The sequence below is a fragment of the Bradyrhizobium sp. CSA112 genome, assembly GCF_029051645.1.
Classification (GTDB): domain Bacteria; phylum Pseudomonadota; class Alphaproteobacteria; order Rhizobiales; family Xanthobacteraceae; genus Bradyrhizobium.
On the sequence record NZ_JAACFS010000020.1, the window covers coordinates 56,898 to 112,065 of the forward strand.

A 55,168-nucleotide genomic window follows, 5' to 3' on the forward strand; every position below is an offset into this window, starting at 1 on the left:
CTCGCCCGCGTCGTGGCCATCAGGCGCAAGAGCGGCGCGGAACCGCTGACATTCGGCATGACGTTCCCGTTCTCCACGCACAATTACCAGCTACGGTTCTGGATGGCGGCAGGCGGGGTCGATCCCGACGAGGATGTTCGCCTGGTGGTGCTGCCGCCGCCCTACATGGTTGACAGCCTCGCCAATGGCCATGTCGATGCGTTCTGCGTCGGCGCGCCCTGGAACTCGGTCGCGGTCGATCTCGGTGTCGGCCACATCCTGCATTTCGTCTCTGATATCCTGGTGCGCGCGGCAGAAAAGGTGCTCGCGGTCAGGCAAAGCTGGTCGGAAAAGAACTCGGGCGCGCTGGCTGCCCTGATCCGGGCGGCTTCCCATGCCGCCGAATACATCGAGGATCCCGGAAACCGCGCCGAGACCGCGCATGTCCTGGCGCGGCCGGACCGGCTCGGCGTCGGCGCCGAGGTGATCCAGCGCACCCTCGACGGCCGACTGAAGATTTCACCCGACGGTCAGCGGCGCGAGAGCGGCCGCTATCTTCTGGTCGGGCGCGAGGGCGCGGGCAGGCCCGATCCAGCGCAGGCCGCCTGGCTTTATGCGCAGATGGTGCGCTGGGGTCAGACGGTGATGCGGCCCGACGCGCTCCGAACCGCCATGGGGGTTTTCAGGCCGGACCTCTACGACGCCGCCATGGGGCGCCAGGGCAAGGCCCCAGACGCCTCGGAAGCCATCGGCGCCTTTGCCGGGCCCGCATTTGATCCGGCTGATATAGCCGGACACCTGGCCGCCTTCGGGATCGGGCGCTGGAAGCCTAGCTCGGCCGGCTGAGCCGTTCGGCGAATGAAGAAGAATGGCCGGTTCCGGCAGAAACGTTTACCAATCCGGGTTCCAACTGGCTCAAATCGGCTCGAATAAAATTCTCGCGCTGGTCGGGAGGAGGGGAATTTTCCCCTCGAAACGGAGCGCGCCGGAGCGCCCATATCGCTATTTCGGCTGATATCTTGCATCGGAGCGCGAACGATATTCCATATGCAGTCCATGCCGCGTTGGAGATCGATCATGCGCGAACTATCGGCGGAAGCCCGCCTCCACCTTTACGCACGCTCGGTGTCCCGCCGTTCCGGCAGCGGCTTGCATACCGCCGCGGCCTACGGCGCGTTCGCGCTCATTGCCGCCATCGTGTTTGGCACGCTGTCGGTTCATCCGTTCTAGGAATCAAATTATCGTCCTGAACGGCGCCACCGTTATCCCGGCATCCTTCAGAGCCTGACGCACGCCGCGCGCGATGTCGACTGCGCCTCGCGTATCGCCGTGAATGCACACGGTGTCGGTGCGCATCTTGATCACCTTACCGGTGACTGACACCACCGCGCCGTCCTGCACCATCCGCACCACGCGGTCGGCAATCGTCTTCGCATCGTGCAGCACGGCGCCCGGTTTCTTGCGCGACACCAGCGAGCCGTTGTCCTCGTAGGCACGGTCGGCAAACACCTCGTGCACCATCGGCAGGTTGGCGGCTTCGCCCGCCTGCACCAGCTTGGAATTGGCGAGCACCACGAAAATCAGATTGGGGTCGACCGCCTTGATGCCGTCGGCGATGGCCTTCGCGGTCATGTCGTCCTCACAGGCGACGTTGGAGAGCGCGCCATGCGCCTTCACATGCGTGACCTTGTAGCCGGCCGCGGTTGCGATCGCCTGCAACGCGCCGATCTGGTAGGCGACGAGATTTTCAATTTCCGAAGACTTCAAGCCGGGGATCGGCCGCCGGCCGAAGCCATGCAGGTCGCGATAGCCAGGGTGCGCGCCGACGCTGACGCCGCGCGCTTTCGCAAGCTCAACGGTGCGGCGCATAATGTCAGGATCGCCGGCATGAAAGCCGCACGCGACATTCACCGACGTCGCCAGCTCGATCATCGCGGCGTCATTGCCCATTTCCCACGCGCCAAATCCTTCGCCGAGATCGCAATTGAGGTCGATGGTTGTCATGATGTTGGTCCGCTTCTCGTGAGTGGATTCCGTAAGCGTCAGTCCGGGCCCGATGCATCGGCCAGAGATACTGCGTGCCAGGTTCCGGCATCGACTGCGCTGACGGCGTGGCCCGCGACATTGGCATCGTGCAGCGCGTCGATGTTGAGATCAATGTTTTCGATTGCGCGCAACCGCTCGGGCAGGGTGCGCAGCAATTCTGCAAATTTGCGCGCTTCCGCCTGTGCTTCCGCCATGCTGACGGCCCGGAAGCGAAAGGCGCGCCCGGCGGGAATCTGCGCGAACCGCCCGAGGTCGGCCGAAATCACGGTTGCGATCTTGGGATAGCCGCCGCTGGTGCCGCGGTCGGGCATCAACACGATCGGCTGGCCATTGCCGGGCACTTGCAGACTGCCGTTGACGGTACCGTCTGAGACGATGTTGTGGCCGTGCAGGTGCTTGAGCAAGGGGCCTTCGAGCCGGTAGCCCATGCGGTCGCTGGTTGCCGAAATCTTCCATTCGCTGTCGACAAGCAGTTTTTTGGTCTCGTCGGCGAATTCGTCATCCTGCGGACCCCAGACCATGCGGATCGGCGCGTCGGTTGCCGCCGGCAGTTCGATCCGCCGCTCCGGCGCGCTGCTTGCCGCTTTGGTCTGCAGTTCGTCGCCGGCCTGCAGCGGACGCGGATAGGGGCTGCCGAGGCCGGCGCGCGCGTTGACGGCAAGGCTGCCGAACATCGGCTCGCCGGCAATGCCGCCTTCGATCGCGAGATAGCTGAACGAACCGCCGCGGGCAAAGCCCAGCGTCAGGGTCTCGCCATCGGCGAGGGTTGCGGAAGTATCTGATGCCACGGCACGACCGGCGATATCGGCATTGCGCGGAGCTCCGGCCAGCGCAACGCGCACCGCGCCGCCGCGCGCGGTAAAGCTTGCTCCGAACGGACCGACTTCGACCGCCGCCGTGAACGGTTCATTGCCGGCCAGCGTATTCGCGGCCGCGAGTGCCAGCCGATCCATCGCGCCGCTCGGCACCAGGCCGTAACGCTGAGCGCCGGGACGTCCACCGTCCTGCACCGAACTTGCCGGGCCGATCGATGCAATGACGAGCTTGCTCATGAGGCGATCTGCTCGGCAATGAACTCGCCGGCTTCGGCAGCGCGATCCTGCTCCTCGAAAGTTTTGGCATCGACAGCCGCAAAGGTGACGTTGTCGCCCGGCTCCAGCAGGAAGATCGGATCGCGATGAAGCTGGTAGGTGCGGACCGCCGTCCGTCCCAGAAGGTGCCAGCCGCTCGGGCCGGCCAAGCACTGCACGCCGGTCTGTACCCCGCCGATCGAGATGGTGCCGGCCGGCGTCAGCAAGCGCGGATTCTGCCGCCGCGGCATGTGCAGGCTATCGGCGAGCCCGCTGAGATAGGACCACCCGGGCGTGAAGCCGATCATCGCGACGCGGTAATCACCGGCGACATGCCGCGCCACGATCTCGTCGGGTGTGGTGTTGAGGGTTTTTGCGACATCCTCGAGGTCGACGCCGTGCTCGCCGCCATACACAACCGGAATACGCCAGCGCCGGGTCTTTGTCGTTGCCGGTACCGGCCGCTGCGCGAGCGCGAGAATCTTTTCGCCAAGCTTGTCGAAATCGATCAACACGGGGTCGTAATGCACCAGCAGCGAACGATAGGTCGGCACGGTCTCGGTGATGCCTGCGATGGGTTCTGCAGCCAGCTCACGGTCAAGCGCCAGCACCCGCCGGTTGGCGGCGTCATCGATGTTGCGGCTGAATTCCACCGTGATGGCGCTGTCGCCACTCGGCAAAAGGCGGGGCGGGGATAGCGTCGCGGCCATGGCCTCGTAACTGTCTCGCAGCTATTGCTTTTGAGCATGATCTCTTCGGAAAACCGGTACCCACTTTTCCGGATCATGCTCCTGTGCTGGTCTCAACCTGTAGCGTGTTTTGGGCGCGAGTGGAATTCGCTTCGCGCGAAATCATCCAGTAAGTTCAATAAATTAATCTGCATGCCGATGATAAGATGTTGTGATCGCGCTGCTTTCCGCGAGCCCTTGACGCGATGCCCGCGCCCCGCAAGATGCGCTACCTTTCATCCATCCCTCGGAGCCCGCATTCCAGATGTCCCTGTCCCCTGAAGCTCTCGCAACCCTGTCCGGCGTGTCCACCGCCACGATCACCACCGTTCTGCTCAAGAAGGGCCTGCGAAACATCTGGATGCGCGGCACCAAGCCGCTGCGGCCTGGGCAGCCGCGGCTGGTCGGCCCGGCCTTTACGCTGCGCTTTGTGCCCGCGCGCGAGGATCTGGCAACACCGGAATCCTGGTCGTCGCCAATTTCGACCCGCACCGCGATTGAAGCCATGCCGAAGGGCTGCATCGCTGTCGTCGACGCCATGGGCATCACTGACGCCGGTATCTTCGGCGATATTCTTTGCGCGCGCATGGTCAAGCGCGGGGTTGCCGCGCTGATCACCGACGGTGTCGTGCGTGATGTCGAAGGCGTGCTTGGCACCAATCTTCCGGTCTGGTGCGACGGCTTCGCAGCGCCGCCTTCCGTGGCCGGGCTGACCTTCGTCGGCTGGGGCGAACCGATCGGCTGCGGCGGAGTTGCAGTATTTCCGAACGACATCGTCGTCGCCGACCAGGACGGGGCGGTGCTGATCCCGCAGGCGCTACTCGATCACGTGCTGGCCGAAGGGCCGGAGCAGGAGCGGATGGAGGCCTGGATCGTCAACGAGGTGAACAACGGCGCAGCATTGCCAGGCCTCTATCCGATGAACGCCGAGACCAAGGCGCGCTACGCCGCTACGAAGAAATAACATCAACCAGTAGAGGTAACTCCATGGAAATCCATCTCGCTGGCTCCCGGCCGACGCGCCGGGCGCCGCCGGACTATTTCACCGGCACGGTGCTGCAGGATCCGATCATCGCAACGGAGCAACCGGCGCGGCTGGTCTCGACACGCGTCTCGTTCGAGCCGGGCGCGCGCACTGCATGGCACACGCATCCGCTAGGGCAGACGCTGTACGTGATTTCAGGCGTTGGCCGCGTCCAGGCCAAGGGCGGACCTGTCAGGGAAATCCGGCCCGGCGACGTCGTCTGGATTCCGCCCGGCGAGAAGCATTGGCACGGCGCTTCGCCGACCAACAGCATGACCCACATTGCCATGCAGGAAGCGTTCGACGGAAGCTACGTCACCTGGATGGAGCACGTGAGCGACGCGGAGTATTCCGTGAAGGTCGGCTAAATTCCTGCCGCTTCACAAGCGCTGAGCGGTCCAGGTGCCGGAGCACAAGGCTGCGCGCCACGTGCCCGAACCTGACGTGCCCGTGAGAACGCCGGAGCCGACCGCGCGCTTCATGCCGCTCTCAAGGGTCACGCGGATGGTGCCGGCTTCGGCGACGCGGCCGGAAGCCGTTACCGCGGCGTTGTTCGAGGCGACCTGGCCGTTGCTGATCCCGATCGAGACTGACGCGCCGCTGCTGCAGGCGGCGTTCGACGAGTTGATCTGCACATTCCAGGCGCCGTCGAATGTTGCGGCTGCGGATGGTGTCGCAAGGCCCAGTGCAGCAAGCAGCGTAGCGGCTATTACGGATTTCCGAGACTTTACCATGACGTGCCCCTTTGGTTGGACACGATCACACTCTCACGCCGGTTCCATGGTGACTGTGATTACCATCACGCGACGGGACGCCAAGAACGGGACGCCAAGACAGGACTCATGAAAAGACAGGGCTCATGAAAAGCCCCGCGCTACGGCGGGGCTCCGGTCGAATGTACAGGCCGTGCCTGCCGGTCAGTTGACGCGGGTCCAGGTCTGGCCGCCACAGAACATGCCGCCGAAGGCGCAGCCCTGAACGCGCAGACTGTCGGTGCCCTTGAGGGCGATCGTCGAGTCATAGGTGCTGCCGGTGGTCGGATCGAGAATCCGGCCACTCCACTTATCCTTGCCGGGTTTCATGTTGATCAAGACCTGCTCGCCGTTCTGCTCCGACTTCTTGTCGATGGAATAGCCGCAGAGATTCGGGCCGCATTGCTCGATCCGCACCTTGCCTTCCTTTTCCTCCGTCAGCCACACGCCAAGCGGTGAGTTCGCCGTCGAAGCTGCCGGGGCGGCGGCCTGTTTCTGTTGCGGCGGCGGTGGTGCCGGTGCGGCAACGGGGGCGGGCGCCGGCGGTACCGCCGGAGCGGCGCTCGGTGACGCTTGAGGAGCGGCGGGTGTTGCCGCGGGCGCAGCGGCATCCGTCGGCGCAACCGCCGCCGTCGCCGTCGATGGCGTGGCCGTTGCAGCGGCGGGAGCGGCCGGAGCAGGGGCGGCAGGCGCTGGCGCCGTCGCCGCAGGAGCGGCGGCCTGCTCAGCCGGTGCTGGCGCGGCCGGGGTTGTAGCTTCGGGTGCGGTCTTCGCCTGCTGCGGCGCCTTTTTGCCCGGACGATCCAGATCGCCTTCCTCGCCACGCGGGCGCTTGGCCTTCTTGCCGGTATTATCGTAGACGCCAGGAATGGAAACGGTGCCGCGATCGGGATCGATCGTAATGGTGCGGCCACCATACTCGAAGGAGTACTGGGCCTGCGCGGCAGTGACGGTGCTCGCCAGCAAGAGCACAGCGATAGCGAGACACTTCTTCATTATGCGACCTCCTGAGCAGGGAATCCGAATTCCCTAGTACGCAGCGACTGCTTCACCAAACGTGATCCAGATCACTTTCAAACTATTAAGTCGTGTCCTAGCGGCTTAGGTTCAAATTCGATTGGGCAGTCTAACTTGGGCAGTCTAAATAGCGCCCAGTAGACGGTCAATTTCCTGCGAAAACAGGGTCGCCCAGCTACGGCGAAATAATAGATGACATCGCTGTAAGCGATGGTGTCGGATTTAGACCAGATACTCACGCGGTGCCAGCCGGAGAAATCGAACGTGACCGTCTCGCTTCACGAAGCTTCCGTCGGCGTGTTCGTGCCTTATCTTGGGAATCTGTCCAGCCTGCTCGACCAGGCCTCGGCCCATGCCGAAGTTCGAAACATCGATCCCGTAGTTCTTCTGAACATGCGGCTCTCTCCCACCATGTACGACCTGAAGCAGCAGGTGGGAGAAGCCAGCCGGCATGCGATCGTTGCCTGCGCACTGCTGGCTGGGCGTCCGCCTCACACATTCCCAAACGCCGAGCCTGACATTCCAGAACTCAAGTCGCGGATATCGGCGGCGATCGATTTTGTGCAAGGCTTGCCGCCTGCGGAAATCGACGCCGCAACCGACAAGGAAGTCGTTTTCACTTTCAAAAACGGCGCCGAACGAAAATTCACCGGAAAATCGCTGCTGCTGACATTCAGCCTTCCGCAGTTCTTCTTTCACGTTACGACGGCTTACGACATCCTGCGCCACGCCGGCGTCGATCTGGCCAAGAAAGATTTTCTGGGGCCGCCGAGATAGCCGTCAGAACAGCGCGCCGCCTCAAAGAGTTCGTCATGGCCGGGCTTGTCCCGGCCATCCACGTCTTTAGGCCCGACCAAAGTGAAGACGTGGATGCCCGGGACAAGCCCGGGTATGACGGTGGGACCATCCCCCCTCACGTCTTACAGCGCCGGAAGGTTACGCTTCGCCGCTGTCCTGGCTGGCCTGACTGGCGGCAACGCTGCGTCCGGTCATCTCGCTCTTCAATTGCTCGAAACGCCGGCGTGCGTCGCTTTCGCGATCGTCCACCATCTGAATCGCGGCCTCCCTCGACATCGGGCCGGTAACGATCGGCGTGGAATTCTCGCCGATGGTTTCGTCGACATAGTAGTCGCCATTGTCGAGGCGGACTGTCCATTTGAGGCGGATCGCCGCCATCGGCCCGGGACCGAACTTTGAATAGCCATGAGCCTCGATGGGCGAGGTGGCCACGGGGATGGGCGGAGGGGTCGCGGGCTTTTGCTCGGTGACCGCGGTTTTTTCGCTTTCGCGACGGCTTTCCGGCGGGTCAAGAATGCTGGCGATGGTCGCCAGGGCATTGTCGGTCGGGTCGCCTTGCGTCACGATTCAGCCTCCGGATCGCGCCCGTTTGCGGAATCGGTATCCGTTGCCGCTCAGGGCTCTTTCCTTGCTTCCGAATAAAGCCAGGCTTTGTCAATCCGTGGCTTTTTTAGTGCCCGGCTAGGCGCATACCGGAGGTATTCTGTTCTTCCAGGGCCGCGCCTGCTCGAGCTGTCCGGCCAGCCTGAACAGCGTAGCCTCATCGGCGAACCGGGCCGAGAACATCATGCCGAGCGGCAATCCGGCCTTGTTCCACGCCAGCGGCACCGACATCGCCGGCTGCCCGGACATGTTGAACATGGAGGTCCCCGGCATATAGCGGCGCAGGATCGGGGCAATGTGCGACAGGTCGTTCGACATGGTGTTGAGCTCGCCGATGCGCAGCGGCGGCGCACACAACGTCGGACACAGGAAGACATCGCAGCTCTCGAAGAAGGCTGCCAGCGCGCGCGAAATCTGGAAGGCCGCGAGCTGGGCGGCGACATAGTCGGTCGACGTGTTCTTCTTCGCGTTGTGAGACTGCGCCAGCGTCAATATCTCGAGATCATTGTCCGTCATCTCTCGACCGAGCCTCTGCTCGATCAACCGCACCGTCAGCGCGGTGTTGCCGCCGACGATGGTGGTCATGACTGCGGCCGGATCAGCGGCAAGCACCGGCGCCCGTTCTTCGACGTGATGGCCAAGCCCCGCGAGGAGGCCCGCAATCTCACGCACGGCTGCCGCGATTTCCGGATCGATGGCGTCGCCATACGGCGATTTGTCGGTGAAGGCGATGCGGAGCCGGCCAGGATCGCGGCTGACTTCCTGCGAAAACGGCCGCTCCGGCGGCGGCGCCACGTAAGGGCTCGACGGCTCCGGGCCGTGGATCGCGTCCATCATCACCGCGCTATCGCGCACGCTGATGCTCACGACATGGCCGCAGGAGAAACCGCCCCAGCCTTCGCCGCGATCAGGGCCGAGCGGATTGCGCGCCCGCGTCGGCTTTAAGCCGAACACGCCGGAGGCCGAGGCGGGAATTCGGATCGAGCCGCCGCCATCGCTGGCATGCGCGACGGGGAGGATGCGGGCGGCAACGGCGGCCGCCGCGCCGCCCGATGACCCGCCGGAAGAATGCTCGGGATTCCAGGGGTTGCGGGTCGGCCCGTGCAGGCGCGACTCCGTCGTCGGCATCAGGCCGAATTCGGGACTGGAGCTCTTGCCGAAGATCGCAACGCCAGTATCGAGGAAGCGTTGCGCCAGCGTGCCGCTATGGTCGGCGACAAAATCCTTCAGGATCGTGGCGCCTGAGGTCGTGCGTGTGCCCTCCAGGAGGTCGAGATCCTTCAGCAGGAACGGTACGCCGGTAAAGGGACCGTCGGGCAGGCCGCGCTCGATCTGGCGTTCGGCATAGTCGTAGTGCTTGACGACGACCGCGTTGATCTGCGGATCGACCTTCGCTGTCCGGGCGACGGCCTCGTCGAGCAATTCCTTGGCCGAGACCTGTTTCTTCCGAACCAGTTCGGCAAGGCCGACCGCGTCGTAACTGCCGTATTCCTTGAAGGCCATGCGCACACCTCGCTTGCCGGCCGGTCGGTGGACCGGCCGCATCCAGGGTCATTCATGCGGACGATTCAGCCGAGCACGTCCTGATTGATCACGTTCTGGCGCACGGGATCGCCATCCAGAACGCTCAGAATGTTGCGGGCGGTCTGCTCGCTCATCCGGTCCACGGCTTCCACCGTGACACCCGCGACATGCGGCGCCATGATGACGTTCGGCAGGGCGAGCAATGCTTGACCGGCTGGCGGGGGCTCTTGCTCGAAAACGTCGAGGCCCGCGCCGGCAATCTGGCCGGACACCAGCGCGGCGTGCAGCGCGGCCTCGTCAACGATTCCGCCGCGCGCTGTGTTGATCAGATAGGCGGTCGGCTTCATCCGCTTCAGCCTGTCGGCGTTGAACATGCCGACCGTCTCGGGATTCTTCGGGCAATGAATGCTGACGAAGTCGGCGCGCGGCAGCGCGGCGTTGAGGTCGGCGATCGGATCGCAACCGGCGGCCTTGATGTCGGCGGCATGCTTGTAAGGGTCGAAAACCAGAACGTTCATTTCCATCGCGAGGCACCGCTTGGCGGTGCGCGTGCCGATGCGGCCGAAGCCGACGATCAGAACCGTTTTGCCGAAGAGGTCATAGGGCAGCATTCCCAACCGGTCGGCCCATTTGTCGTCCCTGACAAGCGAATGCATTTCGGTCGCGCGCTTGGCGAGCGTCAGCATCATGAACAGGGCGTGTTCGGCAACGGACGGCGAATTGGCGGTGCCTGCCACCATCAGCGGCACCTTGCGGCGGCTGAGCGCGGGGACGTCAACGGCGTCGAACCCGACGCCGATCCGCGTCACCACCAGCATGTCTTTCGAGGCTTCGAGTTCGGGCTCGCCAAAACGCGTGCCGCCGAGGGCGACGCCGTGGACCGGCGCATGCTCCTTCAGCTTGGCTTCGAAATCCTTCTGCGAAATCATGTTGGGAAATTCGACGAGTTCGATGTCGTCTCGCGCGTGAAGCAGCGCTCTTCCCGGTTGCGACATCGATTCAGTGATGAAGATTTTCTTCTTGTTGGTAGCCATTCCCTGCCCTTAGGTCTCGCTGCTGCGCCGTCAAAGGACGACGCCGGTCACCTCGTTTAGCAGGTGCATGTTGTTGAGGTCCACAGCCAATCGGAGCGGGGCGCCATCGTGCGCATCGGCGTTCGGATTGACCCGCCCGCAGACCTGCGAGCCTTCCATCGTAAAGTAAATCAGCGTTTCCATTCCCATCGGCTCGGTGACATCGAGCACCGTCTCGAATGTCTCGACGCCCGGCTGGAGATGCGGCTTGGCCTCGGTGACATGCTCTGGCCGCAGCCCGAGCAGCAATTTTTCGGTGCGCGGAATGTTCTGGTAACGGACGGCGCGCGCCAGCGGCAGCGGGAAGGCGAGGCGATCGGTCAACCGAACGTGCAGCTTGCCTGCGACATCCTCCAGCCGGCAGGGCATGAAATTCATCGCCGGCGAGCCGATGAAGCTGGCGACGAATTTCGTCGCCGGCTTGTGATAGAGCTCGTTCGGCGTGCCGATCTGCTCGATCCGGCCGTGGTTCATCACCACGACGCGGTCGGCCAGCGTCATCGCCTCTACCTGGTCGTGGGTCACGTAGACGGTCGTGGTGCGGACCTTCTGGTGCACCTTCTTGATCTCGATCCGCATCTGCACGCGCAGCTTGGCATCGAGATTGGACAGCGGTTCGTCGAACAGAAACACCTTCGGGTTACGCACGATGGCGCGGCCCATGGCGACGCGCTGGCGCTGGCCGCCGGACAACTGCTTCGGCTTGCGGTCGACCAGTTCGACGATGTCGAGCATGCGCGCGGCCTCGTCGATGCGGCTCTTGATCTCGGCCTTCGGGTAGCGCTTCAGCCGCAATCCGAACGACATGTTCTCCGCAACTGTCATGTGCGGGTAGAGCGCGTAGTTCTGAAATACCATCGCGATATCGCGATCCTTCGGCGGCACGTCGTTGACGACATCGCCACCGATCATGATGTCTCCGTCGGAGATGTCTTCCAGGCCGGCGATCATCCGCAGCGTGGTTGATTTCCCGCAGCCCGACGGTCCCACCAGCACGACAAACTCATGGTCGGCGATGTCGAGATCGATGCCGCGCACCGCCTCGACTTCGTCATAACGCTTAACAACCTTACGCAACGTCACGTCAGCCATGAGATCAACCCTTCGTCGCACCAGCGGTCAGGCCGGCAATGTAATAGTCCATCAGGAAAGCGTAGATAATGAGCGGCGGTGCGGCGCCGAGCAGGGCGCCGGTCATGATCTGTCCCCAGTTGAACACGTCGCCCTTGATCAACGTAGTGATGATCCCAACCGGCATGACGAGTTGGTCGGTCGACGTCGTGAACACGAGGGGATAGAGGAACTGCGCCCATGACACCGTGAAGGCGAAGATCGTCGCGGCAATAATGCCGGGAAAGGCAACCGGAATGAAGATGCGGGTGAGGGTCTGAATCCACGACGCGCCATCGATGATGGCGGCCTCATCGAGTTCCTTCGGGATCGAAGCGAAGTAGCCGATCATGATCCAGGTGCAGAACGGCACCGTCAGCGTCGGATAGAGAATAAGCAGCACGTACCATCTGTTGATGAGCTGGATGCCGGTCCAATCGCCAATGACGGCAAACATCTTGAAGAGCGGGATGAAGAGCAGTGTCTCGGGAATGAGATAGGTCAGGAAGACGCCAGTGGCGAGAACCGCAGAACCCCAGAACCGCATCCGTGCCAGTGCGAATGCAGCCGGCACGGAGATCAGCATGGTGATGGTGACGACGAAGATCGAGACGATTGCCGAGTTCCAGAAGAAGCGCAGAAACTGGTTCGAGGTCAGCAGACCGAGATAGTTCTCGAGCGTTGGGTGGAACACCCACCACGGATTGGTCGCGGCCGAAATCTCCGCGCTGCTCTTCAACGACGTGATGAGCATGTAGATCGGCGGCGTCAGCGAGAAAATGGCGAAGATCACCAGGAAGAAATACGACCATCGCAGCGCCCAGGTCCGGTCGCGGCTCATGCTGCCGTATTTGACCTTGCGGGTCGGCGCAGCCTTGTCGATTGTTACCGTTGCCATCAGGATTCATTCCCGCGTTTGTTGACGTCGCGCAGGATGAAGATCGCCGCGACGGCCAGGATCGGCACCATGAAGAGGGATACGCTGGCGCCCAGCGGTATGTCGCTGCCCTCGATTCCGATGCGGAACGCCCACGTCGCGAAGATATGGGTGTGATCGAGCGGGCCGCCCGCGGTCAGGATGCGCACGATGTCAAAATTGGCGAACGTCACGATCAGCGAGAACAGCGTCGTAATCGCTATGATGTTTCGCATCATCGGCAGCGTGACGTACCAGATGCGTTGCCACCAATTGGCGCCGTCGATGGCGGCGGCCTCGTAGAGCTGTTCCGGCACGGATTTCAGCGCCGCCAGATACATGATCATGAAGAACGGTGCGCCGACCCAGATGTTGACGAGAATGACCGAGAAGCGCGCCCACATGGCATCGCCGGTCCATGGGATCGGCCCGATGCCGAAGAACGAGAGCGTGTAGTTGAACGCACTGTAGGAGGGGTCAAATAGCCACAGCCACGCCAGTGTGCTCATCGCCGGGGGGATCACCCACGGTACCAGCAGCATGCCGCGCCATTTGCGCTGGCCCTTGGCCGGTATGTTGTGAACGAAATGCGCAATGATAAAGCCCAGCACCGCCTTGAAGATGACGGCTGTGATCGCGAAGATGCAGGATTGCTTCACGACGAGCCAGAACGTCTCGCGCCTGAACAGGAATTCGAAATTGCTGAGTCCGACGAAGCGCTGCATCGACTTGTTCAACGTCGCCAGATGCAGCGCGTAGAATGCCGGATAGATCACAAGGGTCGCGATGAGGAGGATCAGCGGCAGCGTCATCAGGAACGCCATAGTCGATTTGCGCTTGAGCATTCTGTGCAGGCTGCCGCGTTTGCGCGCGGCTTGCGCGGCCCGGTTCGACTGCAATGCGACGTCAGCCATGGTGAGTTTTCATCCCTGTAACGTTTCGCCGGGCCCGCGATTGAAGAAGGATAGGAATGGCAGCCCGCGATCAGGCGGGCCGCCATGGTATCTCGCCTGTCAGCTCCGCATGAAGCCTTCGCACTCGCCTTCGGCCCAGGCGAGCACCTTTTCCATCGCTTCGCCCTGGTGATAACGCAGGCACATCTTGGTCAGGGTCGCCTGCGTATAGATCTGCTGTGCGATCTTCGGCGGGGCGGGCGCCGCGGCGATCGAAAGCGTCTGGTGGTTGTGCGGGTTCGGATAGTGGTAGAGCGTGCCCTTCGGCGGCCCTTCCTCCTGCCAGACCTTCAGCGTGGTGAGCTTTTCGTAGCAGGGGAGGTCGTAGCCACCGCTCGCCACGCACATCTTCTCGATCGCATCCGGTTGCGAAAGCGCCTTGAGCACGCTCTTGGCCGCTTCCTTGTTCTTGGAGAACGACCAGGTGCCCCAGAAGTAGGAGAGGTAGGGCGCGTAGCGGCCCTTCGGCCCGGCCGGGAAGCCGTGGCTCCAGCACTGCTCGGCGACCTGCGGCGCGTCGCGCTTGGCGACAGCCCAGGCACTCGGCGGGTTCATGATCAAGGCGCCTCTGCCGGAGACCAGCCATTTGTTGTTGGAGGAGTCGTCCCAGGCGCCGGCGTCCGGCGGCAGGAAGGCGATCAGCTTCTTGTAGTATTCGAGCGCCTGGCGCACCGCGTCGGTCTTGACGGTGACGTTACCCTTCTCATCGACAAGGGCTGCACCGAACGACTGGAAGATTGCGCCGGCCGTATCGACGTTGTCGCTGGTCTCGCCGAGACCGATGCCGAACGCAACGCCGCCTTTCTGGCAGGCCTCTGCCGCCTTGAGGAACGTATCCAATGTCCAGCTATCGGCCTTCGGCGGGCCACCGGCGGGATACAATGCCTGCACATCTATGCCGGCATGCTGCTTCATCAGGTCGATGCGCGAGCAGGGGCCCTTGATCTGGCTGCCGATGCTCGCGGGCACCGCGAGCCATTTGCCTTTGGACTGGCCAAGATATTTCACGGTGCCGTTGGGTTCGCCGTTCTGCTTGATGAGGCCGTCCATGACGTCGTTCATGGGTTCCAGCAGCTCGGCCTGCGCATGCGGCCACCAGGTGGGCATCGCCAGGATGTCGTGACCCGACTTGGCCTGCGCTTCGGCGGCGATCGTCAGCAGGTTCTTGTTGCCTTGGCTCGGGATGTAGTCGATCTGAACCTCAACCTTTTCCTTCTCGGCCCAGGCATTGACGATATCGGTGGAGGCTTTGTTCGCGCCGGGAACCCAGTGGTCCCAGAAGCCGATCGAGAGCTTACCGGCAGCATAGGCGCCGCGAACATAGGGCGCGGTGATGAGCGCCGCAGAGGACAGCGCAGTAGCAGCAACGAATTGTCGGCGAGAAAGCTTCTTGCGTGACATGGTGTTTCCTCTTTGCTTGCTTTTTTGTTGTCGTCTTGTCGTTCCTCTTCTTCTTATTTTATTGGCCTTCACGCGATCGCGCCGATCTGGGATGGCGTGCGCCCCGCGGAGATTTGGTTGCGCAATCAGAACAGAATAAAACGCGTCTGTCGAGAAATGACACGTGCGAAATTTCTAGAACTAACGTTGCGTGCAAATTTCCAGCGGTCGGAATACTGCAATGCCTCTCGCGCGGCATATTGCGTTGCACACGGCATCATGAGCGCGAATGAGTTTAAGAATTGCGGTCGTGCCGCGGAGTTCCGGTCCACGGGTTTGGTATTTCGACGCCAGCGATAACGGTCGGCACCGCGGCTAGACTTGCTCGTCTCGAAAACGATAAGATTCGGATTCGAGGACACTAGTCCTGGTTAACGATCACGGAGACCAACAATGACTTGCCTGACATCCAAACTGCGCACGCCGTGGAAAGCGTGCGCGGCCATGGGGTTGGCCGCCATCATGCTTCTCAACGCGCCACGGCTTGCGGATGCGCAGGTGGTTCAGGGTGTCGAGAAGGGCGCCCGCGAGGGCAACAGGGCGGCGGGCCCGGTCGGCGGCGTGCTTGGCGGCGCCATTGGCGGCGTCGTGGGCGTCGTGACCGGAGTTACCGGTGTGCTGACCGGCGGCAACAACAACAAGGGCGGACAGGCGCCGGCGGCAAAGGATTCCAAACAACAAGGCGAGGCTTCCAAGCAAGGCGACACGTCGAAGCCGGCGAAGGGAAGCAAGGCTACGAAGACCGCCAAACAGCAACAACAGCAGCAGCCAGCCGTCCTCACCCAGGCTGGCGCGCCGCAACTGACGGCCGAACAGATCGTCGCCAACAGCGATGCCAATATCGAGCGGATCAAGAAGGAATTAAACCTCACGCCCGAACAGGAGAAGCACTGGGCCGGGTTCAACAGTGCGATGCACTATCTCGGGCATAATGGCGCCGATCGTCTCAATCTGCGTATTGCGCGCGCCAAGCGCGATCCGCCCGACGACATCATCGAGCAAATGCGCAATGAGGCCCAGTTCCTCAACGATCGCGCCGTCGATCAGCGCAACGTGGCCGATGCGGCCGAGCCGTTATTTGCTACTCTGAACGACAAGCAAAAGGCAGTCTTCGTTCAGGAAATGGTCAATCTGAGCCACGAGCGCGGGCTGGACTAGCAGGCTCCGCCGGACGAATAGCCGGGTACGCATGCCCTGGGGTAGGTTGAAAGGCGCGGGCACCCGGCTACTCTGCCGCAGCGGCGCGGCTCCCCCAATCTCATTGCAATGATGAAGAAACCCTGACGGACTCGCGCCTTGATCATGGCTGACTTGCGGCGTTGTCGGGAACTTCAGTCTTTGACGGGCAGTGTTGCACCCCAACATCAGGTGGCGCGTTGACGCCCAACGCTTGCAACGATTTCGGCGGCACGAATGCCGCCGAAATGAGCGCGGATCCGCCGCGGGAGCGGGACGTCAGGTTTTCGGGAAGTTTAATTCGACGCCGACGCCGTCGGGATCGTAGAGAAAGAACTGCGTATCGCCGCTGCGCGGCACGACGCTCTCGCGGAATTTGACGCCCTTCGACTGCAGGCGCTTGCGCATGCCCTCGACATCGGTCGCGGCAAAGGCGATGTGGTCAAGCCGCCCGGTATCTTCATACTTCTTTTCGGTGCCGCGCACCACGATACCTTCAGGGGGCTTGCGCGTGCCCATCAGATGCACCGTGGCGGTGCCGCCGGAATAGAGCCAGTAGCCGGGGAAATCGAGCGGCGGTCGGTCGCCGTTCTCCAGCCCGAGCACATCGCAATAGAAATCCTTGGTGCGCTCGAGGTCGGCGGGCTCGATGGTGTAGTGCTGCAATCCGCCTAGTCCCATGGTTGTTCTCCCGATAGCGTTTTCGAGCGAAGTGGATACCGGTTCGCGGAAGAAAACACGTCAAAATAGGAATCTAGAGCTTCTGGTTCGATCAGAACCGAAGCTCTAGACAAAACTGAGGTCGGTATCGACGCCCATCATCCAGGCGCCGACGGTTTCAAAATGCCTGAGCTGGCCTTGCAACTGCTGCGTCACGGTATGGATGTCGCGGAAACGGCGCTCCAGTGGATGGTCCTCGAAAATCGCAGTGGCGCCTGCGGCATTGTAGGCAAAGTCGACCGCCTCGCGCGCCTTGTGGATGGCATGGGTCGAGGCCATGCGGATGTTCATGCGCTGCGCCACCGTGATGGTCGCGCCCCCGGCCAGATCTTTCCAGGTGTCAGCCATCGACTGCAACACGTAGCCGCGCGCGGCGCGCAGATTGACTTCCGCTTGGGCGAGGTTGCACTGGACCACGGCATTGTCTCGCAACGACGCCCTCGCGCCACGCGGCACCTTGCTGCGCATCGTCTCGACGAAGTTGTCGAGCGCGGTGCGGGCGATCCCGCAGGCGACGCCCGCAAAGCCCACCTGGTAGCAGGTGTGGTTGCTCATGCGGTAGAGCGGGCCGCTTTCGCGGCATTCCCGGTCGAACTCGCGGGTAATGGAATAGTCAGCGCGGACGAAGAAGTCATTGAGCGCGAACTGGTCGCTGGCGGTGCCGCGCAAGCCGACGGTGTTCCAGATGTCGGTCCACTCGACGTCTTCGGAGCGTACCAGCATCGTGCGCTCGAGCGGAGCGCCGTTGGCGTCGTATTTGGGCGAACCGTCGGCCGCATAGATAGGGCAGTGCGCCCCGAGCCAGGTCGCATGCCGGCCGCCGGATGCAAAGGACCACACCCCGGTCACCCTGTAGCCGCCTTCGCATTCGACCGCGCGAACCCTGGGGCCAGGCCCCCACGCCAGCACCGCGCGCGGATCGCCGAAGATCGCCTGCGCCACCGGCAGGTCGAGATAGGCCGCCGACATCGCGCAGCCGCCGGCCTGGCTGAGGCACCACGCGGTGGAAGCATCAGCCTTGGCAATGGTTTCGATGACGTGGAAAAAAGTGACGGGATCGGTTTCGATCCCGTTGGTCGAGCGCGGCAACAACAGACGAAACAATTGCGCGTCGTGCAGCTTGTCGAGCAACGCCGGGGGCAGCCGGCGGGTGGCCTCGATGTCGTCGGAAGCTGTCGCGACATCAGGGCGTATGGCCTTGGCCCGGGCGATCACTGCCTGGTCGCCCGCGAGATCGGCAGAGTTTGCGATCGGTGTATTCAAGACCATGCCTGCCGGTTCATTGCGTCCGCGTGCCAGTTACTGGTGGAAAGGCTATCGTGCCATCGCCGCGATGGGCAAGTCCATGGCGACGCGGAGCACGTCTGCGCATGAGCGATGGAGAGTCCAAAGACAATCGCATGGGCTGCGTCAATCGATGTTGCGCCGGGCATCCGCGCCTATTCCGCCCCCGGCGAACGCTGCGGTGCACACGCCGATTTGTTTAGGGTTTTGCGCTAGCCTCGCGGTTTGGCGGGATCGATCCGGGATGGAAGAGAAGCGAAAGTATCCGCGAACGGAGATCGACGAGACCGCCTATGTCTCGTCGGGCGGTTCCGTCATGCCCTGCGTGGTGCGGAATATTTCGCGCGAGGGAGCGGCAATCGATGTCGACAACCCGGCGTTCGTCCCGCAGCACTTTCACCTGGTAATGGCGAGGGACCCCTCGATCGTGCACGAGTGCCGGGTCACCTGGATCCAGAAGAACCGTATCGGCCTGACCTTCATGAAGATCGCGGATGCGGTCGCGGTGCCATCGCCATCGTAGCCGGGGGCTGAGCACATTAATCGATCCGCAACTTTGCATCGCGCACCACCTTGCCCCACTTGTCCATCTCGAGCTTGATGCGTGCGCCGAACTGATCCGGCGTATTGGCGACCGGCTTGAAGCCGAGCACCGTGAGGCGCTGCTTTACGTCCGGCTGGGCGACAATCTTGGCGATCTCACGATAAAGCAGATCGACGATCTCTTTCGGCGTCCCCGCAGGCGCGACGATACCCGTGAGCGTGTCGGCGTCCTGATCCTTCACTCCCTGTTCGGCGAAGGTCGGCACGTCGGGCATCCCGGCGGCACGTTCGGCTGACGCCACGCCCAGCGCGCGCAGTTGTCCGCTCTGCACCGCCGATAGGGCAGGCGGCAGCGCGGTGAAGGCGATCGGCGTGTGCCCGCCGACCGTTGCCTGGATCGCCGGCCCAGCACCTGTGAAAGGCACGTGCACCAGGTCGAGTTTGAAGGCCAACCGGAAAAGCTCGCCGCCCAGATGCGGCGTCGAACCGATGCCGGGACCGGCAAAGCCGTACTTGCCGGGGTTGTCCCGAACAAGCTGCACCAGCTCGGGGAGTGTCTTGGCGGGCACTTGCGGGTTGACCACCACGACATTCGGAGAGACCGCGACCAGCGTCACGGGCGCGAAATCCTTGACCGGATCATACGGCACCTTGGCGTAGAGGCTGGGATTCACAACGAAACCGGTGCTGATGACCATGATGGTGTGGCCGTCCGGCGTCACGCGGGCGACCTGGCCGGCAGCGGTGTTGCCGCCGGCGCCGCCGATGTTCTCGACGAAGAACTGTTGGCCGAGATTGTCTGAAAGCTTCTGCGCCACGATGCGGGCAATGGCATCGGTCGGTCCGCCGGCGGGAAAGCCGACCACAACACGTACCGGCTTGTTTGGATAGCTTTGCGCCAATGTCGTCACGACGCCGAACAGCAGCCACGCCGCTGCCAATACTACGCGCAAAGCCGCGGCCATGGCGCTCTCCCCATTATGTTTGTTGGGGCCATCATCGGCGAGGCGGCGGCGCCCGGCAAGGGGCTATTGCGACGGCCGCGGCCGCTACTTCTTGAGCAACGGCTCGATCCGTTCTTCCAGCTCTTCGAACGACATCGAGCCCTGCAGCCGTACACCGTTGAGAAAGAAAGTCGGCGTCGACGTGACCTTCAGTTCGCGATGGGCGTATTGCTGATCGGCGTTCAGCTTGTCGAACTGCGCCTGGTCTTCCTCGCAGGTCTTGACGTCCTGCTCGCTCATACCGTGCTGCTTCCCGACATAGATCAGCGTATCCTTGGTTTGCGCCATCAGGCGGTCCTGCAGCTTGAATAGCATCTCGACTGCGCCGAGGTATTTTTCGGAATCATCTTTGCCGATGCAGCGCGCCAGTATCGAAGCCGCGGCGGCCTTGATGTCGAGCGGAAATTCCCGGAACACGAAACGTACCTTGCCGGTATCGATATATTTTGACCGCAACATCGGGAACACATTCTGGCCGAACGCTGCGCAATGCGGGCAACTCATCGAAGAGTATTCGGTGATGGTGATTGGGGCGTTCGCAGACCCGATTGCGATGTCCGGCAGCGATACCGGCTTGCCGACTGCTGCAGCAATCGCGCTTTGTGCGAGGGCAGCGCCGGGCATTGCAGGTGATGCAAAGGCAAGGAAGGTGGCGAAGGCAACGCGGCGACGAACGTTCAACGGTTACTCCGAACGAATTGGCAAGAGGCTAGCCGGCAAGGCCGCGGCATATCGACCATTCTATTGGTTTCGCGAACCAAAAGCCACCGACCTGACTGCGATCAGAGTTGACCGTAAATTGTTGGCGATCCAATCATAGGCGGCAGGAAGCGCAAGGCACACTCTGCAAACCAGGCAAGAGAACGTCATGACTCAGCACACGGCGCTGTTGAGCGAAACGCAGACAGCGGACGCCATGTTGCGGGCAAGGGCGCGGCTGGTGGTTCCCGGCGGCATGTGGGGCCATCTGAATGCCGCGCGGCTCCCGGAAGGCTATCCGCAATTCTTTGCCTCCGCCGAGGGCTGCCGTGTGCGCGACGTCGATGGGCGCGAATATATCGATTTCATGTGCAGTTGGGGACCGATCCTGCTCGGCCATCGGCATCCCGAAGTTCAGGCGGCGGCTGAGGCGCAAGCCGCCAAGGGAGATTGCTTCAACGGCCCGGGAGAGGTCATGGTGGAACTCGCCGAAGATCTCGTCGCCATGTTGCCGCATGCCGATTGGGCGATGTTTCAGAAGAACGGCAGCGATGCGACCACGAGCTGCGTCACGATCGCCCGCGCCGGCACCGGCCGCCGCAAGGTGCTGGTCGCGCGTGGCAGCTATCACGGCGCGCTGCCATGGTGTTCGCCTGTTGTTGCCGGGGTGACGGCCGAGGACCGCGCGCATCTCCTGCACTTCGAGTACAACGACGTGCAGAGCCTGCGAGCTACCGTCGAGGAGGCGGGCAAGGATCTCGCTGCGATCCTGGTGACGGCCTTCCGTCACGACATGGGGCGCGATCTCGAACTGCCAACGAAGGAGTTTGCGGAAGCCGCGCGTGCGGCATGCGACGCCGCTGACGCCGCGCTGATTATCGATGAAGTGCGGGCCGGCCTGCGCCTCGATATCAGGGGGAGTTGGGAATCGCTGGGCGTGCGGCCGGACCTGTGCGCCTGGAGCAAGGCGATCGCCAACGGTTATGCGCTGGCTGCCGTTACAGGCAACGATCGCTTTCGCGAAGCCGCCACCAAGGTATTCGTCACGGGCTCGTTCTGGTGCGGCACCGTGGCGATGGCGGCTGCGCGAGCGACATTGCGGATCGCGCGCGAGACTGACGTCACCGGGCATATCCGCGCGATGGGCTTGAGGTTGCGCGAGGGATTGGCGTCGCTCGCGAGCGAGCATGGCATCGCGATCCGCCAGAGCGGTCCGCCGCAGATGCCGCTGATGCTGTTCGAGGCTGACCCGGAGGTGCGCAAGGGCAGGGCGTTCTGCTCGGCCGCGCTCCACCACGGCGCGTTCTTTCATCCCCAGCACAATATGTTCCTGTCGTCGGCGCATCGCCCCGCCGATATCGACGAGGCGCTGCAGGCGGCCTCGCACGGCTTCAAGGCCGTCCGCGAACTGGAAGTGAAATCCAACCAGTAAGCCGTCGGGACGAACCGGAGGCGCTTTGGGATTGTGGGCATCCATAAAAATGCCCCGCAACGCGGTCTTTACAACCGGCGGTGCGGGGCAGTCTTGGAGAAAACGGCGAGATCGCCGAATGATGCGACAACATCGTCGGCATCATGTGGATCGACATTCCACTCGCTTGGCGGCGTTCGCATTGACCTGGATCAAATAGAAGGTACGGCGGGGCTGAAAAACGAGCGCAGCGGAACACCCGGCTGCGCAGGCTCCGGGCTTCGATTCAGGTTGCGGTCAGTTCATCACGCGACGCGGTTCCATGCGTGCTTGCCGGGGGCAGGCGTATAGCACGCCGGATGTTCGAACGCGTCGTGGCCAGCCAGGTGCATGACCTCCACGCAATCAGCGTTAAGGCGTTCGTTATCGACCAACCGCTCCGCCAACACCAGCGCCTGGGATGGGCCGACCGATTGCACTTCGATCTGGCGTTGCAGGCACTTGAAGCTGTGGCCGTCGGAGTTGCAGAGATCCTTGTAGAAGGAGACGCGATAATTGTTCATCTTTGCACTCCCTTCCTTCCTTCCTTCCGACATCCTGTCGGCCAGCTTATACTCTCATGCGTCCATATCTACCAGCCGCCGCTGGCGGTTGCGCAGCACGATTTGACGGGCGCTTGAGAACGCCGAGAATGCCCTGGTCGCTGAGCTGTGAAAGCGCCCGCGAAACGGTTTCCAGCGTCAGACCGAGATAGTCGCCGATGTCGCGCCGGCACATCGGCAGGGCCATCATGCCGGCCTTGGCGAGCCGACGGTCCATTTCCAGCAGGAAAGTCGCAACTTTTTTCATCGCGGGCTTGCGGCCCAGAAGCAACATGTGGTCTTCGGCGTGCCGGAGGTCGGTTGCGGTCATGGTCCAGAGACTATGGGCGACCTGGACATTCGATCCCGCGGCGGCTTCCAGGCTGCGGCTTCACCAGACGGACGGTGGTGTCGGCGATCGCCTCAGCAGTCAGCCGATGAGTCGAGCCGGCATCGAGTCCGAACACGTCACCGGGCAGATGGAACGCGCCGATCTGGCGCCGTCCGTCGTTGAGCAACTTGTAGGTGCGAACCGCGCCGCGGATCACCTGATAGACATATTCGGAAGGTTCGCCCTCGCCGTAAATTTCCTCGTCCTTCCGATAGGAAAACTCGCTGGCAACCACACCCGCGCAGGTCGCCATCACGCTGAATTGGTCGACAGTCGGAACGGCCTGGGCGCGTGGGGCGGGCAAAACCTTGGCTGTCGGGACCGCCGGGGCGTGATCGGGGCGGAGACGTCGAGCCTTCGCAGCCGGTATGCCAGCTCCAAACCGTCGAGTTCCGCCATCTTGTAGTCAACGACAAGACAATCCGAGCGGCTTCGGGTGGAAGATCCGAGCAAGGCGACCCCGCTGCGGTGCGCACGTCGAAGCCCTCCGCACCAGTTCGGAGAGGTTACCGGCCTGCATCTTGGTCATTACGTTCGCCCGATAGACCTCCACCGTGCGCGGGCTGATATCGTGTTCCCGAGCGATTGCCTTGTTCGATTGCCCTGTCACCAGCTCCTGCATCACCTGGCGTTCGCGCTGGGTAAGGCTGGCGCGCGCGAAGACATCATGCGTGCGTTGACCGAGAGCGCGCGCGGATAGGGCATTCCGCGGAACGCGCACGCCGGCGGGCCTAGCCCGCCCTTGCCCTCTCGATGTCCTCGGGCGATCTCAGAAACATCCCGGACATGGTATCGACCCAACACAGGCGGTCGTGAACTTTATTCACGCCGGCGACGTTCTGCGCGGCCACCATGGCCGCTTGCCGCGAGCGTTCGTCGGTGATTACGCCACTCAGATGGACAATTCCGTCGTGCACGATGACGTTGAGGCCAAACGGGCTCCAATCGTGCTTATCGATCGCGGTCAGGACGCGGCTGCGAATGCGATCGTCATCGGCCGTCGGGTCGGGGATTTCGTGAGCAAGGCTTGCGACCGCCTGCATCAGATTGGCGCGCGACACAATGCCGACGAGCTTGTCACCCTTCATCACCGGCAGGCGCTTGATGTCGTTAGTCTCCATCACATTGACGATCTCTTCCACTGTCGCGTCTTCGGTGACAGTAATCGGATCGCTGGCCATGACGTCCGAGACTCTGCGGCCGCGCTCACGAACGTAATCGACGGCGGAGTCGCCCAGCAGCACTTTGAGCCAGCGACCGCGCTTGCGCTGCGTGCCGATTTCGTTGCGGCGAATGAAATCACCTTCCGAGACAATGCCGACGAGCTGGCCGGCCGCATCGATAACCGGAAGCCCACTGACGTGATGCCGCAACATGGTATTGGCGGCCTCCAGAATGGTAGCATCCGGCGCGATCGTAATAACGGAGCGGGTCATGATCTGATGGGCGCGCATGTGACGATCTCCTGTTCCATGTCATCGAGAAATGCGAGAAATGGCAAAATGCTATGGCTGGCACATCGTTGCCGACGTCGCCATGTTAGAGAGACGCCGCTCCGGGGCAATTGACGGGGATCAAACGGTGTTCCGTTCGCACCCGATAGGCTGCACACGCTTGCGTGAGGACGAGAGACGAGATGCATGCCATGGTCCTGACGGCGCCCGGCGCGCCACTGCGGCTTGAGCAGCGGGAGGATCCCGTCCCCGGACCTGGCGCCGTGCGCGTCAAGGTCAGTGCATGCGGGGTTTGCCGGACCGACCTGCATGTCGTCGATGGAGAATTGCCCGGCATCGCCTATCCCATCGTTCCCGGCCACGAGGTGGTCGGCCGAATCGATGCACTCGGCGCCGACGTCACGTTCTTGAAAGTCGGCGAACGGGTCGGTGTTCCCTGGCTCGGCTATACCTGCGGTGAATGCTCCTATTGCCGGAGCGGCCGGGAAAACCTCTGCGACCGTCCGCGCTTCACCGGTTACACGCGCGACGGCGGCTTCGCCACGCATCTGGTGGCGGATGCCCGTTATTGCTTTCCACTTGGCGAAGCCGACGACGATATCTCGACCGCGCCTTTGCTTTGCGCGGGCCTGATCGGCTGGCGCGCGCTTGTCATGGCGGGCGAAGGAGGGTGCCTCGGTATCTTCGGTTTCGGAGCAGCCGGACATATCATCGCGCAGATAGCCCGCTGGCAGGGGCGCTCGGTCTATGCCTTCACCCGCAAGGGCGATGTCGAGGCGCAGGCTCTTGCGAAATCGCTCGGCGCGGAATGGGCCGGGTCATCGGAGGATCAGCCTCCGGCGCCGCTCGACGCTGCGATTATTTTCGCGCCGGTGGGCGATCTCGTTCCGCTGGCGTTACGCGCCGTGCGCAAGGGAGGCCGCGTGGTGTGCGCGGGCATTCACATGTCGGACATTCCCTCGTTCCCTTACCATATCCTCTGGGAGGAACGGCAGCTGCTTTCGGTCGCGAACCTCACGCGTGGCGACGGCGTCGCGTTTTTCAAGGCCGCGGCGCAAGCGGGCGTCAGAACGCACACCAGCGTGTTTCCGTTGCGGGACGCAAATGAAGTCCTCTCGAAGCTGCGCGCCGGGCAAATCACTGGCGCCGCCGTGCTGCAGCCATGACCAAGCAACCGCCCGCCAACATAGCCGTAACCGATGCTGATCTGCAGCAGCGCGTACTCGACTTCCTCGATCGTTCCAGCTTCGGTCCGGCCAAGGGCGGCAAGCGGATCGACACGCACGCCTCCATGGTTTTTCTCGGCGCCGATCGGGCATTGAAGATCAAGCGTGCCGTTCGCTTGCCGTTCCTCGATTATTCGACATTGGAAAAGCGCAGGCGCGCCTGCGAGGAAGAGCTGAAGGTCAACGCCGGCAACGCGCCCGAGCTCTACCGGCGCGTTGTCGCCATCACGCGCAATTCCGATGGCGCCTTCGAAATCGACGGCTCCGGCCCCCCGGTCGAATGGGCGGTCGAAATGACGCGGTTCGACGAGAAGCAGTCGCTCGATCGTGTCGCGGCGTCGAAGACGGTCGAACCATCCCTTGCGGCGGCCGTGGCCGACGCGATTGTTCGATCCCACGACAAGGCGCCGCGGGCGGACGGTGAAAGCTGGCTTGCCTCTATTCCACCCATCATCGAACGGAATACCGCAAAGTTTCGCACCGTACGCGGACTCGATACCGTTGCCATCGATCAACTCGATGCCGCCAGCCGTCGTTCTGCTACAACATTGCAGCCGCTGCTCAGGCAGCGGGCCGAGCGAGGGTTCGTGCGCCGTTGCCACGGCGATCTGCATCTCGCCAATATTGCCTTGCTGGACGGCCGGCCGCTGCTGTTCGATGCCATCGAATTCGATCCGGCCATCGCCACGACGGATGTCCTCTACGACCTCGCGTTTACGCTGATGGATCTGATCCACTTCAATCAGGATACGGCGGCAAACGCGGTATTCAATCGCTACCTTGCGGGAGTAGGGGATGAAGGTCTCGATGGCCTCCGGCTGATGCCGCTGTTTTTGTCAGCGCGGGCGGCGATCCGGGCGCATGTGCTGTTCACGAAGAGCGAGCATGCCGGAGAGAGCGACGCGGCCTGGCAGGAGGCCAAGCGCTATTTCGATCTGGCAGGACGCCTCATCACGCCCAAGCCACCACTGCTGGTGGCGATCGGCGGGTTGTCGGGGACGGGAAAGTCGGTGCTCGCACGCGACCTCGCGGGTCTGATCGAGCCTCCGCCCGGCGCGGTCATTGTCCGCTCGGATGTCGTTCGCAAGCACCTCTTCGGCACCAGCGAAACCACGGCTCTACCGGAATCTGCCTATCGGCCCGATACCACGAAACATGTATATGACGTGCTTTCGAGCACCGCGCAGCGCGTCCTCGCCCAGGGATGTTCGGTCGTGCTCGATGCCGCCTATCTGCAGGAAGCGGAACGGACGGAAATTGCGGCTCTTGCGGCCACGCTTGGCGTACGCTTCGTCGGCCTGTTCCTCAAGGCGGATCTCGCAACGCGGCTGGCGCGCATCGGGCAGCGCAGGGGCGATGCTTCTGATGCAACACGGAATGTTGCCCTGAAGCAGGAGACTTTTGCGATCGGCGCGGTAAACTGGCATATGATTGATGCCTCTGGGACACCCGACCAGTCGCTGCGCAACGCCCGTGTTTCCTTACTTGCGGTGCCGGGCGAACAATAAAGATGAGAAACGGTCAAACAAGAACGTCGAGCCGACACAAGGCCCCTGAAGCGGCGGCCCTCGATTGTGCGACCGCATTCCAGAAGATGACGCTCGAGTGTGTCGCGGCTATCAAAGCGCATCACAGCAGCGCGTGCGCCGGCGATGCCGAGGCCGTGCATCAGATCCGGGTCGCGATAACGCGGTTGCGCGCCGCCGTGGCTTTCTTTGCTCCGGTCGTGGTCGATTCGGAATGGCTTCGGCTGAAGAAGGAGATCGCCTGGCTGAATGGCCCGCTCGGTGCCGCGCGCGACAGCGACGTCGTCATGGAGTATGCGCGCCGCAAGCGATACCGCGCTTGGGCTGAGCGCATACTAGGCGAGCAGTTCGATCAGCACCAGATGCGGGATCACCGCCGCCTGGTTCGCTCGCTGCGCTCCGCCCGGACGCAACGCCTGGTCGAAGCAATGGCGCGCTGGATCAGACAAGGACCGTGGCTTGAGCGACACAAGCGGCGCAAGGACGCGGAGACCCTGCAATCCTATTGCGCACGCGAACTCGACCGCTGGTACGAACGGTTGATCCGCAAGGGGCAGCGCCTGAAGACTTTAGGTGCGTCGCGCCGACACCGGCTGAGGATCAGGGTCAAACGCTTCCGGTACATGTTGGAAGCGCTGACGGAAACCGTCGCGCTACGGGGCCGGGGCGAATTGCGTCACCTGCACCGGCCGGCAAAACGGCTGCAGCGCGCGCTGGGCGACCTCCGCGACCTCAAGCGCTTCGCCGGTCTTGCCAGCGGATCGCTGCAGGCCGAGAATAGCAAACGAGGCAAGAAGCATCCGCCGGCCTATCGCCATCGGAGGGACAAGCTGCTCGGCGACGCTATCGCGGCTCATCGCGACCTCACGCACGCCGGAGCCCGCTGACGCCGCCGCTCGCATAGGCTTCCGCTCGGAAGCGTCCGGGTTTGATGTGCGTCAACCACGGCCATTCGCCCGTCGGGCATCTTCGCCGGCAGCAACCCGGGACGGGGATCTTAAGCCCTCGCGAATGTGTGGGAGAATGGCGATGTTCAGGAACATTCTGGTTCATATTCCATCCGAACGGCCGGTCAGGCCGGTGATCGACGTCGCTGTCGCGCTGGCCATTGCACGTCGGTCGCATCTCGATGCGGTCGCCATCGGCTACGAATCGATGAGCGCCGCCGGGATGATTGTAGAAGGCGGCGGCGCCGCTGCTGCCGCCGTGATGGGGGCCGAACAGGAGCGTGCCCAGGAAAGGGCGAACGCCGCGATCGCCGTGTTCGAGATCGAGGCCAAGCTTGCCAAAATCGCCTACGGCACCAGGACATTCGCAGCGATCCCCGCCGAGGCCGGGCGGACCATCGGGTCGCTTGCCCGGCTCTACGACATGACGATAGTGCTGCAGCCGGAACCCTCGAAAGCCAGCTACGACAACGAGATTCCTCTGCAGATCCTGTTTAATTCCGGCGGGCCGATGCTGGTGGTTCCCTATATCCACAAGGGGCCGCTCGACGCTCAGCATGTCGGTATCGCCTGGGACGGCAGCCGCCTGGCGGCCCGCGCGGTGCGCGATGCGATGCCGTTTCTGATGGGCGCCAAGGCCGTAACCGTGATTGCGGTCAATGAGGAGGCGGGCGAAGCCTCGTCCGACCATCTCGTCGCGTATCTGGGGCGGCGCGGCATTGCGGCCCGGGTGCAGCGGCTGAAGGCGGATCGCGGCGACGTTCAGGGCGCCATTCTGTCGGTCGCTGCTGAAAGCAATATGGGCCTCCTGGTAATGGGGGGATACGGCCATTCGCGATTGCAGGAGCGAATTCTGGGCGGTGTCACGCGCAGCATGTTCGACTGCATGACCGTGCCGGTGCTGATGTCGCACTGACCTTCAGTAGCGGGGATGTGACCTTTCGTCCCGGTGAGTTCCTTGTCATGAACCTTCTCGGCTGTGGTCGCGGTCGCAATGACGCCAGTTTGATGCACCTCAATGTTCGGCCCGCCGCCCATCTATCGTTTCGGCGGAAAACTCAGAAATCGGAGATTGTCATGTCAGAGCTCTCTGAGCGGGCCGCTTCCGATTCCTTTCCAGCAGGCGCAAATGCTGAAGCGGAAGCTGCCAAACTGAACCAGGGCGCGCTGGAGTTCATGCTTGGCGCGCAGAAGATAATGTTCGAGGAAATGGTGTTTCTCGGCGACGAGATGCTGGAGCGAACACAGACCGAGATGCATCTGTTCACGGAGTTCGTCGCGAAGATGGCGGGCGCGCATTCCGTCAGGGATGTCCAGACGATGTGCCGGGAATGCGGCCAGCATCAGCTCGACTTCTTCCGCCGCGATTCCGAACGGCTGTTCAGGCACGCGGAGCGGATGATCGCGGCCACGTCGAACTTGATCAGTGGCCGCTCTCCGAACTGATCGGCCTCCGTTTCGGACAAGGGGTTGTCGGGGGCCGAGATCGTTCCGGGTTATCAGGTCGCTGGGAACACATTTGGTGGGATATCGGTTCACAGGGGTCTGCGACCTGCCAGATAGCAAGGCCTAATGTCCACCTATCGTCTGAAGAATCTGCTTTCGCCGCATTCCGTCGCACTGGTCGGAGCCAGCCCGCGCCATGGCTCGGTCGGCCGCGCCATTCTCAACAATATTCGTAAAGCCCAATTCAAAGGCGAATTCGGCCTCGTCAATCCGCGCTATCACGAGATCGACGGTGTCGCGACCGCTGGCAGCATAGCAAAACTGGCTTTTGCGCCGGAACTCGTCGTCCTCACCGCGCCGGCCCGCACCATCGCGGGCCTGATCGATGAAGCGGGCCGCCGCGGTGCGGCAGGCGCAGTTATTGTCAGTGCCGGGCTCGGGCACGGTCCAGGTTCGATGGCGGATGCGGCGGAGCGGGCCGCGCAAAAATACGGTATGCGCCTGATCGGGCCGAATTGCCTGGGCATCATGATGCCTGGCGTCAGTCTCAATGCGAGCTTTTCCGCGCATATGCCGGCCGCGGGACATCTGGCGCTGATCTCGCAGTCCGGCGCCATTGCTGCGGGCATGGTGGATTGGGCAGCCCAGCGGGCGGTTGGTTTTTCCGGCATTGTTTCGATCGGCGACCAACTCGACGTCGATATCGCCGATTTGCTCGATTACTTCGCACTGGATGAAAAGACGCACGCTATCCTGCTTTACATCGAGGCGATCAAGGATGCCCGCAAGTTCATGTCGGCGGCGCGCGCCGCCGCAAGAATCAAGCCGGTCGTGGTCGTCAAGTCAGGCCGGATGGCGCAGGGCGCGCGGGCCGCTGCAACCCATACCGGCGCGCTGGCCGGGGCAGACGCCGTCTACGACGCCGCCTTTCAGCGCGCCGGCATCCTGCGCGTATCGGATCTTCGAGAACTGTTCGACTGTGCCGAAACGCTCGGGCGCCTCAAATCGCCGCCTGGAAAGCGGCTCGCGATCCTGACCAATGGTGGCGGCATCGGCGTGTTGGCGGTTGACCGGTTGGTCGAACTGGGCGGCATTCCCGCGTCAGTCTCGCCGGCGATCCGTGAGAAGCTGGACGCTGTGTTGCCGCCGACATGGTCGAAATCGAATCCCGTCGATATCGTCGGCGATGCCGATCCCGCGCGCTATGCCGCAGCGCTTGAGGCGTTGCTGGCCGACCCCGAAAACGACGCCGTGCTTGTCATGAACGTGCAGACGGCGATTGCGCGCGCTGACGAGATCGCCGAGGCCGTGACCGGGGTGGTGCAGAAATATCGCGGCGGGCATCGCATGTCGCCGAAGCCCGTTCTCGGGGTCTGGGTTGGTGCGGAGCCGTCGATCGGCGATCTCTTGAGCGGGTCGGGAATTCCGAACTATCAAACCGGCGGCGACGCCGTCCTCGGTTTCATGCATCTGGTTCGCCATCGCGAGGTGGTGGAGGCATTGGCGCAGGTTCCGCCGGCCATGCCGAGCGAGTTCGCGCCCGATGCCGACGCAGCGCGGCAGATTGTTGCCGCAGCGCTCGCCGACGGCCGCTCCTGGCTCGATCCGATCGAGGTGAAGCGGCTGTTCGACGCCTATGACATCGCCGTCGTACCGACCTTCGCCGCCGCCGGCACCGAAGAGGCGGTCGCTCATGCGAACGCGCTGTTCGCGCAGGGCTCGACCGTCGTGCTCAAGATCATGTCGCGCGACATCGTGCACAAGTCCGACGTCGGCGGCGTCGTGCTCAACCTCACCAACGCCGACGCGGTGCGCAAGGCAACCGCCGAGATTCTCGCGCGGGCAAGATCGCTGCGGCCGGAGGCGCGGATTTCGGGCGTGATGGTGCAGGCTATGGTGGTGCGGGCAAAGGCACGCGAGCTCATTCTCGGCCTCGCCGACGATCCGACATTTGGCACCGTCGTCGTGTTCGGCCGCGGCGGCACGGCGGTCGAGATCATCAACGACAAAGCGCTGGCGCTGCCGCCGCTCGACCTGCAACTGGCGCGCGGCCTGATCGAGCGCACCCGCGTCTCGCGGCTGCTACGCGCCTATCGCGACGTGCCGGCGGTGAAGCCGGACGCCGTCGCGATGGTTCTGGTCAAGCTGGCGCAGATGGCCGCGGACATTCCCGAAATCCGCGGGCTCGATATCAATCCATTGCTGGCTGATGAAGCAGGCGTGCTCGCCGTCGATGCGCGCGTCGTGGTCGGCCGCGTGGAGCGGAAGTTTCGCGGTTCAGGCCCTGCGAATTTCGCTGTGCGGCCTTATCCCTCGCAATGGCAGCGTCACATCGAGGTCAAGGACGGTTGGCGCGTATTCGTTCGTCCGATCCGGCCCGAGGACGAGCCGCTGATCCACGAGATGCTCAAACACGTCACGATGCAGGACCTGCGGCTGCGGTTCTTCGCCCCGATGAAGGAATTTTCTCACGAGTTCATCGCCCGCCTGACCCAGCTCGATTATGCACGGGCGATGGCCTTTGTTGCGTTCGACGAAGCGACCAACGATTTGGTCGGCGTGGTCAGGATCCATTCGGACTCGATCTATGAGAGCGGCGAGTATGCGATCCTGCTGCGGTCGGACCTCAAGGGCAGGGGGCTCGGCTGGGCCCTGATGCAGATGATCATCGAATATGCGAAATCCGAGGGATTGAAAGCCATCTCCGGCGACGTCCTAGCCGACAACACCGTGATGCTGGCAATGTGCCGCAGTCTTGGCTTCGAAGTGAAATCGGATCCGCAGGAACGCGACATCTGCAATGTCAGGCTGACGCTTTAGTTATCGCACGAGCGCTCGCCGCAGCCGCGCGCGGTCGGCGGCGGCGGGATGCCCTCAATGCGAAAGCAGCATCGGGAGCGGCGGCTTTGACAGCAGGCTCTTGGTGGCGCCGCCGAGGATGAACTCGCGCCATCGCGCGTGGCCATACTGCTTTCAACACGTCCAGGCGATCACCGTTGCGATCGACCAGTACGCAGAGAAGGCGCTGGGCAATCGCGATTACTTTCTCAACAAGCCTTACGGCGCCGGCTAGTAGTGCGTCATTCGATCGCCCTGGCATCCAATCGTTCGACTTCGGCCGTTATCACCACTGTCGCGGCTAACAGCACTGTCAGAATGATCGCCGCGAATCCGATCAAGCTGAGCGCGATCATTGCTCCGCTCGTGTTCATCGACATCGTGGCAAGTCCAATTACCAGGACGACCGGGGAAGGACTGAAGATACGCATTTCTGGCACTCGAAAACTACTAGGCAATCTTCGAGGAGAACCTGAGCCAAATTCTGTTACGAATGCGACGCTTCCCCGTCGGGAACTGACAAAGAAAGGGGCATGAACCTCGTCTCGCCCTCAGGGACCGATCGCGATCATTCAATGCCGCTGCCGCCCAATCGCTCGACTTTAATCGAGATCATCACGGCAACCGCGAACAGGAGCATCAGTGCTAGTGACAGCACCGCTCCGAATATGCCGAGCGCGATCATTGGTTCCCCCCCCCTGTGCACAGTGGCGTGCATTGCGGAAATCGGCAAGGGGGACTTCTAAGGGCCTTCTTCAGATTGTGCGTAGAAGTCTTGAAGGGGCGAAAAATATAGTCTTTTCAGTAGGTTCTGGCGGAAGGGGTGGGATTCGAACCCACGGTACCCTTGCAGGCACGCCGGTTTTCAAGACCGGTGCCTTAAACCACTCGGCCACCCTTCCAGCTCAAGAATTTCAGTCGCTTAGCGTAGGGCTGGCTCGAACGCAATGTGGACGTGGCCCAATTTGGGCCCAAACGATTATTTCGCAAGTAAGACTGCGACGAGGGCGCGGACGCAAGTCCGCCGCAGAGCATTCGGTACTCTTCGAGGCAGCGGCTCATGCGTCCGCTCCCGCAACTGGCTGTACCAGGCTGATCCGCCGATCTTACCTCATGTACATGTGGAAGAAATCTTGGTGGCGGCATCGGCCGCAATACATCCGCCAGCGGTTCGTCGGGCGGATGCTGGTTCTGGCCGGGATCGCACCGTCCCGGCACCGATGCGGCAGACCATTGTTTAGCCGAACGCTACAGCCAGCAGGCCCGAGCACAGGAGTACAAGGCTGGCCGTCATCAGGGCAAGAAATCCGTTGGAGACCACGTCGTGGTTACGCATGAGACACCTACCACATCAGATCGTCCGAATTTATTAAAGCTTTCCGAATCCCTCCCAAGCCATACCCGAAGCCGGGCGGTCCCCCCGAACCGCGAGGCGTTCAACCCTCAAGCTCTGGAGCGATAGCCTTCAAACGCATGGGCAAGAAAAATGCCCGCGCTCACCAAACCCATCACCGCTGTAACCGTCTCGATCATCGCACAAATCCTTATGCGCCCCTGCACGCACAGAACGACTCCACCGCTGCACAGTCAAAAAGATTCACAGGCGGAATCGCAGAACGGTCATGAGTGATGATTTGCTGCAACAGATCGTCTGAAAGCGGCACAGGAGACCGCACGCACGGCCCTGTTTTGCCTGATATCGATAGTGCACGCCCGTAAAACGGAGGATGCGCAAAGCAACCATTCATTCACCACGCGGGACCACACCCCATTTCCGCCGTGTTCCGGTTGCGATATCGTCACTGGGTGATGCGGAGGTGGGCCGCATCGTGGGGGTTAGGCCGCAACGCTTCAACATAGGCAGTCGGCCGCTGAAAATGGTATTTGGGGTGATGGGGATTCGACGGGCGAGAACGATCATCCTGGCGGTTCGCGGTACCGTTGCCGTGGCAACGTGCCTTGTCCTTGCCAACTGCGCCTCGTCGGACAAATTCGCCCAGCGCATCGATCCCAAATATGGCGTGTCCTCCAGTCCCCGCGTGGTGGCTTTCGGGGAGCCTGTGCCGAAGGGCGGGGGAACCTACCGCATCGGCAAGCCCTACACCGTCGCAGGGCGGGTCTACGTGCCGGAAGAGGATCCGAACTATCGCGCCGAGGGAATGGCTTCCTGGTATGGCGACGACTTCCATGGCCGGCTGACCGCTAATGGCGAAGTCTTCGACATGACCTCGCTGACGGCCGCCCATCCGACGCTGCCGATTCCGAGCTACGCCCGCGTGACCAATACCCGGAACGGCAAGTCGCTGATCGTCCGGGTCAACGACCGTGGCCCTTATCACGGCAACCGCCTTATCGACGTCTCGAACAAAGCGGCGGAACTGCTTGATTTCAAAGCAAATGGTGTTGCCAAGGTCCGCGTTGAGTATGTCGGCCGGGCGCCGCTTGAGGGTTCCGACGACCGCCAATTGCTGGCAACGCTCCGGACCGGTGAGCCTGCACCGTCCCCGGCCACGGTCCGGGTCGCTTCGGCCCGTCCGTTTGTTCCCGATATGATGCCGTCGTCCGCGGCTCGAATCCGGGGCGAGGTTCCAATGCCGGAGGGGCGGCCTTATAGCCTCGGCAATACCTCGGCAGACTATGCCTCGATCAACGCAACTTCGGAAATGTCGGCCTCTGGCCGCTCGCGCGGTCGCGCGGCGGAAAACCTCCGCGCCGTGTCCTATGAGAATGATGCCCGCTATGCGGCTCCGAGCCAGGCTTACCTGCCGGTCGATCCGCGGGGACCAAGCGAGGTCCTCAGCGGGCGCGGGCTGTACTAGCTTTCCTGACGCGAACCGGTCGTCATCCACGGATCAAGTCCGAGGGCATACTTCGCTGGAAAACGCTCTATCTCTTCAGGAACGCGATCAGGGCGGCGTTGACCTCTTCGGGCCGCTCCTGCTGGATCCAGTGGCCGGCTCCATCCAGAATGAGCTTTTGCCGCAAGTTCGGTAGCACGCGCTCCATCTCCTTGACCTGCTTGGCGCCGATCAGCCCGGTAATGACGCCATCCTTCGAACCCGCGATGAACAGGGAGGGTTGGTGGATTTGCGCGCCCTGCCACGGCGCGGTCAGCTCCCAATTGCGGTCGATGTTGCGATACCAGTTAAGCCCGCCGCGAAAGCCGGCCTGCTGGTAGACGGCTGCGAAATAGGCGAGGTCGGCCTCGGTTAGCCAGCCCGGCAATGGCCGATTCGGATCGGCGCCAGCGAGAAATCCCTTGCCCTCCGGAACAAATTGGTGGGCCGTCGGATCAGAGAACCCGCGCCCGGCCAGCACGATCCGCATTGTCGCGGCGACATCGCGCTCAAACTCGGCCTCCGCCACTCCCGGAGTCTGAAAATACTGCCAGTAGAAATTGGTGACGCCGTTTTGCCGCAAGGTTTCGAGCGGAAGACCGCGTCCGCGGGAAGGCGGCGGAACGCTCAGGCCGGCAACTTTGGTGAAGACATCGGGGCGGAACATGGCTGCATGCCAGGCGACCGGCGCGCCCCAATCATGACCGACAATGACGGCCTGCTTTTCGCCAAGTGCCGCCACCAGTGCGACCATGTCGCCGACATTGTGGAAAAGGGTGTAGGCGCCGACGTCGGGTGGTGCGCTCGTCCGGCCGAACCCGCGCATGTCGGGGGCGACGACATGGAAGCCGGCTTCCGCGATCGCGGGGATCTGGTGCCTCCAGGAATAGGATAGTTCGGGCCAGCCATGGCAGAGCAGCACCAGCGGACCCTGGCCTTGCTCAAGCACGAACAGCTCCAATCCGTTGGCGGAAATAGTGCGTGAAGTTGGCATCGCGTTTCCGCCCTGTTTTTCGTATCTTGTCGGGAAGTTGCAGCATCGGCACGATACGTTCCTTCGTCCGGTGCCGCAATCCGACCGACACGGCGGCAAGTCCAAAAAACCTGTGTTGTTTGCGATACTTCCAACTGTTAAAACGCAGGGATTCAGGACATCGCCGATGGCAGCAGAGACTTCCGTTTCCCGCAAATTCGACGCCGCGGCCGTCATCCCATGGCGCGGCCTGATGGCGGCCGTCCTCGCGCTTGCGGTCGGTTGGGGCGGGATTGTGCACGCCGCCAACAACAGCGTGCAAGGCGCGCCTAAGAAGGAGGAGGGCGGATTCGACGGTGACGCGCCGACCGCGATCCTCGTCGAGGCCTCCAGCGGCAGCGTCCTGTTCGAAAAGAACGCCGACGAATTGCGGGCGCCGTCCAGCATGCTGAAGCTGATGACCGTCGAGGTAGCCTTCAACGCCATCAAGGAAGGCAAGATAAAGCCGACGGACGAATACCGGATCAGCGAGAACGCCTGGCGCAAGGGCGGCGCGCCGGCCGGCGGCTCGACCATGTTTGCCATTCTCAACAGCAAGGTATCGGTGGACGACCTGTTGAAGGGCGCGATCATCCAGAGCGGCAATGATTCCTGCATTGCGCTCGCCGAAGGCATGGCCGGCAACGAGCGGATCTTCGCCGCCGACTTCTTGACCAAGCGCGCCCGCGAGCTTGGCATGACCAAGTCGACATTCGGCAATTCCAGCGGACTGCCCGATCCCGCCAACAAGATGACGGTGCGGGAACTGGCAAAACTCGCCCGCCACCTGATCCTGACCTATCCCGACATGTACAAATTGTTCGGTGAGAGGGAGTTCACCTGGAACAAGATCCGGCAGCAGAACCGCAATCCGCTGTTGAACACGGTCAATGGCGCCGACGGGCTGAAGACCGGCTACACCAAGGAGGGCGGTTACGGCATGGTCGGGTCCGCCGTGCAGAACGACACCCGGCTGATTGTCGTGATCAACGGGCTCGAGGATGCCGACGATCGGGCCTCCGAGGCCAAGAAAATGCTGGAATGGGGTTTTCGCAATTTCGAGACGCGCACGCTGTTCGCGGCCAATCAACAGGTCGGCTATGCCAAGGTGTTCGGCGGCGAAAGCCGCTCGGTGAAACTTGCAAGCCCCCAGCCGATCAAGGTGATGGTGCCGAAGAACGGCAATGAGAAACTGATCGCGCGCATCGTTTACAAGGGCCCGGTCCAGGCGCCAATCCAATCCGGCCAGCCTGTCGGCGTCGTCAAGGTGTGGCGCGGCGCCAATATCGCCGTGGAGGCGCCGGTCTTTGCCGCGGAATCGATCGGCACCGGCTCGACCATGCGTCGCGCGATCGACGGGGTCAGCGAGCTCGTCATCGGCATGTTCCGCGCGAGCGCAGAGAAGCTCTGAGCATGACCCAGGCAACGCTGCAGCGGCCTTCCGGACGCGGGAAGTTCATCACGTTTGAGGGGGGCGAGGGCTCCGGAAAGTCCACGCAGATCAAGAAGCTCGCCGAGCGTCTTGCGGCGGCAAAGCTGCGCGCCATCGTCACCCGCGAGCCCGGCGGCTCGCCGGGCGCCGAGATCATGCGGCATCTCGTGCTGTCGGGAATGGGCAAGCTGCTCGGACCGGAAGCGGAGACATTGCTGTTCGCGGCCGCCCGCGACGATCACGTTCGTACGGTGATCCAGCCCGCGCTCAGCCAGGGAACGTGGGTGCTATGCGACCGCTTCTCGGATTCGACCCGCGCCTACCAGGGCAGTCTGGGGCAGGTCTCTCCCATCGTGCTCAACGCCATGCAGCGCGTCACCATCGGCGATCTCAAGCCGGACCTGACCATCATTCTGGACATCCCCGTGGAAGTCGGCCTGCAGCGCGCCGCGGCTCGCCGCGGCAGCAGCGCGCCGGATCGTTTCGAGGCCGAAGATCTGAAATTTCATCAGGACCTGCGCGATGCCTATCGGCAGATTGCCACTGAGGATCCGCAGCGCTGCGTGCTGATCGACGCCAATGCCGACGCCGATACGGTCGCTGCGCGCGTCTGGACTGCGCTGCGTGATCACCTGTTCACGATCCCGAGCACGATGGGTACGGCATGAGCGCACGCAAGACCGAGCAGGAGGTCGCGGTCAGGCATCCCCGCGAAACGGCCGATCTGTTCGGCCATCGCGAGGCCGAGACGGCGTTGCTGAATGCCTATCGCAGTGGGCGCATTCCGCATGCCTGGCTGATCGGTGGCTCACAGGGCATCGGCAAGGCGACGTTGGCCTATCGCATGGCCCGCTTCGTGCTCGCGAACCCCAAGCCCACGGCGCCTTCGGTGCAGCGCGCCGAGACGCTTGTGATCGATCCGGACGATCCCGTCGCGCGCCAGATCACCGCCGGCGCGCATGGCGGGCTGCTGGTGCTGGAGCGCGGCCTCAACGATCGTGGCGTGATGCGGACCGTGATTACTGTCGACGAGACGCGAGAGACGATTTCGTTCTTCGGCTCGACCGCGGCGGTGGACGGCTGGCGGGTCTGCATCGTCGACACCGTCGACGAGCTCAATCCGAACGCCGCCAATGCGCTGCTCAAGATCCTCGAGGAGCCACCGCAACGATCGCTGTTCCTGCTCGTCAGCCATTCGCCGGCGCGGGCCTTGCCGACGATCTTGTCCCGCTGCCGCAAACTGCCGCTGCGGCCGCTGGCAACCGGCGACGTGATCCGCGCAGCGGCGCGGGCCGCTGACATCGCATCCGATGATCCGGCTCTGTCGGAGGCTGCCGATGCCGCGGAGGGGAGTGTGTCTCGCGCGCTGACGCTGCTCGGCGGCGACGCGCTGAAGCTGCAGCAGCGGACTGCGGCGCTGCTGGCGACGCTGCCGCAGGTCGATCCGCGCGAGTTGCATGCGCTGGGCGATGCGCTGGGCACCAGCGACCGCGTGGCGCTAGCTGCTTTCATCGACGGCATCGATCGCTGGATCGGCGAAAAGCTGCGCGCTGGCGACGCCAACGCAAATCTGCCCCGCCTTGCACGGCTGGCGGAGGTATGGGAAAAGATTATCCGCGCCGCGCGCGACACCGAATCGTACAATCTGGAGCGAAAACCGCTGGTTTTCTCGGTGTTCGGGATGCTCGCGGAAGCAACCCGATAACGCTCCGTCCAATAGTAATCCCGACAATCATTGAGTTGAGAAGGAATTCGTGGTGGCGAAGGCTGGAAAGAAAGCTTCGAAAAAGCGCAAGGCGAAGAAGGCTCGCAAGGCGCCGCCCACGCGCGCCAGCAAGAAGGCAGCGAAGAAGCGTGCGGCCAAGAAGAGTGCGACCAAGAGCAAGCGCGTCGTGAAGAAGGCCGGTAAGACTTCTAAGAAGGCTGCAAAGAAGGCCTCGAAGAAAGCTGCGAGGAAATCGACCAAAAAGGTTGCGAAGAAAACCGTCAAGAAATCAGCGAAGAAATCCGCAACGAAGACGCCGATGAAGAAGCGCGCGGTACCGCCGCAAGAAACGAGTTCTGCGGTGCAGATCGCCTCCGTGGCAGAAAGTCCGAAGCCCGCCGCGCCACGCGCGAAGCCGGCTGCCCGACCAGCGGTGGCTGCCGAGCGCAACACCTATTTCATCACTACCGCGATCGCTTATCCGAACGGCATTCCGCATATCGGCCACGCCTATGAGGCGATCGCGACCGACGCACTGGCGCGGTTTCAGCGGCTGAACGGCAAGGACGTATTCTTCCTGACCGGCACTGACGAGCACGGCCTGAAGATGGTGCAGACCGCCGAGAGCGAAGGCATGGGCGTCGCGGAGCTCGCTGCGCGCAATGCCGGCCGATTCAAGGAGATGGACGAGCGGCTCAACGTGTCGTTCGACCGCTTCATCCGCACCACGGAGCCTGACCATCATCGTTCGGTCCAGGCGGTCTGGAATCGAATGCAGCAGAACGGCGACATCTATATCGACGTCTATGCCGGCTGGTATTCGGTGCGCGACGAAGCCTATTACGCCGAGGAGGAAACTGTCCTCGGCGAGGACAATGTGCGCCGCGGCCCGCAGGGCTCGCCGGTCGAGTGGGTCGAGGAGAAGAGCTACTTCTTCAAGCTGTCGGCCTATCAGGACCGCCTGCTCGCGCTTTACGAGAACCAGCCTGATTTCATCGGGCCGGATTCGCGCCGCAACGAAGTCATTAGCTTCGTGAAGGGCGGCCTGAAGGATCTGTCGATCTCGCGCACGACGTTCGACTGGGGCGTCAAGGTGCCGAACGATCCTGAACATGTAATGTATGTCTGGGTCGATGCGCTGACCAACTACATCACCGGGATCGGCTTTCCCGACGAGAGCGATCCGAACTGGCGCTACTGGCCGGCGGACGTACACGTCATCGGCAAGGACATCATCCGCTTCCACGCGGTGTATTGGCCGGCATTCCTGATGTCGGCGGGTATCCCCGTGCAGAAGCGGGTCTACGCGCACGGCTTCCTGTTCAGCAGGGGCGAGAAGATGTCGAAGTCGGTCGGCAATGTCGTCGACCCCTTCAACCTGGCCGACCTGTATGGCGTCGACCAGATGCGCTATTTTTTCCTGCGCGAAGTGCCGTTCGGACAGGACGGCAGTTACAGCCATGAAGCCATCGTAGCGCGCATCAACGCCGATCTCGCCAACGATCTCGGCAATCTGGCGCAGCGCTCGTTGTCGATGATCGCAAAACAACTCGGCGGCGTGCTGCCGGAGCCCGGCGAGTTCACCGACAATGACAGGGCGATCCTGGCACAGGCGGATGGCATGCTGGAGGCCTCGCGTACCGCGATGGCGACGCAGCAGATCCATCAATGGCTCAATGCAGTGTGGGCCGTGGTGGCGGAAGCTAACCGCTATTTCGCGGGCGAGGCGCCGTGGGCGCTGGCCAAGACCGACCCGGCGCGCCAGAAAACCGTGCTGTACGTGACGGCGGAAGTGGTGCGGCAGGTCGCCATCCTGACCCAGCCGGCGATGCCGGACGCCTCGAGCAAGCTGCTGGATAGTCTCGGTATCCCCGATGACAAGGAGGCGCGCGACTTCGCGGCGCTTGCCACGCGGATCAAGGCGGGCACGACGTTGCCGCCGCCGGTCGGCGTTTTTCCGCGCTACGTCGAACCAAAGGTGGATTGAGCCGTTTGCAAGCCATGCTCGTCGACAGCCACTGCCATCTCGACTTTCCGGATTTTGCCGAAGATCTCGACGCCATCGTCGCGCGCGCCGAGACGGCGGGGATCGGCCGTATCGTCACCATCTCGACCCGGGTCAAGCGGCTCGGCGGGCTGCTCGCCATCGCCGAACGGTTTTCCAATGTCTATTGCTCGGTCGGCACCCATCCGCATCAGGCCGATGAGGAAGACGGCATTCCCGCGAGCGAGTTGATCGAGCTGACGAAGCATCCGAAGGTCGTGGCGCTGGGAGAGGCGGGGCTGGATTATTTCTATCAGCACGGCTCCCGCGAAGCGCAGGAGCGCGGCTTTCGCGCGCATATCGCAGCCGCCCGCGCCACCGGCCTGCCGCTGGTGATCCATACCCGCGAAGCTGACGAGGACTGCGGCCGCATTCTCGAAGACGAGGTGGCTAAGGGACCGTTCCGCGCAGTGCTGCATTGCTACACCGGCGGGCGCGAACTGGCGATGAAGGCGATCAGTCTGGGCCTGTCGATCTCGTTCACGGGCATTTTGACGTTCAAGAAGTCGGAAGCCTTGCGCGAGCTCGCCGCCGAGCTCCCGGCCGACCGCATCATGGTCGAAACCGACTCGCCATATCTGGCGCCCGGCAAGTTTCGCGGCAAGCGCAACGAGCCGTCCTACGTGGTCGAAGTCGCCAAGGTGCTGGCGGAGACGCGCGGCGTCTCCCTGGAAGAGATTTCGCGGCAGACGACGGAGAATTTCTTTCGTCTATTCTCCAAGGTACCGGCGCCGAAGGCCGCCGCATGACAGTGACGCTGACGATCCTCGGCTGCGGTTCCTCGGCCGGCGTACCGCGCCCGGCACTCGGCTGGGGCGCCTGCGATCCCAACAATCCGAAGAACCGCCGCCGCCGCTGCTCGCTGCTGGTCGAGCGCAACGGCGCGCACGGCACCACGCGGATCGTGATCGATACCTCGCCCGACCTGCGCGAGCAGTTGATCGAGGCCAAGGTCGATCACATCGATGCGGTGTTCCTGACCCATGAGCACGCCGACCAGACCCACGGCATCGACGATCTGCGTTCGGTCGTGCTGCACCAGCGCCGGCGCATTCCAGTCTACTTCAACCAATCGACCGCGAAAGACATCATGGCGCGCTTCTCCTACTGCTTCGTCGCGCCTGAAGGCAGCGATTATCCGCCGATCCTGACGCGTCATTCGATTGAAGCGGGCGAGAGTCATGAGACCGAAGGCAAGGGCGGGCCGGTGAAGCTTTCCGCTTTCCTGGTTCACCACGGCAGGATTCCCGCGCTCGGCTTCCGCATCGGTAACGCCGCCTACACGCCCGACCTCCACGACATTCCCGAGGAGAGCTGGGCGGCGCTGGAAAACCTCGACCTCTGGATCGTCGACGGGCTGCGCTATGCCGGTCACCCCAGCCACTTCAGCGTCAACGACGCACTTTCATGGATCGAGCGCTTCAAGCCGAAGCGCGCCGTCATTACCAACATGCATTCCGACCTCGATTACGAGGTATTGCGCCAGAGCCTGCCGCCGGGCGTGATCCCGGCCTATGACGGTATGCGGCTGGAGCTCGATAGAAATTGAGCTGTCATAGGGTGGGCGAACCAACCCTATCGGCAGTAAAGTCGATTGGCGCACGCTACGAAGTCGCGATGTCCGGGAGCGTGAGTGGGAGTCCAAAGGACTGAAACAAACGCGTGCCAGCGGGTTCATAGAACAGCGTCAATCTGGAAATCATATCATGCTCGAGGACGAGCACCTGAACAGAGTGTGGGGTCCACGGCGCATCCGCGCTCTTGCGGGCATAGGCTGCGAAGGCGGGCTGTCCATTGGCCGCCGTCGGTATCAGACGATAGCCGTCATACGCCTTCCAGGCCCACGAAAAGAAGCTGCGGATCGCTTCGCGTCCCGCATACCATTGCGGCAGCGGCGGCATGGTGTAGGTCGCATCCGCCTTGAGGAGAGCGACAAAGCCATCGACATCGAGCGCTTCCCAGGCCCGCAAATAACGGCCGAGCAACTTTTGCTGCGCTTGATTTGGCCGAGGGGCGACCGGCGGTCGGCCTTCGGGATAGCGTTTGGCAAGCGTCTCACGCGCTCGCTGCAGAACGCTGTTGATCGAAGCGGTCGAACCGTCGAGTAATGCCGCCGCCTCCATGGCGGACCAGCCGAGCACGTCGCACAGCAACAGCACGGCGCGCTGGCGCGGCGGCAACTCCTGAATGGCAGCGACAAAGGCCAGCTGCACCGCTTCGCGAGACGCATAACGCGCCTCCGGATTCGGCGCGTCATCGACGATCCCTTCGAGGTTCGAATCCGGATAAGGTTCGAGCCACGCGACATCCATTGCCGGTGTGCCGTTCGGCATCCCTGCGGCAGCGGGTAGCCGCTGATCGGGCAGAAAGCGCTGCACGCTCTTGCGACTGGCGAGCGCATTAAGGCAGGCGTTGGTCGCGATCCGGTAGAGCCACGCGCGAAACGATCCGCGTGCCTCAAAACTGCTGAAGTTGCGCCAGGCGCGCAAGAAGGTCTCCTGCACGAGATCCTCGGCTTCGTGCACGGACCCAAGCATGCGGTAGCAATGCAATTTGAGTTCACGGCGGAACGGCTCGGCGAGCCGTTCAAACGCCTGATTTGGGGTTTGCTCTGGAGGTATTGGTTCCACCGCGGTCATGGCCATCGATATTGGGCGTCCGGCCGCTCTCTTCAACGGTTTTGTCATCCCTGCACGGCCTCGAGGCCCTGGCCGGAGACGATGAAAAGACCTCCATTGGAGGCATCTGGCTTCGTAACCAATTCAATGACCGCAGTCGCGACCTCAGATGAGGTTGGCGGTGAAGCCATGCTCTTGATGAAGTCGGCCGCGGATATGCCGAGATAGCGGGCATAGCCCGCGACTGCATGCTTGCCGAGTTCGGTGTCTGGGATGATGCGCGGCGCGACCGCCACAAATCGCAAGCCGAGCCCAAGACGATCGGATTCCTTCTGGCTGTAGTTCGCAATGAAGATCTGCGTGCGTTTGGCGCCGGCGTACCCTCCCGAATTTGGCGACCCTGCGAGCGCGGCGCCGCTTGCGATCAGGATGACCGAAGCGCCTCGGGGCAGCGGCCGCGACAGCGCAGCCTTGCAGAAGTGAAACGCGATTCTGACGTCGGTTTCCCAGTTCACGGCGAATTGTTGCCAGCTCTGCTCGTGTAGCGGCGCGGCCGGCGGAAACGCGCCCGCGCAGAGAACCAGGATGTCGGGTTCGAGAACGTCCAGCACCTTTGAAGGTGCTCCTTCGTCCGTGGCATCGAGCGAGAGAATGTCCGTGCCGGAGACCTCGTGAGCCAATCGCCGGAGCGAGGACTCCTGTCGGGCCACCGCCAGCACGTGCGCGCCATTGCGGGCGGCGGCTTCCACGATCCGCCGCCCTACGCCCCGGCTACCGCCGATCACGATCACGTTCTTGTCAGTCAATGGAAGCATTTTGTCCTCTCATGCCGGGCCGGTTACACATGCAGACCTCATGACCGACCCCACGGCTGACATTCATCGGTGCTCGGCGGCTTTTTTGCAGTCCGCGGCTGCTGCCAAAGTCGCTAGTCGTCGAGGCTCCCTATGCTCAGATTGACTATTGTTCCGGTCATCGCGCTTGCCTGATCGGAGGCCATGAAGGCCGCAACGTCAGCCGTCTCCTCGAGCGTCGTCAGCCGCCGCATGTGGGTCCGGTTCGCAATCATCTCCTGGAACTGTTCGCGCGAAACGCCCCATGCCTTGGCATGAAGTCCGAACACTTCCTTCATCGTGCCGGACTCCGGCATCCCCTGCGGCCGCAGGCCAACCACGCGAATACCCTGCGGCGCGAGCTCGGCAGACAGATCGCGCGTGAGCGCTTCCACAGCACTCATCGCCGGACCAACGCCTCCCATCAACGGGATGGCTGTCCGCGAGGGGATCGACGTAACGGTCATAATCACGCCCGATCGCTTGGCGACCATCCGCCGGGCGGCGAGGCGCGCGGTCAAAAAGTAGGACCTGGTGTAAGTCGCAATCGGCAGGGAGAATTGCTCGACCGCGAGCTCGGCCAGCGGCACACCCTGTAGCGTCGTGTTCGGGATGCCGATCGCGTTGAATGAGATATCGACGCGGCCGGCTTTTTCAATCACGGATTGCAGGTGCCTGTCGACGGCCTGTTCATCGAGCGCGTCCACCTCCGACGTTTCGGCTGACGCGATTTCCTTGGCGACCGCTTCGACGGGAACAACGTGGCGCCCGGTGAGAAAAAGCCTTGCGCCCTCGCGTGCAAAGGCGCGTGCGACAGCACCTCCAACAGCGCCTCCGGCGCCATAGATCACCGCAACCTTGTCTTTCAGCAACATTTTTGGTTCCTTGTTCTACGCCCCGACCTCGTGTGTAAGACCGGCGCAGCCACGGAAACTCATCGGTGCCTGGCGGATTTTTTGCCGATGCCGGATTTGTGACGCCGAAGACGTGAGAGTATTGGAGTGGGCATTGCAGCCAAGCAAAGGTTGGCGCGGAGGAACTGCGATGATTGGTCTGTTCTTTGAAGTCCAGACAAGGCCCGGACACCGCGATCAATATCTCGATCTCGCGGCCTCGCTGAAGCCCGACCTGGAGGCGATGGGTGGTTGCCTCTTCATCGACCGCTTCAGGAGTTTGACGCGAGAGAACCTGCTGCTGTCTTACCAGATCTGGCAGGACGAGGGAGCTTTAACGGCCTGGCGGGCTCACGCGCGCCATCACGATGTCCAAACCATCGGCCGCGAAAGAGTCTTTTCGGACTATCGCATCCGCGTCGCCCAGGTGATTCACGAAGCAAGGCGGGGCCAACCGATCTGGCAACCCGAGCGGCGCACGCCCTACAATGATCCCGCAAGGCGCGAGCCAACGTACGTTCTGGTCTCAGAATCGAATAATGCCACGCTACCGGCAGAAACCGCATGGCGCCGTGACGCTTTCACAAGCGTCTATCGTGGGGGGTATTTTGCACACCTGATCGATTTACCGGACGATCGAGCCGGCGTCGAATTCGGCACGCGCCTGTTTGCCGATCCGACAACCCAGTACTTTCGCATTTTCGAGGTCATGCGCGACTACGGAATGTACGAGCGGACCGAAGCGCCGCAATACTATCCGCCGGTCAAAGAGAGACAGTCGTAGCTATTGTGGGTTGGTCGTCATTGCCTGCAACAAACGCAAAGCGTTTGCGCAAGGGAGCGAAGCGACGAAGCAATCCATACTTTTCATTGCGCGAGCGGCACGATGGATTGCCTCGCGGAGCCTGTCATCGGGCGCGCATTCGCGCGACCCGTTGGCTCACAATGACGGCGGCGAGCGGACTAAGCCGAAATCGCCTTCGCCGAATCCACCTGGTTGCGCAGCATGAACTTCTGGATCTTGCCGGTGGAGGTCTTCGGGATGGTGCCGAACACCACCGCCTTTGGCGTCTTGAAGCCGGACATGTGGCTGCGGCAGAATGCGATGATCTCGGCTTCCGTCGCCTTCGCGCCTTCCTTCAACTCGACGAAGGCGCAGGGCACTTCGCCCCATTTTGAATCGGGCTTTGCGACCACGGCCGCGAACAGCACGGCCGGATGCTTGTAGAGGACGTCCTCGACCTCGACGGAGGAGATGTTCTCGCCGCCGGAGATGATGATGTCCTTGGAGCGGTCCTTGATGATGACGTAGCCGTGCTCGTCGAGCACGCCGAGATCGCCGGTGTGGAACCAGCCGCCGGCGAAGGCTTCTTGCGTGGCCTTCTCATTCTTCAGATAGCCCTTCATCACGATGTTGCCGCGGAACATCACCTCTCCGATGGTTTCCCCATCGCGGGGCACCTCCTGCATGGTCTTGGGATCAAGCACGGTGACGGCCTCTTCCAGCGGGTAGGGCACGCCCTGCCGGCGCTTGAGCTGCGCGCGCTGGTCGGCCGGCAATTCATCCCAGCCCGGCTGTTCGGCGCAGACGGAGGCGGGGCCATAGACCTCGGTCAGGCCGTAGACATGCGTCAACTTGATGCCGATGCTTTCGGCGCCTTCGAGGACAGCAACCGGCGGCGCAGCGCCTGCGATCAATCCGACGACAGGACGCGCGGCTTTGCCTTTCGGCGCGCCGGGCGCGTTGATCAGCGTGTTGTAGACGATCGGCGCGCCGCACATGTGGGTGACGCCGTGCTTCGGGATCAGCTCAAAGATCTTGGCCGGATCCACCTTGCGCAGGCAGACATTGGTGCCGGCAGAGGCCGCCACCGTCCACGGAAAGCACCAGCCGTTGCAGTGGAACATCGGCAGCGTCCACAGATAGACGGGATGCTGGCCGAGATTGCCGGCCAGAATATTGCTGACGGCATTGAGATACGCGCCGCGGTGATGGGTCACGACGCCCTTGGGGTTGCCCGTGGTACCCGAGGTATAGCTCAGCGCAATCGCGTCCCATTCATCGCCGGGAAGCCTTGCGACGAAGGCCGGATCACCCGCTGCGACCGTCGCTTCGTATTCAAGTTCACCGATCCGCTTGCCGCCTGAAAACGCCGCGTCTTCGACATCGACGACGAAGGGCTTTGGGCCATTCATCAGCGTCAGCGCTTCCGCAATAACGCCGGAGAATTCGGGATCGACGAGGATGATTTTCGCACCGCCATGGTCGAGCTGGAAGGCGATCGAGGGCGCATCGAGCCGGATGTTCAGTGCGTTCAGAACGGCACCGGCCATCGGCACGGCAAAATGCACCTCGTTCATGGCCGGAACATTCGGCAGCATCGCCGCCACCGTATCACCGACGCCAATGCCGCGGCCGGCGAGCCAGGACGCAAAGCGCCGGCACCGCGCATAGGTTTCGGCCCAGGTGAAGCTGCGGCCTTCATAGACCGTGCTGACATGATCGGGATAGACGGCGGCGCTGCGCGCGAGGAAGCTCAGGGGCGTCAGCGGCACGTAGTTCGCCGGCGTCTTGTCCAATCCGATGGAATACTGGTTCTGGGCTGCGCTCATCGGCTTTGTCCCATCTGAAAAATTTGACTTACAAGAACCCGATGGAAATCCACGGGAAGATCGCCACGATGATCAGACCGACCATCAGCGCCAGCAGGTAGCCCCAGATCGGCCGGATACCCTCGGCCGGATCGACGCGCCCGATGGCGCAAGCCGCATAATAGCCCACTCCGAAGGGCGGCGCGAATAGCCCGATACCCATCGCGAGAATAACGATCATCGCGTAATGGACCTCGTGCACGCCCACGGCACGGGCGATCGGAAACAGAAGCGGCCCGAACAGGACGATCGCCGGAATGCCCTCGAGCACGCTGCCCAGGATCACGAAGGCCACGATCGACACCGCGATGAACGTGGCCGAGCCACCGGGCAGGCCGGTCATGGCGGCCGCCAGCGTCCGCGAAAAGCCGGATTGCGTGAGGCCCCAGGCCATGCCGGTGGCGCAGCCGATGATCAGCAAGATCGCGCCCGACAGGCACGCGGTCTCGACCAACATTGGCATGATCCGCCGCCAGTCGAAATTGCGGTAGATCAAGAGGCCGTAAATCAGGTAGCCGACGATGAAGGCATAGACGATGCCGATGGTGGAAACCTCAGTGGCGGTCGCGATGCCCTCGACCACGGCGTAGCGGATCACGAACGGCAGCGCGATGGCGGGCAGGGCGATGGCGAACGCGCGGACGATCTCGCCGACGCTTGCGCGCGTGACGTGCCGCAGATCCTCGTTGCGGTAGCGCCACCACACCAGCACTGAGAGCGTGATCGCCAGCACCAGGCCCGGCAACAGGCCACCGGTGAACAGCGCCGCGATCGACACGCCGGTGACCGAGCCGATGGTGATCAGCACCAGGCTCGGCGGAATGGTCTCGGTCTGCGCGCCCGTGGCGGAGAGGAGGGCGACCAGATCGCCCGGCTTGGCGCCCCGCGCCTTCATCTCGGGAAACAGCACCGGCGCCACGGCGGCCATATCGGCCGCCTTCGACCCCGAGATACCCGATACCAGATACATCGCGCCGACCAGCACGTAATGCAGCCCGCCGCGGACATGGCCCAGCAGGCTCGCCAGGAACGCCACCATGGCGCGCGCCATGCCGGTCATTTCGATCAGCAGGCCCAGGAACACGAACAGCGGCACCGACAAGAGGATGAGGTGGCTCATGCCCTCGTCCATGCGGCCGACCAGCACCATCAGCGGTGTGCCCGTGGTCAGCGCCAGATAGCCGTAGGTCGCAAGCCCGAAGCCGAACGCGATCGGCACGCCGGCAAACACGCAGAAGCCAGCCACGCCGACAAAAAAGATAATCAGATTGAGATTGCCGAGCGGCTTGAGCGATCCCCTGAGCAGCCAGAATACGGCAATGACAAGCGCGACCGACAGAAGCGCGCCCAGCATGGTCCGTACATTGCCCGATCGGGCCAGCCGCAGGAAGGCAAACAGCGCCATCAGGGCGATGCCGACCGGCAGCGCCGCGGCACGCCAGATATTGGTGATCTGCAGCGCGGGCGTGGTGATGTAGCTTTCCTCGTAGGCGTATTCGTAAGCCGGCCAGGCGATCAGGATGAGAAACGCCAGCGCGGCTGCCGTCGCCACCAGATCGAGGTAGGCACGCATGGCGGGCTTCGCGTTGGCGACCACCGCCGTCATCCGCATATGCTCGGCGCGGCGGAATGCGACCGCAGCCCCGAGCATGGCGAGCCACAGGAACAGGATCGACGCCAGCTCGTCCGACCAGATCAGCGGCCTGTGCAGCGCATAGCGCGCCACCACGCCAGCGAACAGAATCACGATCTCGGCGACGACCAGAAGCGCCGCCGGGATTTCGACCAGCATTCCCAATGTGTGTTCGATCGACGCCAGCAGCGAACGGCGGCGAGGGGGCTGCCCCACCTCGCCGCCAACAGCTTCGGTCATTCCGGCATGAGCCATGACGGCGTTCAGATGCTTAGGACAGCTTGCCGACGGACTTTTCGAGCAGCTCCCAGGGTTGGTCGCCGTATTTACCTTTCCATTCCGCGTAGAAGCCGGCGGAACGCAGCTTGTCGCGGAACGGTGTTACGTTGGGCTGGTTGAAGGTAAGGCCCTTGCCGGCCAGTTCCTGCTGCAGCCCGGCGTTCAGCTTGGCCACGTCCTCGCGCTCCTTGACGGCCGCTACGGTCGTTCAGTCGCGAAGCTGACTTGGTTTGCTAGAAGATCCGCCTAAATATCTGATCTAATTGTAGATATAAATATTCCATAATATACCTTATGCGAATTTCGGATATTCGGGCTGGGGTTGGTCCCGGCGTCGTTTCGGGTTCGATCTGAGTCATTCGTGCTCTATTTGAGTCTGCCTGGATTTACGGCGCCCTGTGCACTTCAGGTTTAGGAATTTCGCAGCCAGAATGCGCTCGACGTTAGACTGAGGAAACTCAACGCGGAAGCAGCGGACCGAGAGGTCCCAGGTCGATATTCAGGTCCTCGGCGGCGAGCCCGAAGTGTTCCCGCAGGCGCGATATGCGGTTGTCTAGAAGCATCAGCGTCATGCCGACGCGCTCCTCCTCCGCTTCGGTCAAGCCGCCCTCGTCGACACGACGAAGCGCCTGTCGCTCCACGAGTTGACGCAGCAACTCGACGACGGTGAGCACCAGGCGGGCCAGATCTCGTTCGACCGTGTCAGGCGCCATCGAAATGCGCTGGCGCGGCCCCGGCTCATGTCCAGCGACGCCGGCGCTCACTGGTCTGGCTCCGCTGCGCCAGATCGCGTGGTCCGGCCGAGCGACGTGATCAGAGCGCGAAGCGAGATCTGCACCATGTCGATGTCGGCGATCGCCAGCGTGATGTCTCCGGCCAGCACGATGCCACCCGCCAGGAGCCGGTCGAGCAGGTCGACCAGTGCGACCTCTCGGGCCGGGAACGCGGCGGGGCTCACGTGCGCTCCTCGCTGTCGGCGAACGAATAAGGCGGCCAAGGGCCCGTGATCTCGAGCGTCACGTGCGGGTTTTCGGCGGCCAGCCGCTGTGCACGGGCGGCGAGTTCTTCGGCGCGCCCGGCATCCACCAGGTAGGCTGCGTTGAATACATTTTCGCCTGGAGCAGCGGACAGCTCGGCGCTCTGCGTTCGGTGTTGGCGGTGATCGACGGCAAGCCCGGCGAGAACGGCGTCCATCTGCTCGGCCGCAGTGGTTGCGCGCCGCCACGCATGCTGGCGCCGATCGCGCTGCTCGCGGCGGTTGCGCAGGTAGTCCCTGCCCGCGCGCGCCGATCCGTACCCGTCGGTTTTCTCAGCCACGGACATGGCGCCGGCAGATGCGCCCGCGTGCTGCACGTAGATCTTCACCCCCACCTCCACGCGGCCCGCGAGTCGATCCAGCGTCTCGCGGAAGCGCCGGTACTCCCGGCGTAGCAACTGCGCAACGCGATCGTCGGTGCGGTGAACGGTCGCGAGGCGGAACGGCAGCGTTGGTGTGCACGCGGCAACCGCCGCCACGACCCTGTGGTGCGCGCGTGCGATCACCTCTAGCTCCGCCAGCGTCTCCAGCCTGGCTCGCAGCGCGGTCTCGTCGGCGTCGGCAGATGCAAGCGGACTGACCACGGCGACCAGGTCTTGGTGGCGGACCAGGTGGATCGCGGCGCCGTCGACGCCGACGAGACCGGCCGCCTGGGTTGGATTGAACGGGCGCGCGACCGCGTATGTATAGCTCGCCGTGCTCATCGCCGTGCCTCCACAGTGGCGGTTTGCAGCGCCCTGATCTGCTTACGCAACCGCGTGTTCTCGGCCGCGAGCTGCCGCGGCCGAGGCTGGGAAAGCGCCGGATCGTGCTCCCACCAGTTGATCCCCATCGCCTTGGCCTTGTCCACCGACGCGACCAACAGCCGGAGCTTGATGGTTAAAAGCTCGATGTCGAGCAGGTTGATCTTGATGTCGCCGGCGATGATCAGCCCCTTGTCCAGAACCCGCTCCAGAATGTCAGCCAGGTTCGGCGAAGCACCCTGGCGTCCGTGCCACTCCATCATGTGATCAGATTCAATCATGCGATCATTCCTCGCTTTCGTCCCTCGTCCAGCCGGTCGAGGATCTCGTCCTCGCGTCGATCGAATTCCTCGGCATCGATCAACCCTTCATCCAGTTGCCGCGAAAGCTCGGCCAGCTCGCGCCGGATGGCTGCCGGGCCGCAATGCTGTTCGGCGGCGGCGTCGACGACCCGGTCGATGGTCCACAGCGCGAAGCGAGCCGGCGCGAGCGGCAGCAACAAGACATGCGTCAGGAGTCCCACCGCCACGGCCCCTCACACGTCCGCTTCGTTGCCGACGAAGCTGTAAGGCGGCAAGGGCCCGTACAACTCGACGCTTGCGTAGCCGGGCAGCTCGCGGCGCAGCGGCGACAGGGCACCGTCGAAGTCCGCCCGGGCGCCGGCCGCCACCAGGAACGATACGTTGACGAAGCAACCGTCGACCGGCGGGCCCCGACGTATCTGCGCGGCATGTGGTTGCAGGCGGGCGATGACCTGGCCTGCGTCGCGCGCGCGCCGCTCCGCAACGGCGGCGGCCACGTGCTCGCCGAACGCCACCTTGTCCTGGTGGCTGCCGCCGCCGGCGGCGCGAAGTGCGTGATTCCGCGCACGTAACTCGTCGTTCTGAAGCAAGAGGTCGCGGAGAAGGGCTTCCTCCGCATGAATGCCTTTGACGTTGAGCTCGACATGGCCATCGATCCGGGACAGCAGTTCGCTATAGCGACGCACCCCCGATCGAAGCTCCGTCTGCACGGCCTCGTCGTCGGGCGCGACCATCCCGAACCGCATCGGCAGCACGGTGCCGGCTGCATAGATCCGTCCGATGACCGCATCGTGCTTCACCAGATCGCGCCGCTTGGCGCGCAAGTTCTCCGGCGCGTCGCTAACCACCGCGACGAGATCCTGCTCGCGCACGAGCCGGAGTGCGGGAGCGTGCTCCCCCACCCCCACCGCCCCTTCGAGCGGTAGTGGGTGGGAGGCACGCGTGAAACAGTAGACGTAGCTGCTCATCAGTCATCCTTTCCGTTGCGTCAGCCGATTTCAGTGCGCGCCCGGCCGGGTAGCTCGAGCGGCAGCGCGTCGCGCAGCGAGCGGCCGATCCGGGGGCTGCTGCCGGTGAGATCGAGGCGGCCACACATCTCGGCGAAGCGCAGGTAAGCATCGACGCCGGCCACGACGACCCGCGCATCGATGGTGACCACCTCGAGGCCGATCACCGACACACGCACGAACACGTCGATGACCAGCCCGCGGTCCAGGATCAATTCAACGACTTTGTACAGCTCGCCCGACAATCTGCCGCCGTTCGCTTGAGGCGTTTGAGTCATTGCTATTCCAGTCATACGGTTTGCTCCTTCCGGAAAACACGATTTGTCCTTCCGGAAAACTGATACGCGCATAGCTTCGCACTAGTTTCAAAACGAGGACGTAAGCCGCGTCGCCTCGCGCTGCCGCACGCGCTCGCCGCCAATTTTCACTGTCAGCGCAAAGGGTTTCCGTGGGCCTTACTGGGATCGAGATCCACGGAGCGCATGGTCATCTGCTCCATCAGTTCCCTCGCCCATCGCTAATTACCGTAATCAGTCGCGTACGGTTTTTGATCGTAAGTTCAAAGATCATGTCGCAGCCAATCTTCCAATCGGGCGTCGCGCCTTGGCGCTCTTAGGTGGACTCCGATGCAACTAGGAAAATCGTCGGTTTGTCTCGAATGGAACCAGAGTGGACTCGAATGCAGCCACAAGGGGCAGTAGGCTTGTTCGGTGTCGTTTGGATCTGAGTCTCGGCAGCAAAAAAACGGAGATGTTCACCGGCTGTTTCAGGCTGTGCTCGGCCTTGAGCCCGCAGGCCGGCCTGAGCTCCACCACAGCGGCTACCAGCGCACCATCGGAAGCTCGGCGGCATCGCTCGATAACGCCATGCCCCTCACCATTCCTTGTACGTCGGCTCGATGCATCCCCCGCAGATCCAAGGGAAGGTCCAATCGGCCGTACGGTTGGCGCTGTCGGGGATGTACCTGCTCCAGGCATCGGCTCGGACCGGATTGATCGACTGCCAAATGACATTGAAGGTCCCGGAAGAGTTCATCTTGCCGATCATCACGGGCTTGGACAGATGATGATTGGAGTTCATTACAACCTCGAAGCCGCTCGGTGCCTTGATCCTCTGACCGTACGTGGCTTGCCGGACCGCATCTACGTTGGTTGTGCCCGCTTGAACGACGGCTTGCGCCCACATCCTGAAGCCAATGAACGTGGCCTCCATAGGATCATTCGTGGTTTTGTCTCGTTGCTCGTTGAAGTCCGCCCACATTTTCACGAAAGCGTCGTTCTCTGCTGACTTGATCGACTGGAAGTAATTCCAGGCCGCCAGGTGCCCGACGGGGGCAATGTCCGCATCAAGCAATTCGCGCTCGCCGAACGAGAAAGCCATCACCGGAATTGCGTTGGCATCTACCTGTTGGGCAGCTAGTTCGCTGTAAAGGTACGTGTTTGCATCTCCGTTAACGGTTGATATGACTGCGGTCTTTTTTCCCTCCGAACCGAAGGCCTTGATCCGCCCGACGATCTCTCGCCATTCGTAATGACCGAACGGCGTATAGATCGTCATGATGTCATCCGGCGACACCCCGTCAGCAGCAAGATACGCATTCAGGATTCGGTTGATCGTGCGCGGGTAGACGTAGTCGGTACCGAGCAGAACCCATCTGCGAACCTTGCCTCCCTCATTGCTGCTCAGATATCTAACGGCTGGTATTGCTTGCTGGTTGGGCGCCGCCCCTGTGTAGAAAATGCTACGCGAGCTTTCTTCACCCTCGTACTGCACAGGGTAGAAGAGCAAGCCGTTCAATTCCTCGAAAATCGGCAGCACGGACTTGCGCGAGGCGGAGGTCCAGCAGCCGAATACAACGGCGAC

At 62.8% G+C, this 55,168-nt stretch carries 56 protein-coding genes, 1 tRNA gene and 5 pseudogenes (2 of these 62 only partly in view); 23 read left to right on the forward strand and 39 right to left on the reverse strand.

Going from position 1 to position 55,168, the window contains the following annotated elements; translation table 11 throughout:
• On the forward strand, window positions 1–825 hold the 3' portion of the coding sequence (locus GWE18_RS26930) for a CmpA/NrtA family ABC transporter substrate-binding protein (protein ID WP_275188710.1). The gene continues 354 nt to the left of window position 1, outside the view; 825 of the gene's 1,179 nt are visible here — the last part of the coding sequence; the start codon falls outside the window, past its left edge; the stop codon is at window positions 823–825.
• Window positions 826–1,056: 231 nt separating this feature from the next.
• The gene (locus GWE18_RS26935) at window positions 1,057–1,209 is read left to right on the forward strand and encodes a hypothetical protein (RefSeq protein WP_275188711.1); all 153 of its coding nucleotides are present in this window, start codon (window positions 1,057–1,059) and stop codon (window positions 1,207–1,209) included.
• Between the two features lie 3 nt (window positions 1,210–1,212).
• Here GWE18_RS26935 and GWE18_RS26940 read toward each other — a convergent pair whose 3' ends face one another.
• From GWE18_RS26940 to pxpB, 3 genes are read right to left on the reverse strand one after another with little or no spacing between them, the layout of a single operon-like run.
• Window positions 1,213–1,983 carry a 5-oxoprolinase subunit PxpA gene (locus GWE18_RS26940; RefSeq protein ID WP_275188712.1) on the reverse strand — a complete coding sequence of 257 codons (771 nt, stop codon included), beginning with the start codon at window positions 1,981–1,983 and terminating at the stop codon, window positions 1,213–1,215.
• A 38-nt stretch (window positions 1,984–2,021) separates the two neighbouring features.
• Window positions 2,022–3,077, reverse strand: a complete 1,056-nt coding sequence (locus GWE18_RS26945; RefSeq protein ID WP_275188713.1) for a biotin-dependent carboxyltransferase family protein — start codon at window positions 3,075–3,077, stop codon at window positions 2,022–2,024.
• The gene (pxpB, locus tag GWE18_RS26950; protein ID WP_275188714.1) at window positions 3,074–3,805 is read right to left on the reverse strand and encodes a 5-oxoprolinase subunit PxpB; all 732 of its coding nucleotides are present in this window, start codon (window positions 3,803–3,805) and stop codon (window positions 3,074–3,076) included. The genes GWE18_RS26945 and pxpB overlap by 4 nt, the downstream gene beginning before the upstream one ends.
• A 283-nt stretch (window positions 3,806–4,088) precedes the next feature.
• On the opposite strand from pxpB, the gene GWE18_RS26955 reads away from it, so the two are divergent.
• Complete coding sequence (locus tag GWE18_RS26955) at window positions 4,089–4,787, forward strand: ribonuclease activity regulator RraA (RefSeq protein WP_275188715.1); 699 nt, start codon at window positions 4,089–4,091, stop codon at window positions 4,785–4,787.
• A 23-nt stretch (window positions 4,788–4,810) separates the two neighbouring features.
• Complete coding sequence (locus GWE18_RS26960; protein WP_275188716.1) at window positions 4,811–5,215, forward strand: cupin domain-containing protein; 405 nt, start codon at window positions 4,811–4,813, stop codon at window positions 5,213–5,215.
• A 12-nt stretch (window positions 5,216–5,227) separates the two neighbouring features.
• Here the strand turns inward: GWE18_RS26960 and GWE18_RS26965 are convergent, their stop codons facing one another.
• Both GWE18_RS26965 and GWE18_RS26970 read right to left on the reverse strand, forming a co-directional pair.
• A complete protein-coding gene (locus GWE18_RS26965; protein WP_275188717.1) occupies window positions 5,228–5,581 on the reverse strand; it encodes a hypothetical protein in 354 nt (117 codons plus the stop codon).
• Window positions 5,582–5,764: 183 nt separating this feature from the next.
• Window positions 5,765–6,595 carry a DUF2147 domain-containing protein gene (locus tag GWE18_RS26970; RefSeq protein WP_275188718.1) on the reverse strand — a complete coding sequence of 277 codons (831 nt, stop codon included), beginning with the start codon at window positions 6,593–6,595 and terminating at the stop codon, window positions 5,765–5,767.
• A gap of 285 nt (window positions 6,596–6,880) precedes the next feature.
• On the opposite strand from GWE18_RS26970, the gene GWE18_RS26975 reads away from it, so the two are divergent.
• Complete coding sequence (locus tag GWE18_RS26975; protein WP_275188719.1) at window positions 6,881–7,393, forward strand: DUF1993 domain-containing protein; 513 nt, start codon at window positions 6,881–6,883, stop codon at window positions 7,391–7,393.
• Between the two features lie 159 nt (window positions 7,394–7,552).
• On the opposite strand, the gene GWE18_RS26980 is transcribed toward GWE18_RS26975, so the two are convergent.
• The 7 genes from GWE18_RS26980 to GWE18_RS27010 form a co-directional block, all read right to left on the reverse strand.
• A complete protein-coding gene (locus GWE18_RS26980) occupies window positions 7,553–7,978 on the reverse strand; it encodes a hypothetical protein (RefSeq protein ID WP_275188720.1) in 426 nt (141 codons plus the stop codon).
• A 117-nt stretch (window positions 7,979–8,095) separates the two neighbouring features.
• Window positions 8,096–9,520, reverse strand: coding sequence for an amidase (locus GWE18_RS26985; protein ID WP_275188721.1), 1,425 nt, complete (start codon window positions 9,518–9,520; stop codon window positions 8,096–8,098).
• Window positions 9,521–9,585: 65 nt separating this feature from the next.
• A complete protein-coding gene (locus tag GWE18_RS26990) occupies window positions 9,586–10,575 on the reverse strand; it encodes a hydroxyacid dehydrogenase (protein ID WP_275188722.1) in 990 nt (329 codons plus the stop codon).
• 30 nt (window positions 10,576–10,605) lie between these two features.
• Complete coding sequence (ugpC, locus tag GWE18_RS26995) at window positions 10,606–11,706, reverse strand: sn-glycerol-3-phosphate ABC transporter ATP-binding protein UgpC (RefSeq protein ID WP_275188723.1); 1,101 nt, start codon at window positions 11,704–11,706, stop codon at window positions 10,606–10,608.
• Window positions 11,707–11,710: 4 nt separating this feature from the next.
• Complete coding sequence (locus GWE18_RS27000; RefSeq protein ID WP_275188724.1) at window positions 11,711–12,622, reverse strand: carbohydrate ABC transporter permease; 912 nt, start codon at window positions 12,620–12,622, stop codon at window positions 11,711–11,713.
• Window positions 12,622–13,554, reverse strand: coding sequence for a sugar ABC transporter permease (locus tag GWE18_RS27005; RefSeq protein WP_275188725.1), 933 nt, complete (start codon window positions 13,552–13,554; stop codon window positions 12,622–12,624). The genes GWE18_RS27000 and GWE18_RS27005 overlap by 1 nt, the downstream gene beginning before the upstream one ends.
• 99 nt (window positions 13,555–13,653) lie before the next feature.
• On the reverse strand, window positions 13,654–14,994 hold the full coding sequence (locus GWE18_RS27010; protein WP_275188726.1) for an extracellular solute-binding protein: 1,341 nt from the start codon (window positions 14,992–14,994) through the stop codon (window positions 13,654–13,656).
• A 483-nt stretch (window positions 14,995–15,477) separates the two neighbouring features.
• On the opposite strand from GWE18_RS27010, the gene GWE18_RS27015 reads away from it, so the two are divergent.
• Window positions 15,478–16,191, forward strand: coding sequence for a Spy/CpxP family protein refolding chaperone (locus GWE18_RS27015; RefSeq protein WP_275188775.1), 714 nt, complete (start codon window positions 15,478–15,480; stop codon window positions 16,189–16,191).
• A gap of 297 nt (window positions 16,192–16,488) precedes the next feature.
• Here GWE18_RS27015 and GWE18_RS27020 read toward each other — a convergent pair whose 3' ends face one another.
• Together GWE18_RS27020 and GWE18_RS27025 are read right to left on the reverse strand one after the other, a co-directional pair.
• Entirely contained in the window at window positions 16,489–16,890 is a 402-nt protein-coding gene (locus tag GWE18_RS27020; protein ID WP_275188727.1) for a VOC family protein, read from the reverse strand.
• 105 nt (window positions 16,891–16,995) lie between these two features.
• On the reverse strand, window positions 16,996–18,198 hold the full coding sequence (locus GWE18_RS27025) for an acyl-CoA dehydrogenase family protein (protein ID WP_275188728.1): 1,203 nt from the start codon (window positions 18,196–18,198) through the stop codon (window positions 16,996–16,998).
• A 259-nt stretch (window positions 18,199–18,457) separates the two neighbouring features.
• Here GWE18_RS27025 and GWE18_RS27030 point away from each other — a divergent pair, with 259 nt between their 5' ends.
• Window positions 18,458–18,736, forward strand: coding sequence for a PilZ domain-containing protein (locus GWE18_RS27030; protein ID WP_275188729.1), 279 nt, complete (start codon window positions 18,458–18,460; stop codon window positions 18,734–18,736).
• Window positions 18,737–18,752: 16 nt separating this feature from the next.
• Here GWE18_RS27030 and GWE18_RS27035 read toward each other — a convergent pair whose 3' ends face one another.
• Window positions 18,753–19,721, reverse strand: coding sequence for a tripartite tricarboxylate transporter substrate binding protein (locus tag GWE18_RS27035; protein ID WP_275188730.1), 969 nt, complete (start codon window positions 19,719–19,721; stop codon window positions 18,753–18,755).
• 84 nt (window positions 19,722–19,805) lie between these two features.
• Window positions 19,806–20,441 carry a DsbA family protein gene (locus GWE18_RS27040; protein ID WP_275188731.1) on the reverse strand — a complete coding sequence of 212 codons (636 nt, stop codon included), beginning with the start codon at window positions 20,439–20,441 and terminating at the stop codon, window positions 19,806–19,808.
• 187 nt (window positions 20,442–20,628) lie between these two features.
• Here GWE18_RS27040 and GWE18_RS27045 point away from each other — a divergent pair, with 187 nt between their 5' ends.
• Entirely contained in the window at window positions 20,629–21,891 is a 1,263-nt protein-coding gene (locus tag GWE18_RS27045) for an aminotransferase class III-fold pyridoxal phosphate-dependent enzyme (protein ID WP_275188732.1), read from the forward strand.
• 284 nt (window positions 21,892–22,175) lie between these two features.
• Here GWE18_RS27045 and GWE18_RS27050 read toward each other — a convergent pair whose 3' ends face one another.
• From GWE18_RS27050 to GWE18_RS27065, 4 genes and pseudogenes are all read right to left on the reverse strand, one after another.
• A complete protein-coding gene (locus GWE18_RS27050; protein WP_275188733.1) occupies window positions 22,176–22,433 on the reverse strand; it encodes a hypothetical protein in 258 nt (85 codons plus the stop codon).
• Window positions 22,434–22,487: 54 nt separating this feature from the next.
• A pseudogene (locus GWE18_RS27055) lies at window positions 22,488–23,146 on the reverse strand (helix-turn-helix domain-containing protein).
• A 102-nt stretch (window positions 23,147–23,248) separates the two neighbouring features.
• Window positions 23,249–23,509 (reverse strand): annotated as a pseudogene (locus GWE18_RS27060) (LuxR C-terminal-related transcriptional regulator); the annotation flags it as partial.
• A 64-nt stretch (window positions 23,510–23,573) separates the two neighbouring features.
• Window positions 23,574–24,296: a CBS domain-containing protein gene (locus tag GWE18_RS27065; protein ID WP_275188734.1), complete on the reverse strand. Its 723-nt coding sequence runs from the start codon at window positions 24,294–24,296 to the stop codon at window positions 23,574–23,576.
• A 182-nt stretch (window positions 24,297–24,478) separates the two neighbouring features.
• Between GWE18_RS27065 and GWE18_RS27070 the strand changes: the two genes are divergently transcribed.
• The 6 genes from GWE18_RS27070 to GWE18_RS27095 all read left to right on the forward strand — a co-directional run bounded on the left by GWE18_RS27070 (window position 24,479) and on the right by GWE18_RS27095 (window position 32,261).
• Window positions 24,479–25,462: a zinc-dependent alcohol dehydrogenase family protein gene (locus GWE18_RS27070; protein WP_275188735.1), complete on the forward strand. Its 984-nt coding sequence runs from the start codon at window positions 24,479–24,481 to the stop codon at window positions 25,460–25,462.
• On the forward strand, window positions 25,459–27,030 hold the full coding sequence (locus GWE18_RS27075; protein WP_275188736.1) for a bifunctional aminoglycoside phosphotransferase/ATP-binding protein: 1,572 nt from the start codon (window positions 25,459–25,461) through the stop codon (window positions 27,028–27,030). The genes GWE18_RS27070 and GWE18_RS27075 overlap by 4 nt, the downstream gene beginning before the upstream one ends.
• 86 nt (window positions 27,031–27,116) lie before the next feature.
• Window positions 27,117–27,935: a CHAD domain-containing protein gene (locus tag GWE18_RS27080; protein WP_275188737.1), complete on the forward strand. Its 819-nt coding sequence runs from the start codon at window positions 27,117–27,119 to the stop codon at window positions 27,933–27,935.
• Window positions 27,936–28,077: 142 nt separating this feature from the next.
• On the forward strand, window positions 28,078–28,911 hold the full coding sequence (locus GWE18_RS27085; protein WP_275188738.1) for a universal stress protein: 834 nt from the start codon (window positions 28,078–28,080) through the stop codon (window positions 28,909–28,911).
• 161 nt (window positions 28,912–29,072) lie between these two features.
• On the forward strand, window positions 29,073–29,441 hold the full coding sequence (locus tag GWE18_RS27090; RefSeq protein WP_275188739.1) for a hypothetical protein: 369 nt from the start codon (window positions 29,073–29,075) through the stop codon (window positions 29,439–29,441).
• A 126-nt stretch (window positions 29,442–29,567) separates the two neighbouring features.
• A complete protein-coding gene (locus tag GWE18_RS27095; RefSeq protein ID WP_275188740.1) occupies window positions 29,568–32,261 on the forward strand; it encodes a bifunctional acetate--CoA ligase family protein/GNAT family N-acetyltransferase in 2,694 nt (897 codons plus the stop codon).
• 54 nt (window positions 32,262–32,315) lie between these two features.
• Here GWE18_RS27095 and GWE18_RS27100 read toward each other — a convergent pair.
• Window positions 32,316–32,408, reverse strand: a pseudogene (locus GWE18_RS27100) (universal stress protein); the annotation flags it as partial.
• Between GWE18_RS27100 and GWE18_RS27105 the strand changes: the two are divergent.
• Window positions 32,380–32,514 (forward strand): hypothetical protein, encoded by a 135-nt coding sequence (locus tag GWE18_RS27105; RefSeq protein ID WP_275188777.1) that lies wholly within the window; start codon window positions 32,380–32,382, stop codon window positions 32,512–32,514. The pseudogene GWE18_RS27100 and the gene GWE18_RS27105 overlap by 29 nt on opposite strands.
• A 7-nt stretch (window positions 32,515–32,521) precedes the next feature.
• On the opposite strand, the gene GWE18_RS27110 is transcribed toward GWE18_RS27105, so the two are convergent.
• Window positions 32,522–32,710, reverse strand: a complete 189-nt coding sequence (locus GWE18_RS27110; RefSeq protein ID WP_275188741.1) for a hypothetical protein — start codon at window positions 32,708–32,710, stop codon at window positions 32,522–32,524.
• 381 nt (window positions 32,711–33,091) lie between these two features.
• Window positions 33,092–33,181, reverse strand: a tRNA-Ser gene (locus tag GWE18_RS27115).
• 990 nt (window positions 33,182–34,171) lie between these two features.
• Here GWE18_RS27115 and GWE18_RS27120 point away from each other — a divergent pair.
• Window positions 34,172–35,098 carry a septal ring lytic transglycosylase RlpA family protein gene (locus GWE18_RS27120; RefSeq protein ID WP_275188742.1) on the forward strand — a complete coding sequence of 309 codons (927 nt, stop codon included), beginning with the start codon at window positions 34,172–34,174 and terminating at the stop codon, window positions 35,096–35,098.
• A gap of 67 nt (window positions 35,099–35,165) precedes the next feature.
• On the opposite strand, the gene GWE18_RS27125 is transcribed toward GWE18_RS27120, so the two are convergent.
• Entirely contained in the window at window positions 35,166–36,110 is a 945-nt protein-coding gene (locus GWE18_RS27125; RefSeq protein ID WP_275188743.1) for an alpha/beta hydrolase, read from the reverse strand.
• Between the two features lie 166 nt (window positions 36,111–36,276).
• Here GWE18_RS27125 and GWE18_RS27130 point away from each other — a divergent pair, with 166 nt between their 5' ends.
• From GWE18_RS27130 to GWE18_RS27140, 3 genes are read left to right on the forward strand one after another with little or no spacing between them, the layout of a single operon-like run.
• Window positions 36,277–37,539, forward strand: coding sequence for a D-alanyl-D-alanine carboxypeptidase family protein (locus tag GWE18_RS27130; RefSeq protein ID WP_275188744.1), 1,263 nt, complete (start codon window positions 36,277–36,279; stop codon window positions 37,537–37,539).
• Window positions 37,540–37,541: 2 nt separating this feature from the next.
• Window positions 37,542–38,228, forward strand: coding sequence for a dTMP kinase (tmk, locus tag GWE18_RS27135; RefSeq protein WP_275188745.1), 687 nt, complete (start codon window positions 37,542–37,544; stop codon window positions 38,226–38,228).
• Window positions 38,225–39,265 (forward strand): DNA polymerase III subunit delta', encoded by a 1,041-nt coding sequence (locus GWE18_RS27140; RefSeq protein WP_275188746.1) that lies wholly within the window; start codon window positions 38,225–38,227, stop codon window positions 39,263–39,265. Before tmk ends, GWE18_RS27140 begins: the two co-directional genes overlap by 4 nt.
• 27 nt (window positions 39,266–39,292) lie before the next feature.
• Here GWE18_RS27140 and GWE18_RS27145 read toward each other — a convergent pair whose 3' ends face one another.
• Entirely contained in the window at window positions 39,293–39,715 is a 423-nt protein-coding gene (locus GWE18_RS27145; protein WP_275188747.1) for a hypothetical protein, read from the reverse strand.
• Between GWE18_RS27145 and metG the strand changes: the two genes are divergently transcribed.
• The 3 genes from metG to GWE18_RS27160 are packed head-to-tail and all read left to right on the forward strand — an operon-like array spanning window position 39,699 to window position 42,858.
• Entirely contained in the window at window positions 39,699–41,252 is a 1,554-nt protein-coding gene (gene metG / locus GWE18_RS27150; RefSeq protein WP_275188748.1) for a methionine--tRNA ligase, read from the forward strand. The two genes, GWE18_RS27145 and metG, sit on opposite strands and share 17 nt — an antisense overlap.
• Before the next feature lie 14 nt (window positions 41,253–41,266).
• Window positions 41,267–42,058, forward strand: coding sequence for a TatD family hydrolase (locus tag GWE18_RS27155; protein WP_275188776.1), 792 nt, complete (start codon window positions 41,267–41,269; stop codon window positions 42,056–42,058).
• On the forward strand, window positions 42,055–42,858 hold the full coding sequence (locus GWE18_RS27160) for an MBL fold metallo-hydrolase (RefSeq protein ID WP_275188749.1): 804 nt from the start codon (window positions 42,055–42,057) through the stop codon (window positions 42,856–42,858). The genes GWE18_RS27155 and GWE18_RS27160 overlap by 4 nt, the downstream gene beginning before the upstream one ends.
• 55 nt (window positions 42,859–42,913) lie before the next feature.
• Here the strand turns inward: GWE18_RS27160 and GWE18_RS27165 are convergent, their stop codons facing one another.
• The 3 genes from GWE18_RS27165 to GWE18_RS27175 all read right to left on the reverse strand — a co-directional run bounded on the left by GWE18_RS27165 (window position 42,914) and on the right by GWE18_RS27175 (window position 45,635).
• Window positions 42,914–43,948 (reverse strand): sigma-70 family RNA polymerase sigma factor, encoded by a 1,035-nt coding sequence (locus GWE18_RS27165; protein WP_275188750.1) that lies wholly within the window; start codon window positions 43,946–43,948, stop codon window positions 42,914–42,916.
• A gap of 44 nt (window positions 43,949–43,992) precedes the next feature.
• Complete coding sequence (locus GWE18_RS27170; RefSeq protein WP_275188751.1) at window positions 43,993–44,742, reverse strand: SDR family oxidoreductase; 750 nt, start codon at window positions 44,740–44,742, stop codon at window positions 43,993–43,995.
• Window positions 44,743–44,855: 113 nt separating this feature from the next.
• Window positions 44,856–45,635 carry an SDR family oxidoreductase gene (locus GWE18_RS27175; protein WP_275188752.1) on the reverse strand — a complete coding sequence of 260 codons (780 nt, stop codon included), beginning with the start codon at window positions 45,633–45,635 and terminating at the stop codon, window positions 44,856–44,858.
• A 169-nt stretch (window positions 45,636–45,804) separates the two neighbouring features.
• Here GWE18_RS27175 and GWE18_RS27180 point away from each other — a divergent pair, with 169 nt between their 5' ends.
• Entirely contained in the window at window positions 45,805–46,437 is a 633-nt protein-coding gene (locus GWE18_RS27180; protein WP_275188753.1) for an antibiotic biosynthesis monooxygenase family protein, read from the forward strand.
• Between the two features lie 179 nt (window positions 46,438–46,616).
• Here GWE18_RS27180 and GWE18_RS27185 read toward each other — a convergent pair whose 3' ends face one another.
• The 11 genes and pseudogenes from GWE18_RS27185 to urtA form a co-directional block, all read right to left on the reverse strand.
• Window positions 46,617–48,266, reverse strand: a complete 1,650-nt coding sequence (locus tag GWE18_RS27185) for an acyl-CoA synthetase (RefSeq protein ID WP_275188754.1) — start codon at window positions 48,264–48,266, stop codon at window positions 46,617–46,619.
• A 28-nt stretch (window positions 48,267–48,294) separates the two neighbouring features.
• The gene (locus tag GWE18_RS27190) at window positions 48,295–50,193 is read right to left on the reverse strand and encodes a TRAP transporter large permease subunit (protein ID WP_275188755.1); all 1,899 of its coding nucleotides are present in this window, start codon (window positions 50,191–50,193) and stop codon (window positions 48,295–48,297) included.
• Window positions 50,194–50,209: 16 nt separating this feature from the next.
• Window positions 50,210–50,416: pseudogene (locus GWE18_RS27195) on the reverse strand (TRAP transporter substrate-binding protein); the annotation flags it as partial.
• A gap of 259 nt (window positions 50,417–50,675) precedes the next feature.
• Entirely contained in the window at window positions 50,676–50,981 is a 306-nt protein-coding gene (locus tag GWE18_RS27200; RefSeq protein ID WP_275188756.1) for a gas vesicle protein K, read from the reverse strand.
• Entirely contained in the window at window positions 50,978–51,175 is a 198-nt protein-coding gene (locus tag GWE18_RS27205; RefSeq protein ID WP_275188757.1) for a gas vesicle protein, read from the reverse strand. Before GWE18_RS27205 ends, GWE18_RS27200 begins: the two co-directional genes overlap by 4 nt.
• Window positions 51,172–51,957, reverse strand: a complete 786-nt coding sequence (locus GWE18_RS27210) for a GvpL/GvpF family gas vesicle protein (RefSeq protein ID WP_275188758.1) — start codon at window positions 51,955–51,957, stop codon at window positions 51,172–51,174. The genes GWE18_RS27205 and GWE18_RS27210 overlap by 4 nt, the downstream gene beginning before the upstream one ends.
• Window positions 51,954–52,277: a gas vesicle protein gene (locus tag GWE18_RS27215; RefSeq protein ID WP_275188759.1), complete on the reverse strand. Its 324-nt coding sequence runs from the start codon at window positions 52,275–52,277 to the stop codon at window positions 51,954–51,956. Before GWE18_RS27215 ends, GWE18_RS27210 begins: the two co-directional genes overlap by 4 nt.
• Complete coding sequence (locus GWE18_RS27220) at window positions 52,274–52,519, reverse strand: gas vesicle protein GvpG (protein ID WP_275188760.1); 246 nt, start codon at window positions 52,517–52,519, stop codon at window positions 52,274–52,276. Before GWE18_RS27220 ends, GWE18_RS27215 begins: the two co-directional genes overlap by 4 nt.
• 12 nt (window positions 52,520–52,531) lie before the next feature.
• Entirely contained in the window at window positions 52,532–53,266 is a 735-nt protein-coding gene (locus tag GWE18_RS27225; RefSeq protein WP_275188761.1) for a GvpL/GvpF family gas vesicle protein, read from the reverse strand.
• A 128-nt stretch (window positions 53,267–53,394) separates the two neighbouring features.
• Window positions 53,395–53,583, reverse strand: a pseudogene (gvpJ, locus tag GWE18_RS27230) (gas vesicle protein GvpJ); the annotation flags it as partial.
• Between the two features lie 595 nt (window positions 53,584–54,178).
• Window positions 54,179–55,168: the 3' portion of an urea ABC transporter substrate-binding protein gene (gene urtA, locus GWE18_RS27235; RefSeq protein WP_275188762.1), read on the reverse strand. Its footprint extends 270 nt past the window's final position; 990 of the gene's 1,260 nt are visible here — the last part of the coding sequence; the start codon falls outside the window, past its right edge; the stop codon is at window positions 54,179–54,181.

Coding starts and splice junctions, on each gene's coding strand:
- GWE18_RS26935 (WP_275188711.1), top strand. CDS start 1,057: ATGCGCGAACTATCGGCGGAAGCCCGCCTCCACCTTTACGCACGCTCG.
- GWE18_RS26940 (WP_275188712.1), bottom strand. CDS start 1,983: ATGACAACCATCGACCTCAATTGCGATCTCGGCGAAGGATTTGGCGCG.
- GWE18_RS26945 (WP_275188713.1), bottom strand. CDS start 3,077: ATGAGCAAGCTCGTCATTGCATCGATCGGCCCGGCAAGTTCGGTGCAG.
- pxpB (WP_275188714.1), bottom strand. CDS start 3,805: ATGGCCGCGACGCTATCCCCGCCCCGCCTTTTGCCGAGTGGCGACAGC.
- GWE18_RS26955 (WP_275188715.1), top strand. CDS start 4,089: ATGTCCCTGTCCCCTGAAGCTCTCGCAACCCTGTCCGGCGTGTCCACC.
- GWE18_RS26960 (WP_275188716.1), top strand. CDS start 4,811: ATGGAAATCCATCTCGCTGGCTCCCGGCCGACGCGCCGGGCGCCGCCG.
- GWE18_RS26965 (WP_275188717.1), bottom strand. CDS start 5,581: ATGGTAAAGTCTCGGAAATCCGTAATAGCCGCTACGCTGCTTGCTGCA.
- GWE18_RS26970 (WP_275188718.1), bottom strand. CDS start 6,595: ATGAAGAAGTGTCTCGCTATCGCTGTGCTCTTGCTGGCGAGCACCGTC.
- GWE18_RS26985 (WP_275188721.1), bottom strand. CDS start 9,520: ATGGCCTTCAAGGAATACGGCAGTTACGACGCGGTCGGCCTTGCCGAA.
- GWE18_RS26990 (WP_275188722.1), bottom strand. CDS start 10,575: ATGGCTACCAACAAGAAGAAAATCTTCATCACTGAATCGATGTCGCAA.
- ugpC (WP_275188723.1), bottom strand. CDS start 11,706: ATGGCTGACGTGACGTTGCGTAAGGTTGTTAAGCGTTATGACGAAGTC.
- GWE18_RS27000 (WP_275188724.1), bottom strand. CDS start 12,622: ATGGCAACGGTAACAATCGACAAGGCTGCGCCGACCCGCAAGGTCAAA.
- GWE18_RS27005 (WP_275188725.1), bottom strand. CDS start 13,554: ATGGCTGACGTCGCATTGCAGTCGAACCGGGCCGCGCAAGCCGCGCGC.
- GWE18_RS27010 (WP_275188726.1), bottom strand. CDS start 14,994: ATGTCACGCAAGAAGCTTTCTCGCCGACAATTCGTTGCTGCTACTGCG.
- GWE18_RS27015 (WP_275188775.1), top strand. CDS start 15,478: ATGGGGTTGGCCGCCATCATGCTTCTCAACGCGCCACGGCTTGCGGAT.
- GWE18_RS27020 (WP_275188727.1), bottom strand. CDS start 16,890: ATGGGACTAGGCGGATTGCAGCACTACACCATCGAGCCCGCCGACCTC.
- GWE18_RS27025 (WP_275188728.1), bottom strand. CDS start 18,198: ATGGTCTTGAATACACCGATCGCAAACTCTGCCGATCTCGCGGGCGAC.
- GWE18_RS27030 (WP_275188729.1), top strand. CDS start 18,458: ATGGAAGAGAAGCGAAAGTATCCGCGAACGGAGATCGACGAGACCGCC.
- GWE18_RS27035 (WP_275188730.1), bottom strand. CDS start 19,721: ATGGCCGCGGCTTTGCGCGTAGTATTGGCAGCGGCGTGGCTGCTGTTC.
- GWE18_RS27045 (WP_275188732.1), top strand. CDS start 20,629: ATGACTCAGCACACGGCGCTGTTGAGCGAAACGCAGACAGCGGACGCC.
- GWE18_RS27050 (WP_275188733.1), bottom strand. CDS start 22,433: ATGAACAATTATCGCGTCTCCTTCTACAAGGATCTCTGCAACTCCGAC.
- GWE18_RS27065 (WP_275188734.1), bottom strand. CDS start 24,296: ATGCGCGCCCATCAGATCATGACCCGCTCCGTTATTACGATCGCGCCG.
- GWE18_RS27070 (WP_275188735.1), top strand. CDS start 24,479: ATGCATGCCATGGTCCTGACGGCGCCCGGCGCGCCACTGCGGCTTGAG.
- GWE18_RS27075 (WP_275188736.1), top strand. CDS start 25,459: ATGACCAAGCAACCGCCCGCCAACATAGCCGTAACCGATGCTGATCTG.
- GWE18_RS27080 (WP_275188737.1), top strand. CDS start 27,117: ATGACGCTCGAGTGTGTCGCGGCTATCAAAGCGCATCACAGCAGCGCG.
- GWE18_RS27085 (WP_275188738.1), top strand. CDS start 28,078: ATGTTCAGGAACATTCTGGTTCATATTCCATCCGAACGGCCGGTCAGG.
- GWE18_RS27090 (WP_275188739.1), top strand. CDS start 29,073: ATGTCAGAGCTCTCTGAGCGGGCCGCTTCCGATTCCTTTCCAGCAGGC.
- GWE18_RS27095 (WP_275188740.1), top strand. CDS start 29,568: ATGTCCACCTATCGTCTGAAGAATCTGCTTTCGCCGCATTCCGTCGCA.
- GWE18_RS27105 (WP_275188777.1), top strand. CDS start 32,380: ATGAACTCGCGCCATCGCGCGTGGCCATACTGCTTTCAACACGTCCAG.
- GWE18_RS27110 (WP_275188741.1), bottom strand. CDS start 32,710: ATGCGTATCTTCAGTCCTTCCCCGGTCGTCCTGGTAATTGGACTTGCC.
- GWE18_RS27120 (WP_275188742.1), top strand. CDS start 34,172: ATGGGGATTCGACGGGCGAGAACGATCATCCTGGCGGTTCGCGGTACC.
- GWE18_RS27125 (WP_275188743.1), bottom strand. CDS start 36,110: ATGCCAACTTCACGCACTATTTCCGCCAACGGATTGGAGCTGTTCGTG.
- GWE18_RS27130 (WP_275188744.1), top strand. CDS start 36,277: ATGGCAGCAGAGACTTCCGTTTCCCGCAAATTCGACGCCGCGGCCGTC.
- tmk (WP_275188745.1), top strand. CDS start 37,542: ATGACCCAGGCAACGCTGCAGCGGCCTTCCGGACGCGGGAAGTTCATC.
- GWE18_RS27140 (WP_275188746.1), top strand. CDS start 38,225: ATGAGCGCACGCAAGACCGAGCAGGAGGTCGCGGTCAGGCATCCCCGC.
- GWE18_RS27155 (WP_275188776.1), top strand. CDS start 41,267: ATGCTCGTCGACAGCCACTGCCATCTCGACTTTCCGGATTTTGCCGAA.
- GWE18_RS27160 (WP_275188749.1), top strand. CDS start 42,055: ATGACAGTGACGCTGACGATCCTCGGCTGCGGTTCCTCGGCCGGCGTA.
- GWE18_RS27165 (WP_275188750.1), bottom strand. CDS start 43,948: ATGACCGCGGTGGAACCAATACCTCCAGAGCAAACCCCAAATCAGGCG.
- GWE18_RS27170 (WP_275188751.1), bottom strand. CDS start 44,742: ATGCTTCCATTGACTGACAAGAACGTGATCGTGATCGGCGGTAGCCGG.
- GWE18_RS27175 (WP_275188752.1), bottom strand. CDS start 45,635: ATGTTGCTGAAAGACAAGGTTGCGGTGATCTATGGCGCCGGAGGCGCT.
- GWE18_RS27180 (WP_275188753.1), top strand. CDS start 45,805: ATGATTGGTCTGTTCTTTGAAGTCCAGACAAGGCCCGGACACCGCGAT.
- GWE18_RS27185 (WP_275188754.1), bottom strand. CDS start 48,266: ATGAGCGCAGCCCAGAACCAGTATTCCATCGGATTGGACAAGACGCCG.
- GWE18_RS27190 (WP_275188755.1), bottom strand. CDS start 50,193: ATGGCTCATGCCGGAATGACCGAAGCTGTTGGCGGCGAGGTGGGGCAG.
- GWE18_RS27210 (WP_275188758.1), bottom strand. CDS start 51,957: ATGAGCACGGCGAGCTATACATACGCGGTCGCGCGCCCGTTCAATCCA.
- GWE18_RS27215 (WP_275188759.1), bottom strand. CDS start 52,277: ATGATTGAATCTGATCACATGATGGAGTGGCACGGACGCCAGGGTGCT.
- GWE18_RS27225 (WP_275188761.1), bottom strand. CDS start 53,266: ATGAGCAGCTACGTCTACTGTTTCACGCGTGCCTCCCACCCACTACCG.